The sequence below is a fragment of the Sulfuritalea sp. genome, from assembly GCF_031426875.1.
Classification (GTDB): Bacteria; Pseudomonadota; Gammaproteobacteria; order Burkholderiales; family Rhodocyclaceae; genus Sulfuritalea.
On the sequence record NZ_JASJPC010000020.1, the window covers coordinates 1 to 56,700 of the forward strand.

54 protein-coding genes and 3 tRNA genes (1 of these 57 only partly in view) are annotated in these 56,700 nt (G+C 63.5%); 37 read left to right on the top strand and 20 right to left on the bottom strand.

The window, feature by feature from the left end:
• Positions 1-237 precede the first annotated feature (237 nt).
• The 5 genes from RMO95_RS09230 to RMO95_RS09250 form a co-directional block, all read right to left on the bottom strand.
• Entirely contained in the window at positions 238-1,251 is a 1,014-nt protein-coding gene (locus RMO95_RS09230; protein ID WP_310450329.1) for a hypothetical protein, read from the bottom strand.
• Positions 1,252-1,327: 76 nt separating this feature from the next.
• Positions 1,328-1,672, bottom strand: a complete 345-nt coding sequence (locus tag RMO95_RS09235) for a DNA-binding protein (protein WP_310450330.1) — start codon at positions 1,670-1,672, stop codon at positions 1,328-1,330.
• A gap of 1 nt (position 1,673) precedes the next feature.
• On the bottom strand, positions 1,674-1,955 hold the full coding sequence (locus tag RMO95_RS09240; RefSeq protein WP_310450331.1) for a DUF6516 family protein: 282 nt from the start codon (positions 1,953-1,955) through the stop codon (positions 1,674-1,676).
• A 106-nt stretch (positions 1,956-2,061) separates the two neighbouring features.
• Complete coding sequence (gene dinB / locus RMO95_RS09245) at positions 2,062-3,228, bottom strand: DNA polymerase IV (protein WP_310450332.1); 1,167 nt, start codon at positions 3,226-3,228, stop codon at positions 2,062-2,064.
• 103 nt (positions 3,229-3,331) lie between these two features.
• Entirely contained in the window at positions 3,332-4,606 is a 1,275-nt protein-coding gene (locus RMO95_RS09250; protein ID WP_310450333.1) for a hypothetical protein, read from the bottom strand.
• Between the two features lie 134 nt (positions 4,607-4,740).
• Here RMO95_RS09250 and RMO95_RS09255 point away from each other — a divergent pair, with 134 nt between their 5' ends.
• Positions 4,741-5,904: a M20 aminoacylase family protein gene (locus RMO95_RS09255; protein WP_310450334.1), complete on the top strand. Its 1,164-nt coding sequence runs from the start codon at positions 4,741-4,743 to the stop codon at positions 5,902-5,904.
• A 174-nt stretch (positions 5,905-6,078) separates the two neighbouring features.
• On the opposite strand, the gene efp is transcribed toward RMO95_RS09255, so the two are convergent.
• Together efp and earP are read right to left on the bottom strand one after the other, a co-directional pair.
• Positions 6,079-6,639, bottom strand: a complete 561-nt coding sequence (gene efp / locus RMO95_RS09260) for an elongation factor P (protein WP_310450335.1) — start codon at positions 6,637-6,639, stop codon at positions 6,079-6,081.
• Between the two features lie 33 nt (positions 6,640-6,672).
• Positions 6,673-7,731, bottom strand: coding sequence for an elongation factor P maturation arginine rhamnosyltransferase EarP (gene earP, locus RMO95_RS09265; protein ID WP_310450336.1), 1,059 nt, complete (start codon positions 7,729-7,731; stop codon positions 6,673-6,675).
• Positions 7,732-7,753: 22 nt separating this feature from the next.
• On the opposite strand from earP, the gene RMO95_RS09270 reads away from it, so the two are divergent.
• From RMO95_RS09270 to RMO95_RS09300, 7 genes are all read left to right on the top strand, one after another.
• Entirely contained in the window at positions 7,754-8,413 is a 660-nt protein-coding gene (locus RMO95_RS09270) for a uracil-DNA glycosylase (protein WP_310450337.1), read from the top strand.
• On the top strand, positions 8,391-10,190 hold the full coding sequence (gene uvrC / locus RMO95_RS09275) for an excinuclease ABC subunit UvrC (protein WP_310450338.1): 1,800 nt from the start codon (positions 8,391-8,393) through the stop codon (positions 10,188-10,190). The genes RMO95_RS09270 and uvrC overlap by 23 nt, the downstream gene beginning before the upstream one ends.
• 1 nt (position 10,191) lies before the next feature.
• A complete protein-coding gene (gene pgsA / locus RMO95_RS09280; protein ID WP_310450339.1) occupies positions 10,192-10,755 on the top strand; it encodes a CDP-diacylglycerol--glycerol-3-phosphate 3-phosphatidyltransferase in 564 nt (187 codons plus the stop codon).
• 37 nt (positions 10,756-10,792) lie between these two features.
• Positions 10,793-10,868 (top strand) — tRNA-Gly (locus tag RMO95_RS09285).
• A 55-nt stretch (positions 10,869-10,923) separates the two neighbouring features.
• Positions 10,924-10,997: transfer RNA gene (locus RMO95_RS09290), tRNA-Cys, on the top strand.
• Between the two features lie 197 nt (positions 10,998-11,194).
• A tRNA-Leu gene (locus RMO95_RS09295) sits at positions 11,195-11,279 on the top strand.
• A 13-nt stretch (positions 11,280-11,292) separates the two neighbouring features.
• Positions 11,293-11,724 (top strand): DUF1178 family protein, encoded by a 432-nt coding sequence (locus RMO95_RS09300; protein WP_310450340.1) that lies wholly within the window; start codon positions 11,293-11,295, stop codon positions 11,722-11,724.
• Positions 11,725-11,727: 3 nt separating this feature from the next.
• Here RMO95_RS09300 and RMO95_RS09305 read toward each other — a convergent pair whose 3' ends face one another.
• The 5 genes from RMO95_RS09305 to RMO95_RS09325 form a co-directional block, all read right to left on the bottom strand.
• Positions 11,728-12,684, bottom strand: coding sequence for a hypothetical protein (locus RMO95_RS09305; protein WP_310450341.1), 957 nt, complete (start codon positions 12,682-12,684; stop codon positions 11,728-11,730).
• Positions 12,681-15,248: a DNA mismatch repair protein MutS gene (gene mutS / locus RMO95_RS09310; protein ID WP_310450384.1), complete on the bottom strand. Its 2,568-nt coding sequence runs from the start codon at positions 15,246-15,248 to the stop codon at positions 12,681-12,683. Before mutS ends, RMO95_RS09305 begins: the two co-directional genes overlap by 4 nt.
• Positions 15,249-15,262: 14 nt before the next feature.
• Entirely contained in the window at positions 15,263-15,685 is a 423-nt protein-coding gene (locus RMO95_RS09315; RefSeq protein ID WP_310450342.1) for a type II toxin-antitoxin system VapC family toxin, read from the bottom strand.
• Positions 15,682-15,954 (bottom strand): hypothetical protein, encoded by a 273-nt coding sequence (locus RMO95_RS09320; RefSeq protein WP_310450343.1) that lies wholly within the window; start codon positions 15,952-15,954, stop codon positions 15,682-15,684. Before RMO95_RS09320 ends, RMO95_RS09315 begins: the two co-directional genes overlap by 4 nt.
• 688 nt (positions 15,955-16,642) lie before the next feature.
• On the bottom strand, positions 16,643-17,449 hold the full coding sequence (locus RMO95_RS09325; protein WP_310450344.1) for an inositol monophosphatase family protein: 807 nt from the start codon (positions 17,447-17,449) through the stop codon (positions 16,643-16,645).
• 104 nt (positions 17,450-17,553) lie between these two features.
• Here RMO95_RS09325 and RMO95_RS09330 point away from each other — a divergent pair, with 104 nt between their 5' ends.
• The 13 genes from RMO95_RS09330 to tpx all read left to right on the top strand — a co-directional run bounded on the left by RMO95_RS09330 (position 17,554) and on the right by tpx (position 27,290).
• Positions 17,554-18,351, top strand: a complete 798-nt coding sequence (locus RMO95_RS09330; protein ID WP_310450345.1) for an RNA methyltransferase — start codon at positions 17,554-17,556, stop codon at positions 18,349-18,351.
• A 79-nt stretch (positions 18,352-18,430) separates the two neighbouring features.
• Positions 18,431-19,183: a serine O-acetyltransferase gene (gene cysE / locus RMO95_RS09335; RefSeq protein ID WP_310450346.1), complete on the top strand. Its 753-nt coding sequence runs from the start codon at positions 18,431-18,433 to the stop codon at positions 19,181-19,183.
• Between the two features lie 87 nt (positions 19,184-19,270).
• Positions 19,271-19,762 (top strand): Fe-S cluster assembly transcriptional regulator IscR, encoded by a 492-nt coding sequence (iscR, locus tag RMO95_RS09340; protein WP_310450347.1) that lies wholly within the window; start codon positions 19,271-19,273, stop codon positions 19,760-19,762.
• Positions 19,763-19,783: 21 nt separating this feature from the next.
• Positions 19,784-20,941, top strand: coding sequence for a cysteine desulfurase family protein (locus RMO95_RS09345; protein WP_310450348.1), 1,158 nt, complete (start codon positions 19,784-19,786; stop codon positions 20,939-20,941).
• 28 nt (positions 20,942-20,969) lie between these two features.
• Positions 20,970-22,181 (top strand): IscS subfamily cysteine desulfurase, encoded by a 1,212-nt coding sequence (locus tag RMO95_RS09350; RefSeq protein WP_310450349.1) that lies wholly within the window; start codon positions 20,970-20,972, stop codon positions 22,179-22,181.
• 99 nt (positions 22,182-22,280) lie between these two features.
• Positions 22,281-22,664, top strand: a complete 384-nt coding sequence (gene iscU / locus RMO95_RS09355) for a Fe-S cluster assembly scaffold IscU (protein WP_310450350.1) — start codon at positions 22,281-22,283, stop codon at positions 22,662-22,664.
• A gap of 2 nt (positions 22,665-22,666) precedes the next feature.
• Positions 22,667-22,990, top strand: coding sequence for an iron-sulfur cluster assembly protein IscA (gene iscA / locus RMO95_RS09360; protein WP_310450351.1), 324 nt, complete (start codon positions 22,667-22,669; stop codon positions 22,988-22,990).
• Positions 22,991-23,000: 10 nt separating this feature from the next.
• Entirely contained in the window at positions 23,001-23,543 is a 543-nt protein-coding gene (gene hscB / locus RMO95_RS09365) for a Fe-S protein assembly co-chaperone HscB (RefSeq protein ID WP_310450352.1), read from the top strand.
• Positions 23,544-23,552: 9 nt separating this feature from the next.
• Positions 23,553-25,421, top strand: a complete 1,869-nt coding sequence (gene hscA / locus RMO95_RS09370) for a Fe-S protein assembly chaperone HscA (protein ID WP_310450353.1) — start codon at positions 23,553-23,555, stop codon at positions 25,419-25,421.
• On the top strand, positions 25,418-25,765 hold the full coding sequence (fdx, locus tag RMO95_RS09375) for an ISC system 2Fe-2S type ferredoxin (protein ID WP_310450354.1): 348 nt from the start codon (positions 25,418-25,420) through the stop codon (positions 25,763-25,765). Before hscA ends, fdx begins: the two co-directional genes overlap by 4 nt.
• Positions 25,762-25,956: a Fe-S cluster assembly protein IscX gene (iscX, locus tag RMO95_RS09380; protein WP_310450355.1), complete on the top strand. Its 195-nt coding sequence runs from the start codon at positions 25,762-25,764 to the stop codon at positions 25,954-25,956. Before fdx ends, iscX begins: the two co-directional genes overlap by 4 nt.
• 12 nt (positions 25,957-25,968) lie before the next feature.
• Positions 25,969-26,742, top strand: a complete 774-nt coding sequence (locus tag RMO95_RS09385) for a TatD family hydrolase (protein WP_310450356.1) — start codon at positions 25,969-25,971, stop codon at positions 26,740-26,742.
• Positions 26,743-26,786: 44 nt separating this feature from the next.
• Positions 26,787-27,290, top strand: a complete 504-nt coding sequence (tpx, locus tag RMO95_RS09390) for a thiol peroxidase (RefSeq protein ID WP_310450357.1) — start codon at positions 26,787-26,789, stop codon at positions 27,288-27,290.
• A gap of 103 nt (positions 27,291-27,393) precedes the next feature.
• Here the strand turns inward: tpx and typA are convergent, their stop codons facing one another.
• Entirely contained in the window at positions 27,394-29,208 is a 1,815-nt protein-coding gene (gene typA / locus RMO95_RS09395) for a translational GTPase TypA (RefSeq protein WP_310450358.1), read from the bottom strand.
• 90 nt (positions 29,209-29,298) lie between these two features.
• Between typA and RMO95_RS09400 the strand changes: the two genes are divergently transcribed.
• Positions 29,299-30,036 (top strand): S-methyl-5'-thioinosine phosphorylase, encoded by a 738-nt coding sequence (locus RMO95_RS09400; RefSeq protein WP_310450359.1) that lies wholly within the window; start codon positions 29,299-29,301, stop codon positions 30,034-30,036.
• Positions 30,033-30,560 carry a peptide deformylase gene (def, locus tag RMO95_RS09405; RefSeq protein ID WP_310450360.1) on the top strand — a complete coding sequence of 176 codons (528 nt, stop codon included), beginning with the start codon at positions 30,033-30,035 and terminating at the stop codon, positions 30,558-30,560. The genes RMO95_RS09400 and def overlap by 4 nt, the downstream gene beginning before the upstream one ends.
• A 74-nt stretch (positions 30,561-30,634) precedes the next feature.
• Here def and RMO95_RS09410 read toward each other — a convergent pair whose 3' ends face one another.
• The 3 genes from RMO95_RS09410 to paaX all read right to left on the bottom strand — a co-directional run bounded on the left by RMO95_RS09410 (position 30,635) and on the right by paaX (position 34,255).
• A complete protein-coding gene (locus RMO95_RS09410) occupies positions 30,635-31,036 on the bottom strand; it encodes a thioesterase, FlK family (protein WP_310450361.1) in 402 nt (133 codons plus the stop codon).
• 46 nt (positions 31,037-31,082) lie between these two features.
• The gene (locus RMO95_RS09415) at positions 31,083-33,182 is read right to left on the bottom strand and encodes a CoA-binding protein (protein WP_310450362.1); all 2,100 of its coding nucleotides are present in this window, start codon (positions 33,180-33,182) and stop codon (positions 31,083-31,085) included.
• Positions 33,183-33,313: 131 nt separating this feature from the next.
• Positions 33,314-34,255, bottom strand: coding sequence for a phenylacetic acid degradation operon negative regulatory protein PaaX (gene paaX / locus RMO95_RS09420; RefSeq protein WP_310450363.1), 942 nt, complete (start codon positions 34,253-34,255; stop codon positions 33,314-33,316).
• Positions 34,256-34,472: 217 nt separating this feature from the next.
• Here paaX and fdhD point away from each other — a divergent pair, with 217 nt between their 5' ends.
• The 14 genes from fdhD to RMO95_RS09490 all read left to right on the top strand — a co-directional run bounded on the left by fdhD (position 34,473) and on the right by RMO95_RS09490 (position 51,457).
• Positions 34,473-35,288, top strand: a complete 816-nt coding sequence (gene fdhD, locus RMO95_RS09425) for a formate dehydrogenase accessory sulfurtransferase FdhD (protein WP_310450364.1) — start codon at positions 34,473-34,475, stop codon at positions 35,286-35,288.
• A 22-nt stretch (positions 35,289-35,310) separates the two neighbouring features.
• Positions 35,311-38,070, top strand: coding sequence for a molybdopterin-dependent oxidoreductase (locus tag RMO95_RS09430; RefSeq protein WP_310450365.1), 2,760 nt, complete (start codon positions 35,311-35,313; stop codon positions 38,068-38,070).
• Entirely contained in the window at positions 38,067-38,714 is a 648-nt protein-coding gene (locus tag RMO95_RS09435; RefSeq protein ID WP_310450366.1) for a 4Fe-4S dicluster domain-containing protein, read from the top strand. Before RMO95_RS09430 ends, RMO95_RS09435 begins: the two co-directional genes overlap by 4 nt.
• Entirely contained in the window at positions 38,711-39,643 is a 933-nt protein-coding gene (locus RMO95_RS09440) for a DmsC/YnfH family molybdoenzyme membrane anchor subunit (RefSeq protein WP_310450367.1), read from the top strand. Before RMO95_RS09435 ends, RMO95_RS09440 begins: the two co-directional genes overlap by 4 nt.
• A gap of 63 nt (positions 39,644-39,706) precedes the next feature.
• The gene (gene padE / locus RMO95_RS09445; protein WP_310450368.1) at positions 39,707-40,279 is read left to right on the top strand and encodes an NADH-dependent phenylglyoxylate dehydrogenase subunit gamma; all 573 of its coding nucleotides are present in this window, start codon (positions 39,707-39,709) and stop codon (positions 40,277-40,279) included.
• Positions 40,276-40,575, top strand: a complete 300-nt coding sequence (gene padF / locus RMO95_RS09450) for an NADH-dependent phenylglyoxylate dehydrogenase subunit delta (RefSeq protein WP_310450369.1) — start codon at positions 40,276-40,278, stop codon at positions 40,573-40,575. Before padE ends, padF begins: the two co-directional genes overlap by 4 nt.
• A gap of 262 nt (positions 40,576-40,837) precedes the next feature.
• Positions 40,838-42,109, top strand: a complete 1,272-nt coding sequence (gene padG, locus RMO95_RS09455; protein ID WP_310450370.1) for an NADH-dependent phenylglyoxylate dehydrogenase subunit alpha — start codon at positions 40,838-40,840, stop codon at positions 42,107-42,109.
• A 2-nt stretch (positions 42,110-42,111) separates the two neighbouring features.
• Positions 42,112-43,368, top strand: a complete 1,257-nt coding sequence (padH, locus tag RMO95_RS09460) for an NADH-dependent phenylglyoxylate dehydrogenase subunit epsilon (RefSeq protein ID WP_310450371.1) — start codon at positions 42,112-42,114, stop codon at positions 43,366-43,368.
• A gap of 2 nt (positions 43,369-43,370) precedes the next feature.
• Positions 43,371-44,723 (top strand): NADH-dependent phenylglyoxylate dehydrogenase subunit beta, encoded by a 1,353-nt coding sequence (padI, locus tag RMO95_RS09465; protein ID WP_310450372.1) that lies wholly within the window; start codon positions 43,371-43,373, stop codon positions 44,721-44,723.
• Positions 44,724-44,735: 12 nt separating this feature from the next.
• Positions 44,736-46,055 carry a phenylacetate--CoA ligase PaaK gene (paaK, locus tag RMO95_RS09470; protein ID WP_310450373.1) on the top strand — a complete coding sequence of 440 codons (1,320 nt, stop codon included), beginning with the start codon at positions 44,736-44,738 and terminating at the stop codon, positions 46,053-46,055.
• 232 nt (positions 46,056-46,287) lie between these two features.
• The gene (locus RMO95_RS09475) at positions 46,288-47,319 is read left to right on the top strand and encodes a TRAP transporter substrate-binding protein (RefSeq protein WP_310450374.1); all 1,032 of its coding nucleotides are present in this window, start codon (positions 46,288-46,290) and stop codon (positions 47,317-47,319) included.
• 101 nt (positions 47,320-47,420) lie between these two features.
• Positions 47,421-47,945, top strand: a complete 525-nt coding sequence (locus RMO95_RS09480; RefSeq protein ID WP_310450375.1) for a TRAP transporter small permease — start codon at positions 47,421-47,423, stop codon at positions 47,943-47,945.
• On the top strand, positions 47,942-49,258 hold the full coding sequence (locus RMO95_RS09485) for a TRAP transporter large permease (protein WP_310450376.1): 1,317 nt from the start codon (positions 47,942-47,944) through the stop codon (positions 49,256-49,258). The genes RMO95_RS09480 and RMO95_RS09485 overlap by 4 nt, the downstream gene beginning before the upstream one ends.
• 165 nt (positions 49,259-49,423) lie before the next feature.
• Positions 49,424-51,457: a methyl-accepting chemotaxis protein gene (locus RMO95_RS09490; RefSeq protein ID WP_310450377.1), complete on the top strand. Its 2,034-nt coding sequence runs from the start codon at positions 49,424-49,426 to the stop codon at positions 51,455-51,457.
• An 85-nt stretch (positions 51,458-51,542) separates the two neighbouring features.
• Here RMO95_RS09490 and boxA read toward each other — a convergent pair whose 3' ends face one another.
• The 4 genes from boxA to RMO95_RS09510 all read right to left on the bottom strand — a co-directional run.
• Positions 51,543-52,793, bottom strand: a complete 1,251-nt coding sequence (gene boxA / locus RMO95_RS09495) for a benzoyl-CoA 2,3-epoxidase subunit BoxA (RefSeq protein WP_310450378.1) — start codon at positions 52,791-52,793, stop codon at positions 51,543-51,545.
• Positions 52,794-52,894: 101 nt separating this feature from the next.
• Entirely contained in the window at positions 52,895-54,319 is a 1,425-nt protein-coding gene (gene boxB / locus RMO95_RS09500) for a benzoyl-CoA 2,3-epoxidase subunit BoxB (RefSeq protein WP_310450379.1), read from the bottom strand.
• A 113-nt stretch (positions 54,320-54,432) separates the two neighbouring features.
• On the bottom strand, positions 54,433-56,103 hold the full coding sequence (boxC, locus tag RMO95_RS09505; protein ID WP_310450380.1) for a 2,3-epoxybenzoyl-CoA dihydrolase: 1,671 nt from the start codon (positions 56,101-56,103) through the stop codon (positions 54,433-54,435).
• Positions 56,104-56,159: 56 nt separating this feature from the next.
• On the bottom strand, positions 56,160-56,700 hold the 3' portion of the coding sequence (locus RMO95_RS09510; protein ID WP_310450381.1) for a helix-turn-helix transcriptional regulator. Its footprint extends 356 nt past the window's final position; 541 of the gene's 897 nt are visible here — the last part of the coding sequence; its start codon lies beyond the right edge, outside the window — the gene reads right to left on this strand; the stop codon is at positions 56,160-56,162.

Consider the following 56,700-nt stretch of genomic DNA (forward strand, 5'->3'; position numbering starts at 1 on the left):
TTCATCTGGCATGTACCATCGTCTGGTTGGCTTGATTGAGAACACGCCCTAGGCTATCGCGAGATAGGATGATAAGCAGAGGAAATAGTGCCAAGTCATGTCCTCGAAGGTAGACATTGTGTTGCCCAAGAGTTGGCTATCGCTGCACTCGCCGTCCCGTCAGCGCCGACTCTTTGACAGCGCCAAATGTTGTACGCGCCGCCCTCAGCGAACTGAACTTAAGGCTTGTCGTATGAATCAATCGGACTTGGCAAATCTAGGCGCAAGAATGTTCTTTCCTCCGCTACGAAAATTATCAATGACGTCCGAATAGGGACAGCGGTGGCTGATCTGACTCTGAGACTCGCCAAGGGAGATCAACTCAATGTATTGATCCCTACGGTCGATCATTAGTCGAGGGATGTTTCCCCATCCAGCTTGCCGGAGATTACCCATCAGGGCACGGCGGGTTGCATTCGTCAGGATATCTACCATCTCCAAGCCGGGCTCTGGATCTGGCGAAAAGCGAAAGCTCTCAGTCATTATCTTTTTCGCGTCAAGCCCTGTTCTCTTGGTGGGGTCGTTAAGGTGTGGATGCAAATAGTCGGGAATATCCGTCTCAAACCGTTGAAAATACGAATAGTCGCTGCCTATAAGGCGGGACAATGGTTCACGAAATGACCGTGATTGAATCATCGGCATTACGGTAAATGCCCACCAACTTTCCCAGTCAGTTACGGATTGTCGATCTTTCGCATCCACTACCCATTGGAATTGTCCAAGAGTTTTTGGGTGACGCTGGCTAAAGTACAGGGTAGATAGCCGAATCGCCGTGGCGATCAATTCAAATGTCACCACGCTTTGCACATACAACTGGTGTGGCATCCGTTCCAGGCGGTGACGTAACTCCCACACACTTTTTCGGAGATTAGGGTGGAACTCATCTGTCAGATTTGCGGTGAGCGCGTCTTCTTGGTCCGCCTTGTGCTGCTCAACTTGTGCCAGCGAATGTCTCGCCATGTCGATTGCAACTGCCTCAAACAGAACCTCATTTTTCGCAAGCATGGTTACCACACGATCGACGTGCTGCTCTGAAAGCAAACGACCTTTAACCTCGCCGTGATCTGTAGGAAGTGCGTTTCTGATGGATTGGTACTTGCGCTCTATGAATTTCATCTTCCCTTCGGGGATTATGAGTGCGCCAACAACGGAAATCGCCGCCGGGCCAGACTTAGGCGCGAAGGTTCCCGATTCGTCGATGAAAATTTGCATGAAGATATTCCAGATAACCGTTTGCGATGCTTCGTGGAATCTCAGTTATCGCCCAAAGCGTCTGCTTTTCCGAGTCTCACGCCGCCTTCAGCACGAAGTCCACATGCACCGCGTCGTACGGAAAACGAAACCCTGCGTCGTCGCGCTCGATCAGTCCGACGGCCAGCAGGGAATGCACGTCCGTATGCACGCCGCGCACGTCGCGCCCCACGCGCCGGGCGATTTCCCGCAGCGCTAGCGATCCCGCACCGGTCATCACCTTGAGGATGTCCCAGCGCAGCGGCGTCAGCGTGCTCCACAGCGCGCGCTCGTCGACAAAGCCGATGAAAGGCGCTGCACGCTTGCCCGTGGTCATCGCGCGCATGAAGCGGGCATTGATGTCGTCGCGCGAGGCGACGCCGATGGTTACGGTGTTTGTCATGTCACATTCTCCAATCATCGACGGCGAACCAGAAGTCCGCCAGAAGTTGTTCCAGCGAGGTGAAGTCGTACTGCGCCTCAGTCTCACCGCGATGGAAATGGTCACCCTTGCCGGCTTCGTTGTCGAAGCGCAGCACGCACACTCCATCCACCACGTATGCCAAGCTGTATTTCAGGTCGTGCATGCTGCCGGGAACCTGGTCCGGCACGCGGAACACACGCACAACCACGAATGCATGATCCCCTTGCGGGTAGCGGTCATCGAGGATCAGTAGGGCTTGCATGTTGTAAATGGTAGCAACAGTGTCGGGTGTTGTAAAGAATTTCAACGGACGGGAACTGCCGCGAAGAGGTACAGCCAGTGCTATGACTTCCCGATTGCATTCCCCGTCAGCGGGCGGGTGTCGTCAACGGCAACTCACCCTGCGGCGATACATCTGCTGCTGGCAGCGCGCTGCTCGATGTCAGCGCACTGGTGCGCACGCCGAGCAGGCGCAGTCTCTTTTCCAGCGGCACGCGGCGCAGGCACTCGCCGGCGGCGCGGCGGATCACCGCCGGGTCGGCGGTCGGCGCCGGCAGGGTCAGGTCTCGAGTGGCGATGCGAAAGTCTTCGTAACGTAGCTTGATGCCGATGGTGCGGGCCAGAAAGCCCTTGCGCTGCAGATCCGCGGCGACGCGGTTGCACAGCGAGGTGAATATCTCGGACAGGGCGGCGCGGTCGCGGCGCGCATGGAGGTCGCGCTCGAAGGTGGTTTCGCGGCTGATCGATTTCGTCTCGGACTCGGTCACCACCGGGCGGTCGTCAATGCCGTGCGACACGGCATGCAGCCATTCGGCGTAGCTGCGGCCGAAGTGGTCTTGCAGCAGCGCCGGATCGGCGCGGGCCAGTTCGCCGATGCTGGCAATGCCCAGCGCGGCGAGTTTTTCGCCGGCCTTGGGACCGATGCCGTTGATCTTGCGCACCGGCAGCGGCCAGATGCGCGACGGGATGTCGCTCTGGTCGAGCAGCGTCAGCCCATCGGGCTTTTCCAGGTCCGAGCCGATTTTCGACAGCAGCTTGCTGGGGCTGATGGCGATCGAGCAGGAGAGTCCGGTGGCGTCCTTCACCGCCTGCTTGATGCGCTGCGCGAGGGGCAGCGTGTCGTCGGGCAGGTCGCTCAGGTCGATGTATATCTCGTCGATGCCTCGATCTTCGATCTTCGGTGCGATGGCCGCCACGGCCGCCTTGAACAGGCGTGAGTAATGCCGATAGGCGTCGAAGTCGACCGGTAGCAGGATGGCGTCCGGCGCCAGTTTCGCCGCCTTCATCATGCCCATGGCGGAGAACACGCCCAGCGCGCGGGCTTCGTAGGTCGAGGTGGTGATGACGCCGCGGCCGACATAGTCGCGCAGGCGGAAAAAGCGCCGACTGCCGTCGGCCAGCAACTCCGGCTGCTGGTCGCGACGGCCGCCGATCACCACGGGCAGACCGCGCAGTTCGGGGTAGCGCAGGAGCTCGACGGATGCGTAGAAGGCATCCATGTCGAGGTGAGCGATGCGGCGTTGATTGAGGTCCATGCGCCCGGAACCATACCGGAAACTCCGGCTTGCGTGCGGCGGGTGATTGCCGTCGCTCGCTCGGGGCGCCGGCCCCGCACCAAGCCCGCCGGACGGCCGGCAGCTAGGAGATTCTCTCGGCTTCGTGTACCGGGCGGATCGGCCGCACAGTCCGTGCCGGATCGACTGCGCCGGGCGGAACCCCCAGGGCGACGCTGGCCTGGTAGCGATATACGGCCGCGCCCATGGTCATCGAGGCGGCGAGTTCGGCGTAGCGCGGTTCCAGGGTGATGGAAGCGCCCGGGGTATCCGTCATGGCGCGCAACGGCGCCGGCGCGGGATTCAGTGCCGCGGCGGTCGGTGTGGCAGCGCCACTCTGGGCTGTCGCCTGCAGGCCTGCCGCGCTGGCGCGTGGCGCGCTTGCTTCGGTGATCTCGGTCGCGAACAAGGCCTGCGTATTTCCGGTCGGCGCAGCCTCGTCGGCGCGGCTCGGTGTCTGCAGGGCAAGCCGGACCAGGGATTCCGCCGACAGACCCTGCGCCAGCGTGAGTTCGTCGGCTGTCAGGGCAGCTTCGCCAACGAGCGCCGCCGCGTCTGTCGCCGCTGTCAGCAGCGAAACACCCGACAGGAGCAGATCGCTTGCACCCGCGGAGCCGCCGGGGCGTCGGCGCGGCCGGCTGGTGTCGAGTTCGCTGATCGCCTGTTCCAGTCGGGTTGCCAGCAACCTGTTGAAGGCCAGACTGGAGGCGTCGTTGAGCGCGTTGTGGGGCAAGCCGGCGTCGCCGATTCCCGTATCGAGCGCGGTGGCCGCCAGTCCGAGTTCGGCCGTCGGCAGCGCGTTGAGCGCCCTGAGCGATTCGTCGGCAGACGCAGCCCGCAGCACGCCGCTCGTATTGACCACGGAGGCGGCTGCCGTTGTCCGGTCCAATCCGGAAGACGAAGCGTTCAGGGTCTGGGCCAGCAATTCCCGCAGAGCCTGCTCGCTGCTCGCGCCGGTCGTGGTGTCGAGGCCGTCTGCCAGGACATTGTTCAGCGCCTGCAGCGAATCCGCGGAAAGATTGGCGAGCGATCCTATCGAGTCGGAAACTCCCAAACTGCCGGCCTCGGAGTTCAGGCCGAGCACTGTTTCGAGATTGCCCTGCAACTCGGAGGAAACGGCGCCGGGGTCCGCGCCGGATGGCAGGGCGTCGGCGGTATCGAGTCCGACCAGGGCGCGCAACAACCCGGCCGAGTTGTAGAGCTGCGGCGCGAGGGTGGTGGCACCTATCGTCACCGCGACACCCGGACCGGCGAGCGAGGGAATCTGCTGAGCCAACGAATTCGCATCGCGCACCGACACGGCACGTGTCGCGATTACGGTGCCGAAGCCTGAAATGGGCAGTGTCGAACTGATTGCCATATGAAAATAATAGACGACCGGGCGCAGTCTGCAAGCCCCTGCGCCAAGGAGCGGCGCAATCCTGTCCTCGCCACCCTCCGGCGAGGCTGTTAGGATTCAAGATAGTGAGAATTTCAATCCGAGGTGGATTTGCAATGATCGACGACATCCTGCCCAACCTGACGTCCAAGGTCGCCGTGCTGCGGCGCGACATCCACGCGCATCCCGAACTCGCCTTCGCCGAAAAACGCACTGCGGCGAAGGTGGCCGACTATCTTGACGGCCTCGGCCTCGAAGTCCATCGCGGCATTGCCCGCACCGGCGTCGTGGCCAAGCTTGCGCTGGGCACCAGTGCGCGTGCGATCGGCCTGCGTGCCGACATGGATGCGTTGCCGCTTACGGAATTGAACAGCTTTCCGCACCATTCGACGCATGACGGAAAAATGCACGCCTGCGGCCACGACGGCCATACCGCGATGCTGCTGGGGGCGGCCGAAGCCTTGTGCCAGTTGCGCGACTTCGACGGCACCGTGTATTTCATTTTCCAGCCGGCCGAAGAGCACGAAGGCGGCGGCCGCGTGATGGTCGAAGAAGGCCTGTTCGAGCGCTTCCCGATGGACATGGTATTCGGCCTGCATAACTGGCCGGGCATGGCGGTCGGCAGCTTCGGCGTCACCGAAGGACCGGTGATGGCCGGTACCGATCGTTTCGAGATCGAGGTCACCGGCCGCGGCGGCCACGCGGCCATGCCCCATCAGGCGGTGGACGTGGTGCTGGCCGGGAGTGCCCTGGTGCAGGCGGTGCAGTCGCTGGTGTCGCGCAATACCGATCCGCTGGCCGCGGCCGTGGTTAGCGTCACGCGCTTTCATGCCGGCCATGCCGACAACGTGCTGCCGGAAACGGCGGTGCTGGGCGGCACGGTGCGTACGCTCAATGCCGAATTGCAGGATGCTCTGGAACAGGGCTTGCGGCGCATCTGCACCGGCATCGAGTCGACCTACCGGGTCAGCATCGACCTGCGCTACGAGCGTGGCTATCCGCCCACCGTCAATGCAAGCGAACCGAGCTTGCTCGCCCGCGAAGTGGCACGCCAGGTAGTGGGCGAGGCGCAAGTGCTGACCAACTTGCCGCCGAGCATGGGCGCCGAGGATTTCGCCTACCTGTCGCGCGTCGTGCCCGGCTGCTACGTCTGGCTCGGCAATGGCCCGGGCGAGGGCGGCTGCATGCTGCACAGTCCGCACTACGACTTCAACGACGAGATCATCGCCACCGGCATCCGCTACTGGGTCAAACTGGCGCAGCGGGTGCTGGCGGTTTAGGGCGAACTTGTAGGGCGGACTTGTAGGGCGGACTTGTAGGGCGGACTTCAGTCCGCCATCGTTATCTGGCCGACTAAAGTCGGCCCTACAACGCCATCGTTATCTGGCCGGCTGAAGCCGGCCCTACAGCACCGCCGAGGTATGCTGGGCCGGCTGAAGCCGGCCCTATCGCGCTTACTTGATAACCCGGTTCTTGTACTCGCCGGTGCGCGTGTCGATTTCGATCCTGTTGCCGATCTCGACGAACAGCGGCACGGGCAGTTCCATGCCGGTGCTGATCTTGGCCGGCTTCATGACCTTGCCCGAGGTATCGCCCTTGACCGCAGGCTCGGTGTAGATCACTTCGCGCACGACGCTGTTGGGCATTTCGACCGAGATGGGCTTGTCGTCGTAGAACACCACTTCGACGGGCATGCCGTCCTCGAGGTAATTCACGGCATCGCTCATGTTCTCGCCTTCGACTTCGTACTGGTTGTACTCGGCGTCCATGAACACGTACATCGGATCGGCGAAATAGGAATAGGTGCATTCCTTGCGTTCGGGCACCACCTGCTCGAACTTGTCGTCGGCCTTGTAGATGGCCTCCGAGGCGGCGCCGGTGAGCAGATTCTTGAATTTGAATTTGACGACCGCCGAGCTGCGGCCGCCCTTGTTGTATTCGGCCTTTTGCACGACGAGCGGGTCGTTGCCGACCATCACGACGTTGCCGGCACGGAGTTCCTGGGCGATTTTCATGGCGAGCTTCCTGCAGCGGAATTTTAAAACCCGCTATTTTAGCCGTTCAAGGCAGAACTTTACAAGCCCGCTGGCGAGATCGGGGCGGCTGGCCAGGGTCTTCGCCCAATGCCGGGATGGGGCTTCCAGGGCCGGCAGGCCGGTGGCGAAAGTCGGCCAGTCGAGGCTGCCGATGCCGTTCCAGGCCAGCCAGAACGGCCGCAAGGCGGCGCCGGCCGGGTGCAGGGCGAGGAAGGCTTCCAGCTTGACCAGGTGGGCGTCCTCCGCCTGCGGATAGATCTGCCAGATGAAGGGCCTAGCCGCCCACTGGGCGCGAACGAAGGAATCCTCGCCGCGGACGAAATTGAGGTCGCAGGCCCAGAGCAGTTCGTCGTAGCGGCGCTGCGGCAGGAAGGGCAGGGGCTGCAGGCTCAGGTGGCCAATGGTCCGGGCGGCTTCCTTGCTGCCCGGACGCAGCACGCGCAGGGGGCGCTCCGGGCTCGCCCAGGCGACCCAGGCCCGGATCAGATCCGCAAGCGCCGGATTGGGGTAGCTGAACAGGGAAACCGTCAGTTCCCCGGGCAATCGCGGCGGCAAGGCAAACTCCGCACGGAACGCCATCTCGTCGAAGGTTGAGCGCCGCGAGTCGTAGTCGCGCTCGCGCAGAAGCCCGCCGGTGCCCGCGGCGAAGCCCGGGAAATAGAAATGCTTGAGCAGAGGCAGGCGCGGGTGCGGCGAGGGCAGGCCGTGGCTGTCGGCGACCCAGGATTCGGCCGAGAGGTATTCGAGATTGAGCCAGACCGGCGCGCGGGCGCTGCCGGCCATGGCCTCGATGTAGGCCGGCGGCGGTTCGCAGGCGAAGGCCTCGATCACTACCTCGGCCGTATCATCCGCGGGCCAGGGGGCGGGTGCAGGCCAGGGGCGAACCGCTACCGGGCCCGCTGCGTAATCCGGCGCCAGTTGGTGCAGGGGCGCGAGGTCGTCCATCCACAGCCTGACCCGCCAGCCGTGCTCGATCGCCAATTGGCACGCCAGCCGCCAGCAGACGGCGGCATCGCCGTAGTTGTCGACGACGGCGCAGAAAATGTCGCAGCGGATCGGTTTGCGGGTCATGGCGAGGCGGTATCCTAGCCTAATGAACGAACTATTACGCTGTACCGATTGCCCGCGACTCGCGGGATTCCTTGCCGACGTGCGCAGCCGCCGGCCCGACTACCACGCCCGGCCGGTGCTGCCCTTCGGCGACCCTCAGGCGCGCCTGCTGATCGTCGGCCTCGCACCTGGCATGCACGGCGCCAATCGTACGGGACGCCCTTTCACCGGCGACTATGCCGGCATCCTGCTCTACGAGACGCTGCACACCTTCGGCTTCGGCTCCCTTCCGGAATCCGTTGCCGCGGACGACGATCTGCGTCTGATCGATTGCCGCATCACCAACGCCGTGAAATGCCTGCCGCCGGAGAACAAGCCCGAGCCGGCCGAGATTCGGACCTGCAACCGCTATCTGGCGGCCGAGCTGCAGGCCGCGCCGGAAGTCCGGGTGATCCTCGCCCTGGGGCTGGTGGCGCACAAGGCGGTGCTGATGGCGCTGGGGCTCAAGCAGTCGGCGCTGGGTTTCGGCCATGGCGCGCGCCACACCTTGCCGCCCCATGAGTTCGCGCCTTCGGGCTCGCGCGGCCGTATCCTGATCGACAGCTACCACTGCAGCCGCTACAACACCCAGACTCGCCGTCTCACCAGCGCCAACTTTCAGGATGTCTTCCGCAAAGTCCGTGACGAACTCGACGCAGGCTAGCGCGGCTTTCGATTCCCGCGAGTTCCTGGCGACGCTGACCGAGGCGCCGGGCGTCTATCGCATGCTCGATGCGGACCGGGCCGTGTTGTATGTCGGCAAGGCGAAAAACCTGAAGAAACGGGTGTCGTCCTACTTCAACAAGGGCGGCCACAGCCCGCGCATCGCGCTGATGCTGCAGCAGGTCGCCGCCATGGAAGTTACGGCGACGCGCTCCGAGGCCGAGGCGCTGATCCTCGAAAACACGCTGATCAAGAAGCTCACGCCGAAATACAACATCCTGTTCCGCGACGACAAGTCCTATCCCTATATTGGTCTGTCGGGCGGCGAGTTTCCGCGGCTGTTCTACCACCGCGGCGCCTTCGAGAAGAAGTCGCAGTATTTCGGACCCTTCCCCAACGGCCTCGCGGTGCGCGAGAGCATCCAGTTGATCCAGAAGACCTTCCTGCTGCGCACCTGCGAGGAGTCGGTGTTCGCCAATCGTTCGCGGCCCTGCCTGATGCACCAGATCAAGCGCTGCAAGGCGCCCTGCGTGGGTTTCGTGTCACAGCAGGATTACGCGGCCGACGTGCGGCTGGCGGAAATGTTCCTGCGCGGCCGGCATTCGGAGGTCATCGAAGGCCTGACGCGGCTGATGGAGGCCGCCGCGACCGAACTGCGCTTCGAGGAAGCCGCTGCCCTGCGTGACCAGATCCGGTCGCTGCAGGCCGTGCTGCATCGGCAGTACGTGAGCTCGACCAAGGATGCCGATGTGGACATCATTGCGGCGGTGGTCGAGCGCGGCAGCCTCTGCGTGAATCTGGCGATGGTGCGCGGCGGACTGCATCTGGGCGATCGCGCCTACTTTCCGCAAGCCGCCGCCGAGGCGGAAGCCGGCGAAGGCCTGGCGGCCTTCGTCGCCCAGCACTATGCCGAGCAGCCGGTGCCGGCGCGGTTGATCCTGAACCTGTATCCGGTCGAGGACCTGCCCGAGGGCCTGAATGCCGGCGGGCCGAAGAACGAGATGGAGCGCGCCTGGGTCGAAATGGCGCTGACCAACGCGCGCCTGGCGGTGCAGGCGCGCTGGCAGGCCAAGGCCCGCAGCAGCGGACGCCTGACCGCCCTGCAGGAGGCGCTGGACCTGGCCGAGCCGCCGCGACGCATCGAATGCTTCGACATCAGCCACACCATGGGCGAAGGCACCGTGGCGTCCTGCGTGGTCTGCGTCGACGGGGCGATGAAGAAGGGCGATTACCGCCGCTTCAACATCGAGGGCATCCAGCCCGGCGACGACTACGCGGCGATGCGCCAGGCGCTGACGCGACGCTATGAAAAGGTTGCCACGGGCGAGACCGCGGCCCCCGACCTGGTCCTGATCGACGGCGGCAAGGGCCAGCACCGCGTGGCGCGCGAAGTCTTCGCCGAGCTGGGCCTGGATCATCTGGCCAGCATCGGCGTGGCCAAGGGCGAGGACCGCAAGCCGGGACTGGAAACACTCTTCGTGCATGGGCGCAGCATGCCGCTACAATTGGGCATGGACCACGCAGGCTTCCACCTGATACAGGAAATTCGCGACGAGGCGCATCGCTTCGCCATCGTCGGCCATCGGGCGCGGCGGGCCAAGGCGCGCGGACGGTCCAAGCTCGAAGACGTCGCCGGGGTCGGCCCGGCGCGGCGCAAAAAGCTGCTGGCGCAATTCGGCGGCCTCGACGGGGTCAAGGCCGCAACCATCGAGGACCTCTGTCGGGTCGATGGCATTTCGCGACGCCTCGCCGAAGAAATTCACAAGACATTGCGCTGACATGCCGCTGAACATTCCGAACCTGCTGACCTGGGCGCGCATTCTGCTGATTCCACTGGTGGTCGGCGTCTACTATCTACCGCTGACCATCGCCGAGCAGAATCTCGTGGCGACGGCGGCCTTCCTGGTCGCCGCGATCACCGATTGGGTCGACGGCTGGCTGGCGCGCAAACTGAACCAGACTTCGGCCTTCGGCGCCTTTCTAGATCCGGTGGCGGACAAGCTGATGGTGGCCGCCGCGCTGGTGGTGCTGGTGCGGCTCGACCGTGCCGACGTCATGCTGGCCTTCATCATCATCGGTCGCGAAATCGCCATCTCGGCGCTGCGCGAATGGATGGCGAAGATCGGCGCGGCGAAGAGCGTGGCCGTTTCATTGATCGGCAAGCTGAAAACCATCGCGCAGATGACGGCGATCCCGCTGCTGTTGTGGCACACGCCGATCGGTCCGCTCGACGTGCATCTGGCCGGCACCTGGTCGCTCTGGATTGCCGCGCTGCTGACGCTATGGTCGATGATTTATTACTTGAAGAAAGCGTGGCCGGAAATCTCGGCGCGCAGTCGTTGACACATCGAAAGCGGACGCTATAATGCGCGCCTGTTCTGCGGGAGTAGCTCAGTTGGTAGAGCGCAACCTTGCCAAGGTTGAGGTCGAGAGTTCGAGACTCTTCTCCCGCTCCAGAATTCTGGGGGAAAGCAATTGCTTTCCCCCTTTTAGCTTCAACAAGTCCTTCGCGGCGCGATGGCAGAGTGGTTATGCAGCGGCCTGCAAAGCCGTGTACCTCGGTTCGATTCCGGGTCGCGCCTCCAGTATTCCTCCTTGCCTTTTTCAGAGCTTGCGAAGAAATCGTAGCGAGCGGGCCGCAGCGGGGTGCGGCCGGAGCGCAGCTACCGGAATGTACGTTTCTGTACATGAGGATAGCGAGCACCGCCCAAGCCCCGATCCGGCACGCGCAGTAGATTTACGCCGCGCAGCAAGTCCCCTGGCGGGATTCACAAGCTCTCGGGCCCGGGTGGTGAAATTGGTAGACACAAGGGACTTAAAATCCCTCGGCGCAAGCCATACCGGTTCGATTCCGGTTCCGGGCACCAGCCATCCAAACGCGTGATAGTTCTCAATCTTCTCTGCGACCACGGACACCGTTTCGAAGGCTGGTTTGCTTCGGGCGAGGCATTTCGCGATCAAAGCCAACGTCATCTGGTGCACTGTCCTCAATGCCAGACCTCGACGGTGACGCAACTGCCATCGGCGCCGCACGTCAAGCGTGGCGTCAGCGATGTGGCATTGGCGGAAAAGCAGACAAGCCAGGCTGGCGCACCCGGCATGAGCGCTTTGAATCAGGCCTTGGTCAACATGGCGCGGCGGGCCGAAAACGTCGGCGAGCGCTTTCCGGAAGAGGCGCGCCGCATTCACTATGACGAGGCGCCGGCCCGTACTATCCGCGGTACCGCCACGGCCGATGAGACCCGCGAACTGCTCGACGAGGGTATTGCCGTGCTTCCGGCACCCGTGCCGCCGGAAGACGAAATTCATTGAGCTTCAGTAGGCTTGCGGCGGCGGTGTCCAGACACGCGGCGAGAAGCTGAACACCTGCGGATCGGCCGCATCGACCTGGCCCCTGATCCAACCGAAAAAGGGCGAGCCGAAGGTTTCGACGCGGGTGAAATTCCTGACCGTCTCCCCCGTATCGGGGTCTGCCATCGGCTGATCGATCCGATGCAGATGCGTATCGCCATGGACCAGCACCACCTGGCCGGGAAAGGCTCGGGTTTGCTCGCGCAATTGGATCAGGAAATCGCGGTAGCCGGGGCTGGGCTTACCGGCATTGGCGGCATGAAAACCGGGATTGCCCTGCATCGCGATCAGGATGCCCGCCAGTCTCCTGCTGCGCGCGAACGCGAACGCCTCGGCCAGCCAGGTCCGGTTGGCGGCGCTGCGCTCTATGAACTCCGGCACCGGTCCGCCGCCGCGCCGCGTGCCGTGAAAGTTGTTGTCGCTGCCGGGCACGTTGAGCCCGACGAACAAGGCGCCGCCGGCTTCCCAGCGCACGTTTTCGCGGTAGCGGGCAAATGCCGGATCACGACTTTGGCGTTCCAGCTTCAGCGGTCGCCGGCCCAGCGCGAAATCGTCGGGGAAGAACCATAGTCGCAGCTTGCCGAGACGTTCCAGCGGATCGTAGCGGCCGTTGCTCTTGCGATGGCAATCGGTCCAGTCGTTGTCGCCCGGCACATAGACCAGCGGATGCCTGGATATTTGAAAGACAGCCTGAATATCCTGCAGCGCCTCGTCACTGCAGGCGCTGGCACCGCTCTTGATGTCGCCTATGTGCACCACGAAGGCCAGACTTTCGGCATCCATGGCCGCGATCAGGTCGGGCAGATGTGTGCGCTCCCAGCGGTTGTAGGGCGTGTCGCCGAACAGGCCGAAGGCGAGCGGTTCGGCATGCGCTGAAAAGGCCAGCAGCGCCGCAGCCAGCAGCGTGAAAAGTCGCTTCACGACTTGGCGAGCTTGTGCAACTGATAGAGCTTTTCGAGCGCTTCGCGCGGACTCATTTCATCGGGATTGACGTCGCGCAGGGCGTCAAGCGCCGGATGCGGCGGTTCGGGCAGGGGCGGCGCGCTGGCGAACAGGTCGGGCTGGGTCAGCGAGCCGACTTCGCGGTTTTCCAGCAGCGTCAGCCGGCGCCGTGCCTCGCGCACCACGGCCGAGGGCATGCCGGCCAGCGCCGCGACCTGCACGCCATAGCTTTGCGAGGCGGGGCCTTCCTCGACGGCATGCAGGAACACGATCTTGTGGCCATGCTCGACCGCGTCGAGGTGCACGTTGGCGCATACCGGGTAGTCCTGCGCCAGCCGCGTCAGCTCGAAATAATGCGTCGAGAACAGGGTCCAGGCGCGGTTCTTCTCGATCAGGTGGCGGGCGATGGCAAAGGCCAGCGCGACGCCGTCGAAGGTCGAGGTGCCGCGGCCGATTTCGTCCATCAGCACCAGCGACTTGTCCGTCGCGCCGTTGAGAATTGCCGCCGCCTCGGTCATCTCGACCATGAAGGTGGAGCGCCCGGAGGCGAGGTCGTCCGAGGCGCCGATGCGCGTGTAGATCGCGTCGATCGGTCCCAGCCTGCAGCGCGCCGCGGGGACGAAGCCGCCGCAGTGCGCGAGCAGCACGATCAGCGCGGCCTGGCGCATGTAGGTCGATTTGCCGCCCATGTTGGGGCCGGTGATCAGCAGCATGCGGCGCGCCGGCGAGAGGCGCGTGTCGTTGGCGATAAAACTGTCGATCTGCCGTTCCACCACGGGATGGCGGCCGCCGTCGATCTCGATCGTCGCCTCGTTGCAGAACTCGGGCTGGCGGTAGTCGTGGCGCACGGCGGCTTCTGCAAAGGCGGCGAGACCGTCGAGTTCGGCGATGGCGCGCGCGATGCGCTGCAGCACCGGGATGTGGATCGCCAGCGCGCCGAGCAGCTCGTCCCACAAAGCCTTTTCCAGCGCCAGTGCGCGCTCGTTGGCCGACAGTGCCTTGTCCTCGAAGGCTTTGAGTTCGGGCGTGATGTAGCGCTCGGCGTTCTTCAGCGTCTGCCGGCGGCGGTAGTCCTCGGGGATCTTCTCGACGTTGGAGTGGGTGACTTCGATGTAGAAGCCATGCACCTTGTTGAACTCGACCTTGAGGTTGGCGATGCCGCTGCGGGTCCGTTCGCGCGCTTCGAGTTCGATCAGGAAGGCGCCGCAGTTGTGCTGGATCGCGCGCAGTTCGTCGAGGTCGGCGTTGTAGCCCGGGGCGATGACGCCGCCTTCGCGGATCAGCGCGGCGGGCTCGATCGCTACCGCCTGGGTCAGCAGGCTGACGCAGCCTTGCGGCGTGGCGAGTGCGGCAGCCAGTTCGGCGAGTCGCGACGCCGTCTCGCCAGCGCCAACTATTGAACGGATGCCGTCGAGGCGCGCGAGGCTGTCGCGCAGCGAGGACAGGTCGCGCGGCCGGGCGCTCTTCAGCGCGATGCGGGCGGTGATGCGGTCGATGTCGGCGAAGCCGGAGAGCGCCTTGGCCAGTGCCGCGAACGGGCCGTTGCCGGCATCGCCGATCAGCGCCGCGACGGCCTCGTGCCGCGCGCGCGGAATGCTGCGCTCGGTCAGCGGGTGGTGCAGGCAATGGCGCAGCCAGCGCGAGCCCATGCTGGTGGCGCAGGTGTCGAGCAGCGAGAGCAGGGTGGGCGCCGCTTCGCCGCGCAGGGTTTCGGATATTTCCAGGTTGCGCCGGGTCGCGGCGTCGAGGCGCAGGAAGGCGCCTTCGTGCTCGACGGTGAGCTGTGTGACGTGCGCCAGCGCCTGCAGCTGCGTGGCCTGGGCGTAGCGGTAGAGCGCACCGGCGGCGGCCAGCCCGAGTTCCTCGTCATGGACGCCGAAGCCGGCCAGATCGCGGGTGCCGAAATGCTCGGCCAGCGCATTGGCCGCGGCGCGTGCGTCGAAGTGCCAGTCGGGCAGGTGCTGGCTGACCGCACGGTGCTCCGGCACGCCGCTGCGCAGTGCGTCGGGCAGCAGCAATTCCGCCGGGCGCAGGCGCTCGAAGTGGGCGGGCAGGGCGTCGAGCGAGGTTTCCAACAGGCGCAGGTCGCCGTTGGCGAGATTGAGCCAGGCCAGACCGGCGCGCTGGCGGTCGATCGTCAGTGCCAGCAACAGGCTGTCGTTGCGGTCGTCGAGCAGGTTGGCGTCGGTCAGCGTGCCCGGCGTGACGATGCGCGTCACCGCGCGCTCCACCGGGCCCTTGGCCAGAGCGGGATCGCCGATCTGTTCGCAGATGGCCACCGAGACGCCCAGCTTGACCAGCTTGGCCAGGTAGCCGTCTACGGAGTGGTAGGGAATGCCGGCCATGGCGATCGGCTTGCCGGCCGACTGGCCGCGTGCGGTCAGCGTAATGTCGAGCAGGCGCGCGGCCTGCTGGGCATCCTCGTAGAACAGCTCGTAGAAATCCCCCATGCGGAAAAACAGCAGCTTGTCGGCATGCTCCGCCTTGGCGCGCAGCCATTGCTGCATTACGGGGGTGTGCGCCGCCAGTTCGGCGGCCGTCATGGCGGCCGACATCGTCAGCGCTTCTGCAGCCACTGTTCGGGCGTAAACACTTCCGCAACACCACGGGCGCGTTCGAGCATTTCGGAGTCAAGGGTAACCAGCGGCATTCGGTGCGTGACCGCGAGGGCGACATACACGGCATCGGCGCCGCGCAGCTTTCTGGAACCGGCGATTTTCGCCGCTTCGTGTGCCAGCGACTGGTCCATCGGAATGCTTTCGATCAAACGCAACGCACGGATAATGCTAACCGCATCGTGACCGTTCGCGGCGACGCCGGTGCGTCTAGCGATCGCGCCAGCAACCTCCGGCCAGGCCAAGACGGGAATGACGAGGCGAGATTCGCATTCCAGCAGGGCCGTGATGCAGGCCATGGCGATACCATGATGCCGGTCGTCAGCAAGAAATCTGGCGACCCATACGGAAGCATCGACAATCATGCGCCGAGGTCCCGCCGCTGTTCGCGGATCGCAGCGACAGCATCCTGCGGCCCCTGCCATGCCGCAGAAATTTTCTTCGACAGTTGATCGAGTTCGCGGTTGAACGCTTCAATCTCTTGTTGCCTATCGCCTTGCGGCGCCGTGGCGCCAGCACCGACTTCCCTGCGCAGGACATCCGTCAGCCAGTCTTTCATGCTCATCCCATGCAGCGCCGCAACGGCCTTGGCCCGGCGGAACAGGTCATCGGGCATTTCGATGGTGGTTTTCATTTGACGGTCTCCGTAAATATGGGATTACGGCTTTTATGGTATTCCCGTACTTGGAACATTTCAACCTCGAGCGAACGTTCTCCGGGGCTGGCCGGGTCTGGGCAGAGCGAGAGGTCAGTTCGGCTGGCAAGGACGACACAGGTGTGCTTGCTACCTTGGAGTGTAGTCAGCATTCCGCGACTACACCTCCGATGAGTTGCTGAGCATTAGAAGGACGAAGACGATAGATACAGGGCCCTAGATCGGAAAATGTGAGAGTGACTGCTGCCGGCGATGTAGACTTAACTTGGGCCGCACTGGTCGTGCCAAAAGAGGAGGGAGTGACAGTGAATCAATACGAAACGCGCGGTCAAGCCATACGTCTAGCCGCGAAAGAATTAATGCTCGACTTCATGCGGGCAACAAGTGACTGTCAGCCAGGTCAAGATGGAATGCGTCTTTCTCCTTTGTTCCGAGCATGTGGCTTTGATTGGGGCGAGTACCCGAAGGCTACATCGTCAAATCAGCAATATTGGGTAGTCGCGCTTGTTCGCGAACTTGAAGCGGAAGGCAAAGTCGAGCACGTATCACCGTCGGGACCTTGGAGGCTCAAGTGATTGATCATTTCGCTGTTGGGTTCGGTGAATATGCGGCCGATCGATGGCTCAGAACGACCAAGTGTCGTGAGTGATCCGCAATAGTAGAAGCCCTAGGCCGACAGCTTCGCGTTCAGATGCGGAGTGATGAGCTGCAGCAACTGCGCGAAGATCTTCGGGTTGCCGCCGATGATGTTGCCGGTCTTCATATAGTTGGTCTCGCCGGCCAGGTCGCCGACGAGGCCGCCGGCCTCGGTGATCAGCAGCGTGCCGGCTGCCATGTCCCAGGGCGAGAGGCCGAGCTCCCAGAAGCCGTCCATGCGGCCGCAGGCGACCCAGGCCAGATCCAGTGCGGCGGCGCCGGGGCGGCGCATGCCCGCGGTGCGCTGGGCGACGTCGCGGAAAATCGCCAGGTAGGCGTCGATGTGGTCGAACACGCGATAGGGGAAACCGGTGCCGATCAGCGCTTCATCGAGCTTGGTGCGCTTGGCAACGCGAATGCGCTTTTCATTGACGAAGGCGCCGCCGCCCTTGCTGGCGGTGAAGATTTCGTTGCGGTTGGGGTCGTACACCACGGCTTGCGTCATCACGCCGCGGTGGGCGAGGCCGATGGAAATCGCATACTGCGGCAGGCCGTGGATAAAATTGGTGGTGCCGTCGAGCGGATCGATGATCCACTGGTATTCGCTGTCGGCGCTGGTGCCGGCCAGGCCGGACTCCTCTGCTAGAATTCCATAGCTCGGATAGGCATCGCGCAACACTTCGAGGATCGCGGCTTCCGCGGCGCGGTCGACCTCCGTGACGTAATCACTCTGCTGTTTCACGTCGATCCTCAGCTTGTCGACGTCGAGACTGGCGCGGTTGATGATCTGGCCGGCGCGACGCGCGGCTTTGACGGCAATATTTAGCGTGGGATGCATGGATTTTTAAGGCGGAGCAAGCCAGGAGGGGCGCATTTTGCGCACGAAGTCTGCAATTCTATCCCGGGATACCGTCCCGACCCAAGGGGACCGGGACACATAATATGAACACCACGCCATTGTCCGCTCCTGCCGTCCTCGATCGCATCCGCGTGGTGCTCTCGCATCCCAGCCATCCGGGCAACATCGGCGCCGCGGCGCGGGCGATGAAGACCATGGGCCTATCGCACCTGGTGCTGGTAAATCCGAAAGCCTTTCCCGACGCCCAGGCCGATGCCATGGCGGCCGGTGCCACCGACCTGCTGGTGCAGGCCGAGGTGGCGGACTCCCTGGCGGAGGCGCTCAGCGGCACCGTGCTGGCCATGGCCATGACGGCGCGTCGGCGCGAGTTGGCGGTGCCGGCGCTGTGGGCCCGCGACGGCGCCGCGGAACTGGTGGCCATGGCTGCCACGGGGGATGTTGCGCTGGTGTTCGGCAACGAGACCTCGGGACTTTCCAACGACGAACTGGCGATGTGCCGGCGTTGGGCGATGATTCCGGTCAACGCCGAGTTCAGTTCCCTGAATCTTGCCGCCGCGGTGCAGGTGCTGTGCTACGAGCTGCGCTTGGCGGCGCTCGATCCCGGCCTGCCGCCGGCCATCTCGGGTGCCGGGCTGCTCGCCAGCCATGACGAGGTGGAGGGCTTGATCGCCCATATCGAACGCGCCGCGGTGTCCAGCGAGTTTCTCGACCCGGCCAGCCCGAAGCGCCTGATTGCGCGTCTGCGGCGCATGTTTTCCCGCGCCGGGCCGGAGAAGGAGGAGGTCGCGATCCTGCGCGGCCTGTTCGCGGCGTTGGAAAAAGGCTTGTGCGCCCCATCTGGAGTGGATACGGCGAAATCTTCGCGCAAAGTCGACAACTGAATTGCTAATTAAAGCTTGACCCCGACGCTCGGGATTTCTACCATTTCAGAAAGTACTAATGGATCAACCGGATCAATCCATGTTCTCCCGTCTGCGTGAAGATATTTCCTGCGTTTTCGAACGCGACCCGGCCGCCCGTTCCACCTGGGAGGTGCTGACCTGCTATCCGGGTTTTCACGCCCTGACGCTGCACCGCGTTTCGCACTGGCTGTGGGGGGCGCGCATGCGGTGGTTGGCGCGCTTTGTCTCGCATTTCACGCGCTGGATCACCGGCATCGAGATTCATCCCGGCGCGACCATCGGCCGACGCGTGTTCATCGACCATGGCATGGGTGTGGTCATCGGCGAGACGGCGGTGATCGAGGACGAGTGCACGCTGTATCACGGCGTTACGCTGGGCGGGACGTCGTGGAACAAGGGCAAGCGGCATCCGACCTTGCAGCGCGGCGTGGTGATCGGCGCCGGCGCCAAGATCCTGGGGCCCATCACCCTCGGTCAGGGCGCCAAGGTCGGGTCGAACGCCGTGGTGGTGCGCGACGTGCCGCCGGGTGCGACGGCGGTGGGTATCCCGGCGCGAATTATCGAGGACCGCAGCGAGATCGACCGCGAGGTCAAGGCCGGCCAGATGGGCTTCTCCGCCTATGCCGTGACCCGTGCCGAGGACGATCCGCTGGCGCAGGCGATTCACGGCCTGCTCGATCATGCGGTGGAAACCGACCGCAGGATAGAGGTCTTGCTGAAGACCATGGCAAAGTCAGGGGTATCGCTGGAAGACGATGTGGCCACTGCCGACAAGTTCGATCCGAACTATTTGTCGAAGATAGTTGACTAAAATGATCGGGATACAATATAGTTGATTGAAACGCTCAAGTATTGTTCTTGAAGCGTTTCCAACGTAACCACCCGACGGAGATTTCTCATGAGACTGACGACCAAAGGACGTTTTGCCGTAACTGCGATGATCGATCTTGCCCTGCGCCAACATACCGGTCCGGTCACTCTGGCCGGCATCAGCGAGCGGCAGAAGATTTCCCTTTCCTACCTTGAGCAGCTGTTCGGCAAGTTGCGTCGCCGCGAGCTGGTTTCGAGCGTGCGCGGACCCGGCGGCGGCTATTGCCTGGCCAAGCCGCTGGAAGGCGTGTCTGTGGCCGACATCATCCATGCCGTCGACGAGTCGCTCGATGCGACGAATTGCGGCGGCAAGGGCAATTGCGCCGAAGACCAGCGCCCCTGCATGACCCACGAGTTGTGGACCAGCCTGAACGAGAAGATGTTCGACTATCTCAGCTCGGTCACCTTGGCGGAACTGGTAGCCCAGCAACGCGAGAAGACCGGCGCCGCTGCGGTATTGCACGACGAACGGCCCTTGCGCCGCGTCCGTCGTCCGGCCGAGGACCTCGTCGCTGCCTGATTGCGCCACGAGCCTGCCGCCATGTTCGCTCCTGTCTACTTGGATCACAACGCCACCACGCCGCTGGATCCGCGCGTGCTGGAAGGCATGTTGCCTTACCTGCGCGAGCAGTATGGCAATGCCTCCAGCCGCCACGAATACGGCCGAGCTGCGCGGCGTGCGATCGACGAGGCGCGGCAGCGGGTGGCGTATGCCGTGGGTGCCCATCCGACCGAAGTGGTGTTTACCAGCGGCGGCTCGGAGGCCAACAATCTTTTCGTCAAGGGCGCAGCGGCTTGCCTCAAGCCCGGCGTCGTGGCGATCTCGGCCATCGAACATCCCTGCGTGCGCGAACCGGCGAAAGCTTTGCGGCGCGCCGGCTGGACGCTGCGCGAGATCGCCGTCGATGAAAATTGCCGTGTCGCCAGCGCCAACTTTCAAGCCGTGCTCGAAGAAAAGCCGGCGCTGGTTTCGGTCATGCTGGCCAATAACGAAACCGGCGTGGTACAGGACATCGCCGCCCTTGCGGCCCAGGTCAAGCCCATCCGGGCGTGGTTCCACACCGATGCAGTGCAGGCATTCGGCCGGCGTCCGGTGGATTTCCGTGCCTTGAGCGGTGCCGGCGTGCATGCCCTGACGCTTTCCGCGCACAAGCTGGGCGGGCCGAAGGGTGCCGGCGCGCTGGTGGTGGACAAGCGCGTCGAACTGCAGCCGCTGATCGCCGGCGGCGGTCACGAACGCGGCCTGCGTTCGGGCACCGAGAATGTTGCGGCAATTGTCGGTTTCGGCCTTGCCGCGGAACTGGCGGTCGCCCGACTCGATCAAAATGGCAGAGGCTTGGCTGGACTGCGTGCGGAACTCGAAGCCGGGCTGGTGGCGCAGGGTGCGACGATATTCGGTGCCGGCGCCGAGCGTCTGCCCAATACAAGTTATTTCGCGTGTCCCGGCATCGATGGCGAGACGCTGGTGGGCAAGCTTGATCGCGCCGGTTTTGCCGTGGCGGCAGGGGCCGCTTGTTCCAGCGCCAATCCGGAACCCTCGCACGTGCTTCTGGCGATGGGCATTCCATCCTCGCTGGCGCGTGGCGCCGTGCGGGTGAGCCTGGGTCCGGACAGTACCGCGGCGCAGGTGGGTGATTTTCTTGCCGCGCTAACTACTACAATCTTGCAACTCAGGGGCCTGACTGCCCTTACAAGCTGAACTGGAGAAACTGGTAATGAAAGCAGGCATGAAACTGCCGGTGTACCTCGACTACTCGGCGACCACGCCGGTGGATCCGCGCGTGGCGGCGAAAATGATTCCCTGGCTGACCGAGCACTTCGGCAACCCGGCCTCGCGCTCCCACTCTTATGGCTGGGAAGCCGAGAAGGCCGTCGAGGAAGCGCGCGAGGAAGTCGCCGCGCTGGTCGGTGCGGATTCCAAGGAAATCATCTGGACCTCGGGCGCCACGGAATCCAACAACCTGGCGATCAAGGGCGCGGCGCATTTCTACGCCGGGACCAAGGGCAAGCACATCATTACCGTTTCGACCGAGCACAAGGCGGTGCTGGATACCGTCAAGGAACTGGAACGCCAGGGCTTCGAGGCGACTTACCTGGTGCCGCAGGAGAATGGCCTGATCACCGTCGAGCAGTTCAAGGCGGCGCTGCGCCCCGACACCGTGGTGGCTTCGGTGATGGCGGTGAATAACGAGATCGGGGTGATCCAGCCCCTGGTCGAGATCGGCGAAATCTGTCGCGAAAAGGGCGTGATGTTCCACGTCGATGCGGCACAGGCCACCGGCAAGATGCCGATCGACCTGTCCAAGCTGAAGGTCGATCTGATGTCCTTCTGCGCGCACAAGACTTACGGCCCCAAGGGTATCGGTGCGCTCTACGTCAGGCGCAAGCCGCGCGTCCGGCTCGAAGCGCAGATGCACGGCGGCGGCCACGAGCGCGGCATGCGCTCGGGCACCCTGGCGACGCACCAGATCATCGGCATGGGCGAGTGCTTCCGCCTCGCGCGCCTGGAAATGGCCACCGAGAACGAGCGCATCCGCATGCTGCGCGACAAGCTGCTCAAGGGGCTCACGGACATCGAGGAAACCTATGTCAATGGCGACATCGAACAGCGCGTGCCGCACAACCTGAACGTCAGCTTCAATTTCGTCGAAGGCGAGTCGCTGATCATGGCGATCAAGGACATCGCCGTGTCCTCCGGTTCGGCCTGTACCTCGGCCAGCCTGGAGCCCTCCTACGTGCTGCGCTCGCTGGGCCGGTCGGACGAACTGGCGCACAGCTCGATCCGCTTCACGCTCGGCCGTTTCACGACGGAAGAGGAAATCGATTTCACCATCAAGCTGCTGCACGACAAACTGGGCAAGCTGCGCGAACTGTCGCCCCTATGGGAGATGTACAAGGACGGCGTCGACCTGAACTCCGTTCAATGGGCGGCACATTGATGCGGCAAGCCGCATCGATGTGCCGCCCATTGGGCAAAATGGACTACCCACCCCCCAGCCCCCACCCCGAGGGCGGGGGTGACTAGACGGAGAAGCATCATGGCATATAGCGAAAAAGTACTGGATCACTACGAAAACCCGCGCAACGTGGGTTCCTTCAACAAGGACGACGAAGGCATTGCCACCGGCATGGTCGGTGCGCCGGCCTGCGGCGACGTCATGAAGCTGCAGATCAAGGTCGGCAAGGACGGCATCATCGAAGATGCCAAGTTCAAGACCTACGGTTGCGGCTCGGCGATCGCCTCTTCGTCGCTGGTGACGGAATGGGTCAAGGGCAAGACGCTGGATCAGGCCCTGGACATCAAGAACACCCAGATTGCGGAAGAGCTTGCTCTGCCGCCGGTGAAAATTCACTGCTCGATCCTTGCCGAGGATGCGATCAAGGCCGCCGTGGCCGACTATAGAAAGAAACAGGGAGCCTGATCATGCCGGTGACACTTTCCGAACCTGCGGCGCAACACGTCGCCAATTTCATCGCCAAGCGCGGCAAGGGCGTCGGCATTCGCCTGGGCGTCAAGACCTCGGGTTGTTCCGGCATGGCCTACAAGCTGGAATTCGCCGACGCATCGGAGCCGGAAGACCATATCTTCGAAAGCCATGGCGTCAAGGTGCTGGTCGATCCGAAAAGCCTGCCCTATCTGGATGGCACGGAGCTCGATTACACCCGGGAAGGCCTGAACGAGGGATTCAAGTTCAACAACCCGAATGTCAAGGATGCCTGCGGCTGCGGCGAGTCGTTCAATACCTGATGCTTGTTCGATGACCACATTCGACCTGAATTTCGCTGCCGATCATTTCACGTTGTTCGGCCTGCCGCGTGCGCAGTCGCTCGATCTGGAAAGTCTCGAGAACAGCTTTCGCGCGGTTCAGGCCAAGGTGCATCCGGACAAGCACGCTCATGCCGGCGATGCCGACCGGCGCCTGGCCATGCAATGGGCGACGCGGGTCAATGAAGCCTTCCAGACGCTCAAGTCGCCGGGCAAGCGTGCGCGCTATCTGTTGAGCCTGCTTGGGCACGATCCGCAGATCGAAAGCAACACCGCAATGCCGACCGAATTCCTGATCAGCCAGATGGAATTGCGCGAAGCCGTGATCGAGGCGCGTGCTGCGGCCAACGAGGATGCCCTGGATGCGGTCCGCCTGCGCCTGTTGAATGAAATCAAGGTCGAGTACCAGCGTCTTGCCGAACTGATCGACGTCGCGAAGGATTTCGCGGCGGCGGGCAATCTGGTGCGGCAACTCATGTTTCAGGAAAAACTGCTGAACGAAATCGACGACGCGCTCGAAGCCGTCACTGCTTAAAATAACAATATGGCACTTCTTCAGATTGCGGAGCCGGGGGAATCCGCCGCGCCCCATGAGCATCGTCTTGCGGTAGGCATCGACCTCGGTACCACCAATTCGCTGGTAGCGACCGTCAGAAGCGGCATGAGCGTGGTGCTCAACGACATGCAGGGACGGCCGTTGCTGCCTTCCGTGGTTGCCTATACCGCCGACGGCAGCGTCGAGGTGGGTTATGGCGCCGAGGCCAAGCAGTCCATCGACCCCAAGAACACCATCATTTCCGTCAAGCGTTTCATGGGCCGCGGCCGGCACGACATCGCCCACATCGAGACCTTGCCCTATGACTTCGTCGATGCCGAAGGCATGGTCAAGCTGAAGACCATTGCCGGCATCAAAAGTCCGGTCGAAATCTCCGCCGAAATCCTCAGGACCGTGCGCAATCGGGCCGAGGCTTCGTTGGGCGGCGAATTGACCGGCGCCGTGATCACCGTCCCGGCCTACTTCGACGACGCCCAGCGCCAAGCCACCAAGGATGCGGCGCGCCTTGCCGGACTGAATGTGCTGCGTCTGCTCAATGAACCGACGGCCGCCGCGATCGCCTATGGCCTGGACAATGCCGCCGAGGGCATCTACGCGGTATTCGACCTGGGCGGCGGGACCTTCGATATTTCGATCCTGCGGCTGTCCAAGGGGGTTTTCGAGGTCATGTCCACCGGGGGAGACTCGGCCCTGGGCGGCGACGACTTCGATCATCGGATCTTCTGCTGGATCATCGAACAGGCGAAACTGGCACCACTGTCGCTGCAGGACGCACGCCTGCTGCAGATGCGCGCCCGCGAAGCCAAGGAACAACTGTCGCAGCACGGACAGGTGCCGATCACGGTCAAGCTCGGCAGCGGCGAATACGTCGATCTGACGCTGACCACCGAAGTGTTCACCGAGATCACCCGCACCCTGGTGCAAAAGACCCTGGTGCCGACCAAGAAGGCCTTGCGCGACGCCGGCCTGACGGTCGACGAGGTGCGCGGCGTGGTCATGGTCGGCGGCTCGACGCGCATGCCGCAGATCCAGCACGCCGTGGCCGAGCTGTTCAAGCAGGAGCCGCTCAACAACCTCGATCCGGAAAAGGTGGTGGCGCTGGGCGCGGCGACCCAGGCCAACCTGCTGGCGGGCAACCGCGCCGCCGGCGACGACTGGCTGCTGCTCGATGTGATCCCCCTGTCGCTGGGCCTGGAAACCATGGGCGGCCTGGTGGAAAAAGTCATCCCGCGCAACTCGACGATTCCGATTGCGCGTGCGCAGGACTTCACGACCTTCAAGGATGGCCAGACCGCGATGTCGATCCAGGTCGTTCAGGGCGAACGCGAACTGGTTTCCGACTGTCGCAGCCTGGCGCGTTTTGAATTGCGCGGCATACCGCCGATGGTGGCCGGGGCGGCGAGGATCCGCGTCACCTTCCAGGTCGACGCCGACGGCCTGCTCTCGGTCACGGCGCGCGAGCAGACCAGCGGCCGCGAGGCGCGCATCGAGGTCAAGCCGGCCTACGGCCTCAGCGACGACGAAATTGCCGGCATGCTCAAGGACAGTTTCAGCCATGCCAGCGACGACGCTTTCCGTCGCGCCCTGCGCGAGGCTCAAGTCGAGTCGCAGCGCCTGATCGAAGCAACCCAGTCGGCACTGGCCGATGCGGGCGATTTGCTGTCGGTGCTGGAGCGCGCGCATATCGACGCCGCCATGACAAAACTGCAGACGGTGATGATCGGCGACGATCGCCGCGCGATCGATGAAGCCATGCAAGCCTTGAGTGCCGCCACCAACGAATTTGCGGCGCGCCGTATGAACCAGAGCGTGAAGCGCGCGCTCTCCGGCCGGAATGTTGACCAGATATCCCTATGACGCAGATAATTGTTCTTCCCCATGTCGAGTTGTGTCCCGATGGTGCGGTGATCGAGGCCGCACCGGGTACGTCAGTCTGCGATGCGCTGCTCGGTAACAATATCGAGATCGAGCATGCCTGCGAAAAGTCCTGTGCCTGCACCACCTGCCACGTCGTGGTGCGCGAAGGTTTCGAATCGCTCGCCGAGGCCGAGGACATCGAGGAGGACCTGCTCGACAAGGCCTGGGGCCTGGAACCCAACTCGCGGCTTTCGTGTCAGGCGCTGGTCGGCAAGGTTCCTTTGGTGATAGAAATCCCGAAATACACCATCAACATGGTCAAGGAAGGGCACTCCAAAAAATGAAGTGGACTGATTCTCTGGAGATCGCGATCCAGCTCGCCGAAGCCCACCCCGAAGTCGATCCGACGCGCATCAATTTTGTGGACCTGATGCGCTGGGTCATGGCGCTGCCCGGTTTCGAGGAAAACGAGACCCACTGCGGCGAAAAACAGCTCGAAGCAATCCAGCAGGCGTGGATCGACGAAGTCGAATGAGGTATTTGATCCATGCTGGTCGATACCCATTGTCATCTCGATGCTGCCGAGTTCGATGCCGACCGCGTCGCGGTGGCGGCGGCGGCGATACAGGCCGGCGTCGGGCTGATCGTGGTGCCGGCGGTGGAGCGGGCCAATTTCGGTGCGGTGGCTTCGGTCTGTCGTGAGCATGCCGGCTGCGGCGCGGCCTATGGCATTCATCCCATGTATGTGCAGCGGGCCCGCGAAGTCGATCTCGACATCCTGCGCGAAACCGTTTTGCGCGAGCATCCGCTGGCGGTCGGTGAAATCGGCCTCGATCGTTTCGTCGAGCCGCGCGACGATGCAGAGCAGGAGTTCTATTTCAATGCACAGCTGAGGATTGCGCGCGACGCCAGCCTGCCGGTGCTGTTGCATGTGCGCCGCGCGATCGACCCGATACTCAAGCAACTGCGGCTTTGCCCGGTGACCGGCGGTATCGCGCATGCCTTCAACGGCAGCCGGCAACAGGCCGACGAATTCATCAAGCTGGGCTTCAAGCTGGGTTTCGGCGGCGCGATGACCTTCCCCCGCGCCAGCCGCATCCGGGAGCTCGCTGCCACCCTCCCGCTCGATGCCATCGTCCTCGAAACCGACGCGCCGGACATTCCGCCGGAATGGAAGGCCGGTGCCCGCAATACGCCGGATCAACTGCCGCGCATCGCGCAGACCCTGGCCAGCCTGCGCGGTATCTCCGTGCAGGAAGTGGCCGCGGCGACCACGGCCAATGCTGCCGCCGTGCTTCCCGGTCTGGCGCGGATACATTAGACTATTTCCTTTACCCCTAAACCAACGCAAAACAGGAGCGACCCATGAGTACAACCATAACCCTGCGCGGCACCCCGGTCCAAGTCGAAGGCGATCTTCCCTCTGCCGGAGCGAAGGCGCCCGACTTCAAACTCACCAGCGCCACGCTGGCAGACGTTTCGCTCAAGGACTTTGCCGGCAAGCGCAAGGTCCTGAATATTTTCCCGAGCATCGACACGCCGACCTGCGCCACTTCGACGCGCAAGTTCAACGAGGCCGCGAGCGAACTGGCCAACACCGTCGTACTCTGCGTTTCCGGGGATCTGCCCTTTGCCGCCAAGCGCTTTTGCGAACTGGAAGGCCTGAAGAACGTCGCTCACTTGTCGACTTTCCGCCATCCCGAATTCCTCAAGCAGTGGGGAGTGGGCTTTGCCGACGGCCCGATGGTCGGCCTCACGGTTCGTGCCGTGGTAGTGCTGGACGAGAACGACAAGGTGATCCACGCTCAGATGGTGCCGGAGATCGCCCAGGAGCCGAACTACGCGGATGCGCTGAAGGCGCTGAGCTAGGCCGGTATTGGCGTATCGCCAGCGTCAACTCTTGATCCGCGTGGATGTCCCCAGCCGGAGGCTGGCAACACAATAAAAACGGGAGCCGCGGCTCCCGTTTTTTTTACGCCGACGCCTTGTTGGCGCGCTTGCGTTCGATTTCCGTGAGGAAGCGCTTGCGCAGGCGGATCGACTTCGGCGTGATTTCGACCAGCTCGTCGTCGGCGATGAATTCGACGGCCGACTCCAGCGTCATCAATATCGGCGGCACCAGGCGCACGGCTTCGTCGGTACCCGAGGAGCGCACGTTGGTGAGCTGCTTGCCCTTGATCGGGTTCACCACCAGGTCGTTGTCGCGGCTGTGGATGCCGATAATGATGCCTTCGTACAGCGGATCGCCGTGGCTGACGAACATGCGGCCGCGATCCTGCAGCTTCCACAGTGCATAAGCGACGGCGGAGCCGCTATCCTGGGAAATCAACACGCCGTTGCGGCGTTCGGCCATGACGCCGGCCATCGGGCCGTAGTCGTCGAAGATGTGGCTGGCCATGCCGGTGCCGCGGGTCGCCGTCAGAAATTCGCCCTGGAACCCGATCAGGCCGCGGGCAGGGATGCGATATTCGAGGCGCACGCGCCCCTTGCCGTCCGATTCCATGTTCAGCAACTCACCGCGCCGGCGCCCGAGTTCTTCCATGACGGTGCCCTGATGCTCGTTTTCGATATCGACGGTGAGCAGTTCATACGGTTCGCACTTCTCGCCGTTGATTTCCTTGAACAGCACGCGCGGGCGCGACACGGCGAGTTCGTAACCTTCGCGGCGCATGGTTTCGAGCAGGATGGTCAGGTGCAGTTCGCCGCGGCCGGAAACCAGGAATACGTCGGCATCCTCGGTCTCTTCGACGCGCAGGGCGACGTTGGCCAGAAGTTCCTTTTGCAGGCGCTCGCGGATCTGGCGGCTGGTGACGTATTTTCCTTCCTTGCCGGCAAGGGGTGAGGTGTTGACCTGGAAATTCATGGTCAGCGTCGGCTCATCCACTACCAGCGGGGGCATGCCAACGGGCGCGGCCGGGTCGCAAATCGTGACGCCGATGCCGACTTGTTCGATGCCGGTGACCAGCACGATGTCGCCGGCTTCGGCTTCGGTCGCCTGCTCGCGTTCGAGGCCGGTGAACATCATGATCTGGGCAATTTTTGACTTGCCCTTGTTTTCGTCACCGTACATCACGGTGACTTCCTGACCGGCCTTCATGCGGCCCTGCTTGATGCGGCCGATGCCGATGCGGCCGACATAGCTGTTGTAGTCGATGGAGCAGATCTGCAGTTGCAGCGGTTGGTCTACATCGACATCGGGCTGTGGCGTGTGCTTGACGATGGCCTCGTAGAGCGGGCGCATGTCGGTGCCGGGCTTGGTCGCGTCGAGCATGGCGAAGCCGTTCAGTGCCGAGGCGAAGACCACGGGGAAATCGAGCTGTTCCTCGGTCGCGCCGAGCTTGTCGAACAGGTCGAAGGTGTGGCTGATGACCCAGTCGGGGCGGGCGCCGGGGCGGTCGATCTTGTTCACCACCACGATCGGCTTGAGGCCCAGGGCCAGCGCCTTGCGCGTGACGAAGCGGGTCTGCGGCATCGGACCTTCGACGGCGTCCACCAGCAGCAGCACGCCATCGACCATCGACAGCACGCGCTCGACCTCGCCGCCGAAGTCGGCGTGTCCCGGGGTGTCCACGATATTGATGTGGGTGCCTTCGAAGTCGATGGCACAGTTCTTCGAGAGAATGGTGATCCCGCGTTCTTTTTCGAGATCGTTGGAATCCATTACCCGTTCGGTGACCGCCTGGTGGGCGGCGAAGGTGCCGGATTGGCGAAGCAACTGGTCGACGAGGGTGGTCTTGCCGTGGTCAACGTGGGCGATAATGGCGATGTTTCTGAGGGCGCGGGACATAGGGGCGTATTGGCGTTGTTGCGATGCGGAAAGCCGAATATTTTACCACGCCCACGCTCTTGTTCCGATTGAATTTTCAGGGGATTTTTTATGCTCGGCATCATAGGCGGCAGCGGCTTGACCCAACTGGCGAATCTGGACGTATCGCACCGCGAGATAGTGCGCACGCCTTATGGCGAGCCCTCCGGCCCGCTGACCTTCGGCCGCGTCGGCTGCCAGGACGTGGTGTTTCTCGCCCGTCACGGTTACGGACATACCATCCCGCCGCACTTGGTGAATTACCGCGCCAACATGCATGCCCTGGAGGCGTCCGGTGTGACGCAGGTCGTTTCGGTGGCATCGGTGGGCAGCGTACGCAGCGATCTCGGGCCCGGCTCCCTGGTGGTGCCGCATCAGATCATCGACTACACCTGGGGCCGCGAGATGACCTTTCAGTCCGGCAACGACGGCCCGGTGGTGCATGTTGACTTCACCGAGCCCTACGATGCGGCGGTGCGCACGCTGTTGCTCGACGTTGCACTGCGGATCGGCGAAAAAGTATTCGACGGGGCGGTGTATGCGACGACCCAGGGACCGCGGCTGGAAACCGCTGCGGAAATCGATCGATTGGAGCGTGACGGCGCCGACATCGTGGGCATGACCGGCATGCCCGAAGCCGGGCTGGCGCGCGAACTGGACATGCCCTACGCGGCGCTGTGCGTGGTGTCCAACTGGGCCGCGGGACGCGCGGATTCCGCACACGGCATCAAGTTCGACAGCCTCGAAGCCGTGCTGCATCTGGCCATGGCGCGTGTGCGGCGGATCATCGAAGGGATTTGCGAGGCATGATCCTTGAGGTCCTGCGCATGGGCGATCCGCGGCTGCTGCGCGTGGCGCAGCCGGTAACGGACTTCGCTGCCCCGGAGCTTCACGCCTTGCTGCAGGACATGCGCGACACCATGGCGCAGCTCGATGGCGCCGGGCTTGCCGCGCCGCAGATCGGCGTCGATCTGCGCGTGGTGATTTTCGGCGGCATGGCAAATCCCCGCTATCCGGATGCCCCGGCCGTTCCCGATACGGTGCTGATCAATCCGCAACTCGATCCGCTTTCTGACGAAGAGGAAGAGGGCTGGGAAGGCTGTCTCTCGGTTCCCGGCCTGCGCGGCTGGGTGCCGCGCTGGAGCAAGTTGCGCTACGCCGGCTTCGACGAGGCCGGCCGGCGATTCGAGCGCACGGTGGATGGCTTCCATGCGCGCGTCGTACAGCATGAATGCGACCATCTGGATGGCATTCTTTACCCGATGCGGGTGCGCGACTTTAGGCGTTTCGGTTTTACCGACGTGCTGAACCTCCCCGGCGTCGTCGAGGACTAGTCCACTGCGCCGCTGCGGCGGACTGCCGGCGCCGCCGTGGCGCCATCGCCAACTCTTGCCGCTCAGGCGGCCGATCAGCCGGCCTTGGCGCGCTTGGCCTGCAGGCGCTGCGCGGTCTTCTCGATGCCGACGATGAAGCGGTTGTGCTTGCCGCGGGCGACTTCTTCCACCGCGTCGCGTGCGCTGAAGTCGAAGCAGACGGCTCCGCCGTTGACTTCGGTCAGGGTCACGGTGATCTCGACCCACATGCCCATCAGGGTGGCGCCGACATGGTCCAGCTCGACGCGGGTGCCGACCGAATCCTTGCCGGCTTCGATGTTCGCCAGCAGCAGATCGCGGCAGGCCATTTCGATGTCATAGAGCAGGTTGGGCGTCGAGTAGACGCGGCAGTCGTCGCCCATGAAACTGATGGTGCGGTCGCGGTCGATTTCGACGCGGCGGGTGGCGGTGAGGCCGGCTTTCAGGGTGTCGCTCATGCTGTGTCCTCCAGTAGTAGTTTGATTGTCGGTTTTGCCGGTGTGTTCAGTTGCGGGTTCTCAGTGCGTCGGCATACAGGCGCGCTTCGACGTAGCGCACCAGCGCCTTGGTGCCGCGCGCGCAGTTGCGGAAGACGCAGACGCCCTGGTCCATCAGACGCGCCGACATGGCGTCGTAGAGTTGCCCGCCATCGACGATGCCGATCACCGGCTTGTCGTTGCGCGCGACCAGCGGCGGCATCAGATGCACGGTGCTCTTCGCGTCCGTGATGTCGAAGCCGGGGCGCAGCTTGCTCGATTCGAGGGCGCGCACCGAAGGTGCGGTGGGGTCGAGGCCGACCACGACCGCATCGATCTCCGGATCCTGCAGGAAGGCTTCGACGATTTGCAGGTGGGCCTCGTCATCCGCACCGGGATTGATGTCGATCGGATTCCTGACTTCGACCAGCGCGTTGAGTTTCTTCGCCAGCAGGATTTCGTCGAGCTGGCTGACAGTACCGGCTTGCAACTCGCCCATTTCCATGGCGAAGTTGTCCGACTCGATGAAATCGGCCATGCCGACCGCCTCGAAGCCGGCGCCGCTGATTGCGCCCAGGCGCTTGCCGCCGATTTTCTTGCCATGCAGCGCGCCGGCAATGTAGAACAGGTCGTCGAAGCTGTTGAAGTCCTCGGCGACGATGGCGCCCGCCTGGCGCACCACGGATTCGAACAGGATCGGTCCGCCCGCGATCGAAGCGGTATGGCCCATGACGCCGCCCATGCCGGGCGCCGTCTTGCCGGATTTGTAGACCACGACCTGTTTGCCCTTGAGCACGGCCTTGCGCACCGCCCTGGCGAAGTCGAGTCCGTCCAGATCCTTGAAGCCCTCGATGTATATGCCGATGGTTTCGATTTCGGGCAGCTCGGCAAAATAGTTCAGCATGTCGCCATGAGTCAGGTCGGTCTGGTTGCCCAGGGCCAGCATGTAGCGCGGATCGAGCCACGGATTCTGGCTGATGCGGGTGATCATGAAGGCGCCGCTCTGGCTCAGCATCACCGAATTGCGCTCGGCCTTCTTCTGCGGCTTGGGCAGGCGCTCCAACGGAATGAACCAGGAGTCGTAGGAGCCGGGATGGGAAACCACGCCAAGGCAGTTGGCGCCGAGGAACACCGGACCGCCGCCGGGTTTGGCATGGGCGGCGTTGATGCGTTCGGCCAGCGCGGCGGCGGGTTCGCGGCTGGCTTTGGTTTCGCCGAGGCTGCCGGGAATCAGCATGACCGATTCGACCGAATCGGTCTCGATGATTTCGTCGACCAGTTCGTAGACCGCGCTGGCGGCCACGGCGACGATCAGTAGATCCAGTTTGTGATCGAGCGCCTTGAGGTTTTCGACGCACCTGACGCCGTCGATCTCGGTTTCGCCGGGACGGATGATGCACATACGTTCCTTGGCGTAGCCGCTGCCCATCAGGTTCTTCAGGATGATGCGGCCGAAATTCATATTGGTGGACGAGACCCCGATGATGCCGATCGACTGCGGATGGATCAGCTTCTCGATCTTGCGGATCGGTCGCGGCAGGCGGACGGCAGGAGCGGCACCGAACTCGCATTGCGCCTGGCGCACGGTCAGTTGCTCGCCGGCATGCGCCGGATTCAGTTCCAGGCTGCGCAGCACGAAGGCGGCGTCGGGATTGCCCGGCGAATAAATGGCGGCCAGCGCAAGCAAGGCCTCGAAGCAGGTCTTGAGTTGCCGCTCCGGGAGCGGCAGGCCATCTCGCCTGGCGATGGCGGCCAGCCTTTGCCAGGCCAGCGTGCGCTTGAACAGGCCGAGGAAGTCCGCGGCATCGGTCAGTTCGGTCGCGGCGTAGACCGATGCGCGATCCTTTTTGAAATTGCCCTCGTCCAGATCGGCATCCAGGCCGCCCATGCCGGCGCTGATGACCATGCCGAATTCGCGGGTGTTGTTCAGGCTGATGCGCAGATCGACGGCGGACGGCCGATTTTCTGCGGGTGCCTCCGGGGCGAACGCGATGCCCACAGCGGAGAGCAGGGTGAGTAGTTCCGTGCTGTCGAGCATTCCGCGTCCGGCAGCGGAGGCCTGGCGAAAGAGGGTCGCGGCGGTGTTGCTCGCGAACTGCGGCGTCGCGGACTGTGGCGATTGGTGCATGGCAAGACTCCCCTGGTGCAGCGTGGTCGGCAGGATGATACCGGGGGCTAACTATAACAGATACAGAATAATCAAGAAAAGTAACTAAAAATGTATCGGTTGAGGTCCAACAATTTTAAGCTTGATCTTAATCAGCGGGCGGTATCGGGCAGCTTGAGGCCGCCGAAGCGCTCGTAGAAATACGGGGCGGCCGGCGGCAGCGGGCCGTTGGCGGTCTCGCAAACCGAGAGCAGGTGCTGCTGGGCGAGCGGATAGGTCAGGCTGTAGAGGTCGTGGCACAACTGGCGAGCGATGCCGCCGCTCCAGTTGGCCGGCAGCAACTGTGCCGGCAGTTGCGGATCGTGCAGCAGTGCCCGGCGGAAGTCGTGCATCAGCAGCGTCTGCACCATGAAGCACTGCTCCGGATCGAGCGTGCCGGCGGCGCGCATGGTACGCAGCACCGGCCTGAAAAGCTCGATGAAGTCGTGGTACCTGGCTGCCAGGGTATCCAGGTTCCAGCACTCGCGGACCAGTTCCTGCAGCGGCTTGCTGGTCAATGCGCTGATGTTCTGCGCCTTCATGGCCACCACCTTGTCGTGGGCGCCGTTCTCCTGCAGGATATCCAGCAGCGCTTCGGTGTCGGCCGAAGGATGCGCCAGAATGCCCGATGCCAGCGTGCCGTAGCCGGCCCAGGCCAGATCCTTGCGCAGGGCATCGCGTGGCGTGCCGCCCAGCGATCCGGGAATCAGCACCAGTTGCCACTCTCCGGCCCAGGTGTCCTGCGGCGCGAAGTAAATCCGGCGATAGGCGTGTTCGAAGCGACGGCGGCCCGAGGTGGTGAGGCTGTAATAGCTCTTGCGCCCGAGTTGTTCGGATACCAGCCATTTTTCCTGAGACAGCCGATAGACGCTGGTGCGCACCATGCGTTCGTTGAGGCCGAGCGCTTGCACCAGGCGGATGAAGCTGCCGAGCCAGACCGTGCCGCCGTGCGGGGCGATGAAGTCGCCGTAGATCGTGATGATCAGGGAGTTGGCGCGGCTTGGATGCTTGTCCAGGAAATCCTTGATCCACTGGCTGATGTGTCGACTCTTCACATTTTTTCCATTCGACGTTTGTGTGGGTTGCGGCTCGATCCGGTGTCCGTGGCAGCGTATTTGCGCCGGCTGGCCATTGTATTGGATGCGTATGTATCCCGTATGCAGTATAAGGTAATTCTAATGTGATACAGAATTATTGATTTAGCGCCGGCAAAAGTGTATCGTATTGCCAGTGGGGGCAAGTTTGCTCCTGCACCACGTGACGGGGCGGGCAATGCAATCAGAGGCGGGTCCAGGCATCGAGGCACATAACAGCTACCGCGCGCAGCGCTGGGTGGATGGCGCTGCCATGCCTTGCGCGGAAACCGTGGCGGAAGAGGTGCCCGTGGCGCTGGTCTATAACGGCATCTCGCATGCCGTGATGCTGGCCACGCCAACCGACCTGGAAGACTTTGCCCTGGGCTTCAGCCTCAGCGAATGCATCGTCGGACGTCCGGGTGAAATTCACGATCTGGAAATCTTCGAGCGGTCCAACGGCATCGAAGTGCACATGCAGCTCTCCGCCGAGCGCGCCCATGTGCTCAAGCAGCATCGCCGGACCCTGGCCGGGCGCACCGGCTGCGGCCTTTGCGGCACCGAAAGCCTCGACCAATTGGCGAAGCGCGCCGCTACGGTCCGCTCCTCGGCCGTGCTGAGCGCCGGCGCCTTGCCGCGCGCCTTGTCGCACTTGCAGGAAATGCAGCAGCTGTTCCAGCTGACGGGTGCGGTGCATGCCGCCGCCTGGTGCGACTTCAATGGCGGCATCGAGGCGGTGCGCGAAGACGTCGGCCGGCACAACGCGCTGGACAAGCTGATCGGCGCCCTGGCGGTGCAGCGCAAGGGCTTCGATGGCGGCTTCGTGCTCATGACCAGCCGCGCCAGCTACGAAATTGTGCAGAAGGCGGCTGCCGTCGGCATTGCCGTGGTCGCGGCGGTTTCAGCCCCTACCGGAATGGCGGTCAGGGTGGCGATCGACTCGGGGGTGACGCTGGTCGGCTTTGTCCGCGGCGAACGCCACTGCGTCTATTCGCATCCGGAACGCGTTCATTAAGTCGAGGAAACAGGTGAGCAAAATGAGCATGGAAGCAGCCCAGCCGAAATCCGTGAAGCACGTTCCGACCTTATGCTACAACTGCGTCTCCGGTCCGGATTTCATGTGCGTCAAGGTGGTCGATGGCGTCGCCACCGAAATCGAGCCGAATTTCGCCGCAGCGGATATCCATCCGGCCAAGGGCAAGGTTTGCGTCAAGGCCTATGGCCTGGTGCAGAAGACCTATAACCCGAATCGCATCCTGACGCCGATGAAGCGGACCAACCCGAAGAAGGGGCGCAACGAGGATCCCGGCTTCGTGCCGATCTCCTGGGACGAGGCGCTCGATCTGGTCGCCGGAAAACTCAATGCGGTACGCGCCAAGGGCCTGGTCGACGAAGCCGGACTGCCGCGCGTGGCCGTCAGCCTCGGGCACGGCGGCACGCCGTCGAATTACATGGGGACCTTTCCCGCTTTCCTCGCCGCCTGGGGTCCCGTCGATTTCAGTTTCGGCTCGGGCCAGGGCGTCAAGTGTGTGCATTCCGAGCACCTTTACGGCGAGTTCTGGCATCGCGGCTTCACTGTTGCCTCCGATACGCCGAACGCCCGCTACGTGATCTCCGTCGGCGCCAACGTCGATGTGACGGGCGGCCCCTGCGCCGTGATCCGCCACGCCGATGCCCGGGTGCGCGGCTACAAGCGCGTCCAGGTGGAACCGAGCCTGACCGCGACGGGCGCCTGCTCCGCCGAATGGGTGCCGATCCGGCCCAAGACCGATCCGGCCTTCCTGTTCGCGCTGATCCACGTGCTGGTGCGCGAGAACGGCCTGGCCAAACTCGATATTCCCTTTCTGCGCGACCGCACCGCCTCGCCCTATCTGGTGGCCCCCGACGGCCTCTACCTGCGCGATCCGCAAAGTGGCAAGCCGCTGGTCTGGGACGAAGTCACCGCAACTGCCGTGCCGCACGACACAGTCGGCGCGCGCCCCGCAGTGGCCGGCAGCTACCGCATCGCGCAGGCCGTGGTGGTCGATGCCGACAATGAGCGCCGCGAATATTCCGACGTCGAAGGCAAGACCGCTTTTGAGATGCTGTCGCAGCATATCGACAAGTACACGCCGGAGTGGGCCGAGACGATCTGCGACGTGAAGGCCGAGACCATACGCCGCATCGCCAACGAATACCTCGAAGCCGCGAGTATCGGTGAAACGATCGTGATCGACGGCCAGACGCTGCCGCTGCGGCCGGTCGCCATAACACTGGGCAAGTCGGTGAACAACGGCTGGGGCGCCTTCGAGTGCTGCTGGGCGCGCACCGTAATGGCGGCCCTGGTCGGCGCGCTGGAGAATCCCGGCGGGCTGGTCGGTACCACGGTGCGACTCAACAAGTCGCGCGACAACCGCCATCTTTCCGTGAAGCCCGGCGAAGACGGTTTCATGGTGCAGTACTTCAATCCGACCACCAAGGAGGAATGGCAGTCGGCGCCGTCGACGCGCAACCTGCACCAGACCCTGGTGCCCATCGTCGGCCACAACGGCGCCTGGAGCCAGGCCCTCGGCCCGACGCAACTGGCCTGGATGTTCCAGGGCGAGCGTCCCGACGACTGGTCGATGCCGATGCCGACGCTGCCGGACGTGTGGCTGGTCTACCGATCGAATCCTTCGATTTCCTTCTGGGACACGAAGCACCTGGCGGAGGTCGCGGCACGCTTTCCCTTTATGGCCTGCGTCGCCTACACGGTGGACGAGACCAACTACATGGCCGACGTGCTGCTGCCGGAAGCGACCGATCTCGAATCGACGCAGATGATCCGCATGGGCGGCACCAAGTACATGGAGCAGTTCTGGGATTACAAGGGCGTGGTGCTGCGCCAGAAGGCCGTCGAGCCGCAGGGCGAGGCGCGCGACTTCACCTGGATCACCACCGAGCTGGCCAAGCGCACCGGCCTGCTCGACCCCTATTTCGGCGCGATCAACAAGGGCGTCTCGGGTGTTTCGCCGCTCAAGGGCAAGGATTACGACTTCAGCCTCGATCCGGCCAGCGAACCGGGCTCCGAGCAGATCTGGGACGCGGTCTGCCGCGCCGCCACGCTCACGCTTTCGGAAGGCCGCGAGGAGCACGACCTGGAATGGTTCCGCGAGCATGGCTTCTATGCCGTGCCAATGTCGCGGCTGGAGTGGTATCTGACGCCGACCATGGAAAAGCTCGGTCTGCGCTATGAACTGCCCTACCAGGAACGCCTGCTGCGCACCGGCCGCGAACTCGGCCGTCGCCTGCACGAGCAGAAGATGAACTGGTGGGACGAGCAGCTTTCCGAATACACCGCGCTGCCGGAGTGGCACGACGTGCCGGGGCGCTGGATCCGCAACCTGGAAAATTCGGGCGCCAAGATCGAGGACTTTCCGTTCTGGCTGCTGACCACCAAGAGCATGCAGTACCACGCCGGCGGCAATGCCGCGATCGAGGTCATGCACGAAGTGGCGCAGAACCTGCGCGGCCACGCCGGGGTGATCATGAACGCGAAGACCGCGGCGGGTCTCGGCATTGCCGAGGGCGACCGCGTCGAGGTGCGCTCCCACATCGGCGCCACCTACGGCAAGGCCTCGCTGATGCAGGGCATCCGCCCCGACACCCTGGTCATCATGGGCCAGTTCGACCACTGGGCGACGCCGTTTGCCAAGACCATCGGGGCACCGAGCCTCAATACCATCGCGCCGATGTCGCTCGACCTGACGGATGCGACGGGTTCCGGTGCCGACATCGTGCGGGTCGGCGTGCGCAAGGTGGAAGGAGTGGCAGCATGACGCGCTATGTGATGAGCATCGACCTGCGCCGCTGCGTCGGCTGCCAGACCTGCACCGCTGCCTGCAAGGGCGCCAACGCGACGCCGCCCGGCATCCAGTGGCGGCGCGTGCTCGATATCGAGACCGGCGAGTTCCCCGACGTGCGTCGCACCTTCCTGCCGGTCGCCTGCATGCATTGCGCCAACCCGCCCTGCGAGGCGGTGTGCCCGACCCGGGCCACGACCAAGCGCGCCGACGGCCTGGTGGCGATCGACTACGATCTCTGCATCGGCTGCGCCAACTGCGTCATGGCCTGTCCCTACGATGCCCGCTCGATCGTTCATGAATCGCATTTTGCCTACGGCGACACGCCGATGGCCTCCGAGGCCAAGCGCTTCGATCCGGATCGGATCGGCGTCTCGATGAAATGCACGTTCTGCGTGGATCGCATCGATCTCGCCGCGATCACCGGACAGGTCCCGGGCGTCGATCCCGAGGTGACGCCGGCCTGCGTGAATTCCTGCATTTCGGGCGCGATGCAGTTCGGCGACATCGAGGATCCGCAAAGCAGCGTCAGCCGCCTGCTGAAAGAGACGCAGCACTACCGCATGCACGAGGAACTGGGCACCGAGCCGGGCGTGTACTACATCTGGGATCAGTCATGAAGAATCCTATCCTTCGCGCCGCCAATCTGGCGGCCCCCAAACAGCAGCGCAACTGGGACTGGCGCGCGGCGAGCAACTTCATCGCCGGCGGCGCCGGCGGCGGCCTGTTGCTGCTCACTTTGCTCGCTGTCTCGCTCGCCGGCTTCGCGCCCGAGGTCACCCGCAGCGCAATCCTGTTGGGCCTGATGCTGATCGGCGGCGGCCTGACCTGCGTCTGGTTCGAGATCGGGCGGCCGTGGCGTGCATTGAACGTCTATCGGCATTTCTCCACCTCGTGGATGACGCGCGAGGCGGTGGTGGCGCTGGTGCTGTTCAGCTTCGGCGCCCTGGCGCTGCTGACGCTGCATCCGGTGTTCGTCGTGGTGAGCGGAATTCTTGGGCTGGGTTTTCTCTATAGCCAGGCACGGATCCTGGCCGCCAACAAGGGGATTCCGGCATGGCGGCATCCGCGCAGTATTGCGCTGATGGTGGCCACCGGGCTCGCCGAGGGCGGCGGTTTTCTGGCCTGCGTGGTCGCGATTTCCTCCGCCGCGCTCGCCGCGCCGGCCTTGCTTGCGCTGATCGCCCTGATCGCCATCCGCGTCTGGTTCTGGAAGGCCTATCTGGGCGGAATGGTGGCCGACGGCGCACCCGACGGCGCGTTGCGGGTACTGAGCGGGCTCGATTCGCGATTTGTGGTGCTGGGTCACGTCCTGCCGGCACTTGCCGTCACCGCGGCCCTGGCCGGAATGCCGGGGCGGGCCGGGTTGGTCTTTGCGGCCGGGATCATGGTGGTTGCCAGCGGCTGGTTCCTCAAGTATACCTTGGTCAGGCGTGCGGCTTTTACCCAGGGGCTGGCGCTTTCGCGCTTGCCGGTGCGCGGCCGCGGGCCGGCCGGTGCGGCCACCAAGCCCGGCTGGAAGGCCGTGCCGGGTACCAAAACGGGATAATCGGTTTCAGGGAAGCAGACAAGAGGCGGGACCAAGCAGTCCTGCCGAATTGGAGGAGACAGGATGTACGAAGTACGCTTTCATGGCCGCGGCGGTCAGGGCGCCGTCACGGCGGCCTCGATGCTCGCGGCGGCATTGCTGGAGGAGGGGAAGTACGCGGTCTCGATCCCATCCTTCGGGTTCGAGCGGCGCGGTGCTCCGGTGGTTTCCTTCCTGCGCTGCAGCGATCGCGAAATCCGTCAACTGACCAATATCTACACGCCCGATTGCCTGATCTGCGTCGATCCGACGCTGGCGAAGTCGGTCGATATTTTCAGCGGTCTCAAGCCGGGCGGCACGCTGGTGCAGGCCACGCACAAGCCGCTGGCTGAAGTGGTGCTTTCGCCCAACGTCGCCACGGTGGGCCTTTGCGATGCGATCGGCATCGCGCTCGAAGTGTTCAAGCGCCCCATTACCAACACGCTGATGCTCGGCGCCTTCGCCAAGACGACCGGCATCGTTTCGCTGGCCGCCTTGCAGCGCTCGCTGGAGGATTCCGACTTCCGCGATGCCGGCCTCAAGCAGAACATGGTCGCGCTGGAGCGCGGCTATAACGAGACGACGGTGCACACCATAGAGCGGAGGGTTGCAGCATGAGCCGGCATGACAGCTATCCGCTGTTCGACATGAAACAGGCCAACGTGCCGGACGACCTGTGCCCGGTGGCCACCGAGGTCAGCCCGATGCTGCCCGGCGACTGGCGCAGCATGCGTCCGGTGGTGAATCGCGACAAGTGCGTCAAGTGCGCCGTGTGCTGGCTGTATTGCCCGGTGCAATGTGTCGAGGAAAAGGCGGCCTGGTTCGACTTCAACCTGAAAACCTGCAAGGGTTGCGGCATCTGCGCCAATGAATGCCCGCAGCGCGCGATCACCATGATCCCGGAGGCAACATGAATCGGAAGACCGTGGAAAACGCTTTCGACGCAGAGAGCGCAGAGGCGCAGAGAACGCAGAGAAACCCAAAGTCTTTGCTCTGGTTTCTTTCAATGCCTTTCCTCTGCGCCTCTGCGTCCTCTGCGTTAAAAGAGTTTCGCCGTATCGCCAGCGCCAACTTTCAAGGGACGATTGACCAGCGGCGGATTCCCTGTAGGAGCGAGCTTGCTCGCGATATGTGTAGATCGCGAGCAAGCTCGCTCCTACGTCGAGGAGGTCAAGCATGACAACTGCCACCGTCACAAAAGCCCCGCAAGCCGCCGCCGCGGCCAAGCAGAAGGTCATCCTCTGCGAAGGCAACGAAGCCGCCGCGCTGGGCGTCGCCCTGGCGCGGCCGGACATGGTCGCCGTGTATCCGATCACGCCGCAGTCCTCACTGGTCGAACACGTCGCCAAGCTGATCGCCGACGGCCGCATGGATGCCGATATCGTCGATGCCGAAGGCGAGCATTCGGTGCTGTCGGTGCTGCAGGGCGGGGCCCTGGCCGGCGCGCGGACCTATACCGCGACCTGCGGGCCCGGTCTGGCCTTCATGTTCGAACCGTACTTCCGCACTTCGGGCATGCGCCTGCCGATCGTCATGTCGATCGTCACGCGCGACGGCATCACGCCGCAATCGGTGTGGGGCGGGCACCAGGACGCGATGACGGTGCGCGAGGTGGGCTGGGTGCAGGTGTATTGCGAGACGGTGCAGGAAGTGCTCGACACCACCATCATGGCCTTCAAGATCGCCGAACATCATGACGTCATGCTGCCGGTGAATGTCTGCCTCGATGGCAACTATCTTTCCTACGGCACCTCGCGTGTCGAATTGCCCGATCAGGCCGAGGTCGATGCCTTCATGGGCGTCAAGGACGTCAACTGGCACGTGGCGCTCGATCCGCTGCGGCCGATGGCGGTCGATCCGCTGACCGGCGGCTCGGGCGGCAAGGGTCCGGCCACCTTCGTCCGCTATCGCAAGGGGCAGTGCCGCGGCATGCAGAACTCGCTGCGCGTGATCGAGGAAGTGCATGCGGAGTGGGCGCAGCGTTTCGGCCGCAGCTTCGCGCCGCTGGTCGAGGAATACCGGCTCGATGGCGCCGACTACGCGATCATGACCCTGGGCAGCATGACCGGCGCGGCCAAGGATGCGATCGACGAGGCGCGCGACGCGGGCAGACGCGTCGGCCTGATCAAGATCAAGACCTTCAGCCCCTTCCCGGTGGAAGCGCTGATGAAGTCGCTGGGCAAGGTTCAAGCCGTCGGCGTGGTCGATCGTTCGGTCGGCTTCCGCTGGAACTGCGGGCCGATGTACCAGGAGACCATGGGTGTGCTGTATCGCCTGGGCAGCGAGTCTGGGTCATTTCTACCGTCGATGAGCTTCATCGGCGGACTGGCCGGCGCCGACATCACGGTCGGCCATTTCCATCGCGTCATCGAGGCGACCGAGAAACTGCTCAGCAGCCCCAATGTCACGATGGCGATCGAGCCTGTCTGGCTCAACGAAAAGGATTGACCATGGAACAGACCAAATACCTGGTGGTCGGCAGCAGCCATGCGGCGCTGGAAGCCGTGACGGCAATCCGCATGCACGATCCGGAAGGCAGCCTGACGCTGCTGACGCGCGATCCGCATCTGCCTTACTCGCCGACGGTGCTGCCCTATGTCGTCTCGGGCCGCTCGGCGGCGGACGGCATCTTTCTGCGCGACGAGAAATTCTTCGCCGACAACCGTGTCCAGTTGAAGCGCGGCACGGCCTTGAAGTCGCTGCACACCGGACGCAATGCGGCGGAACTCGCCGACGGCAGCGAGATCGCCTACGAAAAGCTGCTGCTCGCCACCGGCGCCTCGCCGGCGATTCCGCCGATTCCGGGCATCGATACGGTGTCCTACCATGTGCTGCGCACGCTCGACGATGCGACGAAGCTCAACGCCGCGATCAAGAGTTCCAAGCAGGCCGTGGTGCTCGGCGCCGGACTGGTCGGCATGCATGCGGCGGAGAACCTGGTGAAAGTCGGCGCTGGTGTGACGGTGGTGGAAATGGCCAAGCAGCTCACCGACGGCTATTTCGATACCGTCGCGGCGGGCCTGATCGAAAAGGCCTTCACCGACAACGGCGCGACCATTCTTACCGGCAGCCGCGTGGTCAAGCTGGCGCCGTCTGACATCGGCGTCACGCTGACGCTGGAGAACGGCACGACCCTCGAAGCCGACCTGCTGCTGGTGGCGACCGGCGTCAAGCCGAACATGGATTTCCTGGCCAACGAAGCGGTCGACCACGACCGCGGCATCCTGGTCAGCGACAGCATGCAAACCAGCGTCGCCAACGTCTGGGCGGCCGGCGACTGCGCCCAGGCCAAGGGTTTCTTCACCGACAGCCCGGTGATGAATGCGATCCTGCCCAGCGCGACCGAGCAGGGACGCATCGCCGGCATGGCGATGGCCGGCGACCCCGGCCTGAAAAGCTACGCCGGCGGCGTGCCGCTCAACACCTATCATTTCTTCGGCCGTCACGCGATTTCGGTCGGCTCGAGCCGTGTGCCCGAAGGCGGCGAGATGGTGACCCGTTTCGATGAAGCCAGCGGCCGTTACCTGAAGGCGATCTTCAGTGCCGACAACCGGCTGACGGGAATCTACGGCGTCAATGAATTCTTCGACGGCGGCGTCATGTGTCAACTGATCCTGCGCCGCGTCGATCTTTCTGCGGTCAGGGAGCGCTTCCTTGCCGAACCGATGAAGGTCGGGCGCGAAATCATGTCGAGGATGTGGAGATAAGCATGGGAATGTTTGGAGGGGCCTACAACACCATCGCCTTCGACGCGAACAAATGCGACGGCTGCGGCGACTGCATGACCGCCTGCGCCACGGCCAAGACCGGCACTGTCGATCAGTCGCGCTCGCGCATCCAGATCGTCGGCAGCGCCGATGACGGCTTCGAGCTGGCGCTCTGTCGCCAGTGCGCCGATCCGAAGTGCGTCACCGTCTGTCCGGCGGCGGCGCTGACCAAGAACTACGCCAGCGGCGTCATCGACTGGAATGGCGACAAGTGCGTCGACTGCCTGCTATGCACCGTCGGCTGCGCCTACGCCGGGATCGCGCTCGATGCGGGAACCGGCCACGTCGCCAAGTGCGACACCTGCGACGGCGCACCGGCCTGCGTGCCGGCCTGCCCGCACGACGCGCTGACCTATGTCACCACCTCGCGCATCTACAACGAAGTCGGCGACTGGGAAGACCTCTTCGCGCCGGGCCTCGCCGGCTGCCAGGGCTGCAACACCGAGCTGCTGATGCGCCACACGCTGCGCCGCGTGGGGCCGGAGACCGTGCTGGCGACACCGCCCGGTTGCGTGCCCGGCATGGGCTCGGTCGGCTTCAATGGCACCACCGGCACCAAGATTCCGGTCTTCCATCCGCTGCTGACCAATACCGCGGCCATGCTGGCCGGCATCAAGCGCCAGTACAAGCGCGTCGGCCGCGAGGTCAATGCGCTGGCGATTGCCGGCGACGGCGGTGCCTCGGACGTCGGCTTCCAGTCCCTGTCCGGCGCGGCCGAACGCAACGAGCAGATCCTGTTCATGGTGGTCGACAACGAGGGCTACATGAATACCGGCATGCAGCGTTCGAGCTGCACGCCCTATGGCGCCTGGACCTCGACCACGCCCATCGGCAAGGGCTCGGGCGGCATGCCCGCGCAGGGCAAGACGCAGGACGCCAAGAACCTGCCGCTGATCATGGTCAATCACCGCTGCGAGTATGTCGCGACGGCCTCCACGGCCTATATGGAAGACCTCTACGACAAGCTGGACAAGGCGATCCAGGCCTCCAAGCGCGGCTTTGCCTACCTCCACGTCTATTCGCCCTGCACCACGGGCTGGCGCTTCCCGACCGACCAGAACATGGAAGTCGCGCGCAAGGCGGTCGAGACCAATTTCGTGATGTTGTGGGAGTACGACCGGACCGACGGCCTGCGTTTCACCCGGCCGGTCGATGATCCGCTGCCGGTGACCGAGTATCTGCGGGCGATGGGGCGCTTCCGTCACCTGAGTCCCGATCAGATTTCACACATTCAGTCCAAGGTCGTGGAAAATCTCGCATTCGTGAAACAGATGGCTCATCGACAGAGCGCATAGGGGGGAAGAACAATGAGCAAGCAGGATTTGCCGGGCAGCGGCCTGGAACCGATAGAAAAGGCAAGCCGGGACGAACTGCATGCGCTGCAGTTGCAGCGCATGCAGTGGTCGCTCAAGCACGCCTACGACAACGTGCCCCACTATCGGCAGAAGTACGATGCCGCCGGGGTGCACCCGAACGACCTCAAGCAGTTGTCGGACCTCGCGAAGTTTCCCTTCACGACCAAGCTCGACCTGCGCGACACCTATCCCTATGGCATGTTCGCGACGCCGATGCGCGAGGTGGTGCGCGTGCACGCTTCGTCCGGCACCACCGGCAAGCCGACGGTGGTGGGCTATACCGCGCAGGACATCGCGATGTGGGCGCAGCTCATGGCGCGTTCGCTGCGTGCCGCCGGCTGTTCGGCCGACGACATCATCCTCAACTCGTATGGCTACGGCCTGTTCACCGGCGGCCTCGGCGCCCACTACGGCGGCGAGTGCCTGGGTGCGACGGTGATCCCGATGTCCGGGGGGCAGACGGAAAAGCAGGTGCAGCTGATCCAGGACTTCAAACCCACGGTGATCATGGCGACGCCTTCCTATGTGCTGACGATCGCCGACGAGATGATCAAGCAGGGACTCAATCCCAGGGAAACCAGCCTGCGCGTCGGCGTCTTCGGCGCCGAGCCGTGGACCAACGAGATGCGGCGCGAGATCGAGGAGCGCCTCAACATCCAGGCCATCGACATCTACGGCCTGTCCGAAGTCATGGGTCCGGGCGTGGCCTGCGAGTGTGCCGAAACCAAGGACGGTCCGACGATCTGGGAAGACCATTTCTATCCCGAAATCATCAATCCCGAAACCGGCGAGGTGCTGCCCGACGGTGAAATGGGCGAACTGGTGTTCACCTCCCTGTCGAAGCAAGCCCTGCCCATCCTGCGTTATCGCACGCGCGACCTGACCCGGCTGTTGCCGGGTTCCGCCCGCACCATGCGCCGCATGGAGAAGATCACCGGCCGCAGCGACGACATGCTGATCATCCGCGGCGTGAATGTGTTTCCGACCCAGATCGAGGAAATCCTGCTCAAGAACCCCAATCTTTGCGCCCAGTATCAACTGCAGGTGTCGCGCGAAGGCCACCTCGACCAGTTGGACGTCTATGTCGAGGTCCGTGCCGACCTCTCCGACTCGATCGGCGAGGCCAGGCGCCGGGAAATCGGCGCCGACGTGAGACACCATATCAAGGCGCTGATCGGCGTCTCCGCGGACGTTCATGTCGTGGAAACCGACAAGGTCGAAAGAACCCTGGTAGGCAAGGCCCGCCGGGTGATCGACCGGCGGCCCAAATAGCCGCTTTCAGTTTATTATCCGCAGCGCAATTGATGTATTATTCTTCGCGACGCACCGGGTCGATGATGCACTATAGTGCGCATTTGTGCCAAGTAGATTCAGGAGGCTTATTTCTCGATAGGGGAGATCGATAGGCTTCGGTAGCATTCGGCACAAGGGATGTTTGGTTTTCTTGTAGCACCCATGTTATTTCAATAAGGCGTTTTGTTAGCCAACCAAAGAGGAGATGCAGATGAAGAAGCTACTGGCAAAAACACTGGTTGCGGCGTCAGTCGCCGGAACCGCACTTGCCGTTCAGGCCCAGGAAGTCACACTCAAGGTTCATCACTTTCTTTCACCGACGACTTTCATCCAGGTAGGCGTATTCGAGCCCTGGTGCGCGAAGCTGGCGAAGGAATCGGCCAACCGGATCAAGTGCCAGATCTATCCGGCGATGCAACTCGGCGGCACCCCGCCGCAACTCTTCGACCAAGCCAAGGATGGCGTCGCCGACGTGGTGTGGACCGTGCTTGGCTACTCGGCCAACCGCTTCCCTATGTCGGAAGTCTTCGAGCTACCCTTCACGATGACCAATGCCGAGGCCACCAGTCGCGCTGCATGGGACTTCTATCAACAGTATTCCAAGCATGAGTTCAAGGACGTTCATCTGCTTGCCATGCACGTCCATGGCCCCGGCTATTTGTTCACCACCAAGAAGCAGATGAAGGTCATGGGCGATTTCAAGGGCATGAAGTTCCGTGCACCGACGCGCCTGACCAACAAGATGCTCGCCATGCTGGGTGCCACGCCGGTCGGCATGCCGGTGCCGGCGGTTCCCGAGGCGCTGTCCAAGGGCGTGATCGAAGGTGCCGTGATCCCCTATCAGGTAGTGCCGAGCATCAAGGTCAATGAACTGGTCAAGTACGCGGCCGAGACCGATCCGAAGTACAACGCCCTGTACACCACGGTGTTCGCCATCGCGATGAACAAGGCCAAGTATGACTCGTTGCCGGCCGATCTGAAGAAGGTCATCGACAACAATTCGGGTCAGGAATTTTCGGCCATGGCCGGTCGCGTGCAGGAAGCCGACGACGGTCCGGGACGCGAAAAGGTCAAGGCCTCCGGCGTCACGATCAACGTGATCCCCGCCGCGGAACTCGACAAGTGGAAGAAGGCCACCGACAGTCTTGACGACGAGTGGGCAGCCAACATCACCAAGCTCGGCAATGACGGTCCCAAGACCCTCAAGGCCGCGCGCGACCTGATCAAGAAATACACCAAGTAAGTCTGGCGTCACCATGCCGGGTACCGATCTGAGTCGGTACCCGGTTTTTCTGCCCGGCTGTGGCTGATGCATGATGGATAGTTATAATTCAGGAGTTCTTGATGGCAGATGCACTTTTCGTCGACACTGAGGCCCGTCCCGACGCCCTCATCGGTCGGGTGTTGAACAAGGTCAGCCGCTTTTTCGCGGTGTGTGCCGGCCTCATGTTGTTACTGATGTCGCTGATGTCCTTGGCGAGCATCGTCGGCCGATCGCTGTTCGACAAGCCCGTTCTCGGCGACTACGAACTGGTGCAGATGATGTCGGCCATTGCCGTCACCATGTCTCTGCCTTTTTGCCAGATGATTCGTGGCCACATCATTGTCGACTTTTTTACCACCGGTATGCCGGTCCGGGTAAACAAGACCTTGGACATCATTGCCAGTCTGGTGCTGGCTGTCGCCGCGTTCATCTTCTGCTGGCGCGTCACCCTCGGCATGTTCGAATTGCAGGCCAACGGCGATGGCTCGATGCTGCTCAATCTGCCGACCTGGTGGGGCTATGCTCCCATGGTGCCTTCCTTCTTCCTGCTGGGCTGCGCCGCGCTCTATACGGCCTGGGTCGATGTTATTGGAGCACGCGCATGACTGGTATCGAGCAGGGTCTGCTGATCGCAGGCCTGATGATTCTCTTGCTGGCCCTGCGCATGCATATCGCGATGGCCATGATGCTGGCAGGTTCCATTGGTTACGTCTGGGTGGGCGGTCCGGATGCCTTGTTGAACTACATGAAGAATGCGGCGTACGCCCGTTACTCGATCTACGATCTTTCGGTGGTGCCGCTATTCCTGCTGATGGGGCAATTCGCCACCCACGGCGGTTTGTCCAAGGCGCTGTTCTCCGCCGGTAACGCGATGATCGGCCACTGGCGCGGCGGCATGGCCATGGCCGCGGTCAGCGCCTGCGCAGGTTTTGGCGCGATCTGCGGATCGTCGCTGGCGACGGCGGCCACCATGGGCCAGGTTGCGCTGCCCGAGTTGAAGCGCCACAACTATTCGCCACGGATGGCCACCGCCGCACTTGCCGCGGGCGGAACGCTGGGTATCCTGATCCCGCCTTCGGTGCCGCTGGTGATCTACGCCATCCTGACCGAGCAGAACATCGCCAAGCTGTTCATGGCGGCCTTTGTTCCGGGCCTGATCGCCATGACCGGCTACATGATCGTGATTGGCATTCTTTGCCGCATCGACCCGACAGCCGGGCCGGCCGGTGAAAGGGTGTCCTGGTCCGGCCGGCTTGCCGCACTGATCGAAACCTGGCCGGTGATGCTGATTTTCGCCGTGGTGATCGGCGGCATCTATGGCGGATATTTCACTCCCACCGAAGCCGCGTCGATCGGTACGCTGGCCACGGCTTTCGTGGCGTGGAAGTCCGGCGGCCTCGACAAGAAGAGTTTTCTCGCCTGCATGTACGGCACGGCCCAGGCCACCGCGATGATCTTCCTGATCCTGCTCGGCGCCGACATCATGAACGTGTTCCTGGCCCTGACGCAGATGCCGACCGAACTGGCCAAATGGGTGGTCGGCCTCGGCTATTCGCCGCTGCTGATCCTGGCCGTCATCATCTGCATCTACCTGTTCCTGGGCTGCATCATGGACAGCCTGTCGATGCTGCTGCTGACCATCCCGATCTTCTTCCCCATCATCATGGGTACCGACTACTGGGGCATGGACCCGGAAAGCAAGGCGATCTGGTTCGGCATCCTGGCCCTGATGGTCGTGGAAATCGGTCTGATCACGCCGCCGGTGGGCATGAACGTTTTCATCATCAGCAGCATGGCCAAGGATGTGCCGATGAAGGAAACCTTCAAGGGTATCGTGCCCTTCCTGATATCCGACGTCGTGCGCATCCTGCTGATCGTGTTCTTCCCTATCATCGCGCTGGTCGCCCTGAAACTATAGAGAGTTGGCGCTGGCGACACGGCGTCTGCGCGGATCGCGGACGCCGTAGCGAATCACGGGCGTTGCGGGCCGGCACGGTGCCATGTCGTGGTGGGCTTTGCGACGCTTCTGCTTGCCGGGATGTGCCCGGCAGGCCAACGAGATAACGATTTTGTGGGGTGAAACATGCTGATATTTGGACCCGCCAAGGCGATCATGGATCGTCTGCCATACAAGCAGAAGTTCGCCTTGATGGGCGGCCTCAGCGCCATCGCGATCGCCCTCCTGCTGGTGCACCTGCTGACCATGACCAATGCCACCATCGGCCAGGCGACCAATGAACTGACCGGATTGAAGCTGCTGAAACCGGCGCTGGAAGCCAAGCAGCTTATCGAGCAGCATCGCGCGCTGACCACCCTGGCGCTTGCCAGCAAGGAGTCGGCCGACGCGTCGGCGAAGAAGGCCGTGGCGATCGAAGCCGAGGTTGCGGGCAAGCTGACGAACCTGGAGGTCTTGGTCGCCGGCGACGCAAGCAAGCTGAAACTCGACAAGGCATTGGAACATGTCAAGTCCAGCTGGACGGCGGTAGCCGGGCCGAACTGGAAAGACAAGCCGCCCACGCTGAACCTGAATACCCACGGCACAGCGCTTGCTGCGATCAACCAGCTGATACGCGACGCCGCGGACGAAAGCCAACTGGTGGCGGATTCCTCGCTCGATACGCTGTATATCGTGTCGGCGTCGGTGCTGCAGTTGCCGGTCATGCTCGACCAGCTTTCGCGCATCCGCGACGTCGGCGTCGAGATCCTGCTGCGCGGCAAGCCCAACGAGGGCGAGCGAGCCCAGTTCTCGAAATGGATGGGTGCCGCGGAGGAAACCCGCAACAGCGTCCTCATCAGCCTGAAACGGGCGGCGCAAAACAACCCGAACATCATCCAGGAACTGAAGGTGGTCGAAGCCAACGTCGACAAGAACGTCGGCATCATCACGGCCATGGCCGAGGGCAACCTGCTTGCAGAGCCCTATCTCTCCGGGGATGCCCTTTCCGAATCCGGACAGGAAGCCACCAGCGGGTTGTTCGCCGAACTGACCAAGACCATGCTGCCCCTGGCCGAACGCCTGATCGAAAAGCGCCTGGCCAGTTTGCGAATCGGCATCTACATCAGCATGAGCGTGGTTGCCGTGGCCGTGTTGTTGTTCATCTATCTCAGCGTGGGCGCCTATCTCGCGGTGATGGGGGGCGTGCGTTCATTGTCGGCAACGGTGCTGCGCATCGGCGAAGGCGATCTGAGCGGCAGCGCAAACCTGGAGTCCCGGGACGAACTGGCGGCCGTGGCAGTCAGTGTCAACAAGATGATTTCGCAGATGCGCGAGCTGATCCACGGCATCAAGGATACGGCGGACCGCGTCAAGCAGTCGGCGCAGGCGCTGCTTGCGTCCTCGCAACATCTGGCCACGGCGACCGGCGAACAGAACGATGCCACCGCCAGCATGGCCGCAACCATGGAAGAAACCACCACCAGCATCGCCGAGATCAGCCGAGGCACCCGCGAGGCACTTGCCGTGTCGGCCGATTCGGGGAAATTGTCGGTTCGCGGCGGCGAGGTGATATCGCAGACCGTGGTCGAGATCGAAGCCATTTCGGGCGCGGTTACCAGCTCGGCGCAGGCGGTCGACGAACTTGGGCAACTGTCGTCGAGGATCACGGGCATCGTCCAGGTCATACGCGAGATCGCCGACCAGACCAACCTGCTGGCCCTGAATGCGGCCATCGAGGCAGCGCGGGCGGGCGACAGCGGTCGCGGTTTCGCCGTGGTCGCCGACGAAGTCCGCAAGCTCGCCGAGCGGACCGCCAACTCGACCCAGGAAATTGCCACGATGGTCAGCGCCATCCAGAGCGGAACCCAGGGTGCCGTGGAACGCATGGAGTCCGGCGTCAAGCGCGTCCAGCATGGGGTCGAACTGACGCGCGAGGCCGGCCTGACCATGGCGCGCATTCAGGAAGGCGCCACGCGCGTGGCGCAGCGCATCAACGAGATTTCCCTGGCCATGAACGAGCAGGACAGCGCCAGCCAGGAGATCGCCCGCAACGTCGAACTTATCGCCCAGCGCGCCGGCGAGAATTCCATGGTGGTCAAAGAGGCCACCGCAACCGCCGGTCAGCTGGACAACCTCGCCGGCCAGCTCAGTGCCATGGTCAGTCGCTTCCGGCTCTCCTGATTCGTCGCGACGAAACCGGCTGAACCGCTGCCAGGTGGTTCAGCCGGGGTGGCCGACGCGGTTTACCGCCGGCCGCGCGGAACGCTCAATAGGTCTCGACGTGGTAGCGGCCCTGCAGCAACAGCGCGGCCTGCAGGGTTTTCCAGTCGAGCCCGTGATTGCCGCAGACCTCGCTGATGGCAGCGTCGACGCCTTGCTCCATGCCCTTGAGACCGCATAGATACAGGTAGGTGTTCTCGTCGCGCAGCAGACGCACAACCTCGGCGGCGCGGGTGCGAATCAGGTCCTGGACGTACTGCCGGGGCTGGTCGGGGACGCGCGAAAAAGCCAGGTTGATGTCGATGAAGTCCTTCGGCAGCCGCGTCAACGGACCGAAGTAGGGCAGTTCGTCGGGCGTGCGGGCGCCGAAGAACAGCATCAGCTTGCCGTCCTCGGCCGGGACCGATTTCCGCCGCCGGCGTTCGGTCATTGCGCGCATCGGCGCGGAACCGGTGCCGGTGCAGATCATCAGCAGATTGCTGCCCGGGTGATTCGGCATCAGGAAGCTGGTGCCGTAAGGCCCGACGACATTGACCTGCTCGCCCTTCTTCAGGTCGCAGAGGAAGTTTGATGCCACGCCGCGCACCGCGGCGCCTTCGTGGTCGGCGGTGACCCGCTTCACCGTCAGCGACAGGTTGTTGTAGCGCGGCCTTTCGCCGTCGCGCGGGCTGGCCACCGAATAAAGGCGCACGTGATGCGGCCGGCCGGCGGCATCGAGTCCCGGCGCCAGGATGCCGATGGTCTGGCCTTCGAGCACCGGAAACGAGGCATTGCCGAAGTCGAGCACGATGTGGCGGATGTCGCTCGACGCGTCCTCCCCCGTCAGGCGGAAGTTGCCGCTGACCGTGGCCACCGCGGGCGCCTGGATCGAGTAAAGATTGACGTAGGGGTGGGCGGCCGACCACGGCGGCGGCGCGATGCCGCCCTGTCCCGCGGTAGAGGCCGCGGCGATCTTCGCCACGTCGTCGGGCAGCGCCGCCGTATCGCCAGCGCCAACTCCCGGGCCTTCGTCGAGGGCGACCTGGGCGGGCAGGGTGTCCCACAGCAGTTGCTCGGCGATCGGGTAGGCCAGGTCGGTGCGCATGTTGCGCCAGCTGTCGATGGCGCCGGTCGGGCAGGGCGAGATGCAGTCGTAGCAGTACTTGCACTTCGCGGCGTCGACCACGTAGTTGCGCGAGTCGTGGCTGATCGCATCGACCGGGCAGGTTTCTTCGCAGGTGTTGCAGCGTATGCAGATTTCGGGATCGATCAGGTGCTGGCGCATGATCGTCACCGGCGTTGTCGAAGCCGTGCTCATAGGGATTCCCTTCGTTCAGTCCGCTTCGTCAGTTGACGGAGAACCGTCGCGCGCGGACCGCAGCCGCTGCGGCCCGCACGCGAAAGATTAGCGCAAATCGATCAGTTGAAACGGACGTAGGAAAAGTCCACCGGCTGATTGTTGATGCCGCGTGCCGGCGGCGCAATCCAGTTGGCGAACTTGCCCGGTTCCACAACGCGACCCATGAGCGAGCTGACGAAGGCGCGGTCCTCGATCGAGGGCAGCCAGGCCAGGTGATGATGCGTCCATTCGGCTTCGGAGAGTACCTTGCCTGCCGGGGAGATCTTGGCCGCGGACAGCGGCCCGATCTTGCGGTTGAAGGCCTTGTGCGGCGCGCCGAGGACGAAGGGAATCCCTGCCTTCTGGATGATCTTGTTCCAGCGCTCGATGCCGGCGACGGCATCGCGCACATAGTCGTCGCGCAGGCGCTCGTTGAGCGCGTTGAGGTAGGGCGCCTGGACCGTGAGCAGTTGGCCGTCGGCGACTTCGAGCACGGGATAGCTCGCATCGCTGAGCTGATGGTCGTCGTCCTGCTTGGTTTCCTCGTAGCGGCCCTTGAGTCCGGTGTTGTAGAAGGTCGCGGCATTCGACGAGACGTCGGCGCCGAACAGGTCCATGGTCACGCTGAAATGGAAGTTCAGGTAGCGCTGGATGGTCGGCAGGTCGATCACGCCGGCGGCGCGAATCTTCGCCACGTCGTCGGTCTTCAGCTGGTTCATGACCTCGCAGGTGCGCTGGATCACGCGGCCGACGCCGGATTCGCCGACGAACATGTGATGCGCTTCCTCGGTCAGCATGAACTTGCAGGTGCGCGCCAGCGGGTCGAAGCCGGATTCGGCCAGCGAGCAGAGCTGGTACTTGCCGTCGCGGTCGGTGAAGTAGGTGAACATGAAGAAGGACAGCCAGTCCGGCGTGTTTTCATTGAAGGCGCCGAGGATGCGCGGATTGTCGGCATCGCCCGAGCGGCGCTCGAGCAGGGCTTCGGCTTCCTCGCGGCCGTCGCGGCCGAAGTAGGCGTGCAGCAGGTAGACCATGGCCCAGAGGTGGCGGCCTTCCTCGACGTTGACCTGGAACAGGTTGCGCATGTCATAAAGCGATGGGCAGGTCAGGCCCAGGTGGCGCTGCTGCTCGACCGAGGCGGGTTCGGTGTCGCCCTGGGTCACGATCAGGCGGCGCAGGTTGCTGCGGTATTCGCCCGGGACTTCCTGCCAGGCGGCTTCGCCCTTGTGCGCGCCAAAATTCACCTTGCGGCCTTCCTCGGCCGGGTTGAGGAAGATGCCCCAGCGGTAGTCGGGCATCTTGACGTAATCGAAGTGGGCCCAGCCGCCGGGATCGACGCTGACGGCCGTGCGCAGGTAGACGTCGAAACCTTGCGACTCGTCCGGACCCATGTCCTTCCACCAGTTGATGAACTCCGGCTGCCAGTGCTCCAGGGCGCGCTGCAGGGTCTTGTTCTCGTTGAGGTTGACGTTGTTGGGGATTTTTTGCGAATAATCGATGCTCATGGCATTCTCCTGTTTGGGGTTGGGGATGGGGCTTGTAGGAGCGAGCTTGCTCGCGAAAAGGTGGATCGCGAGCAAGCTCGCTCCTACTGGGGTACGGATTCGATAGCGACGCTTTAGACGCGTTCCCAGTTGAACTTGGCTTTGTTGCCGCTGCCGAAGACCTTCAAGGCGCCGGCTTCGCCGACCGCGTTGGGGCGGATGAAGATCCAGTTCTGCCAGGCCGAGAGGCGGCCGAAGACGCGGGTCTCCATGGTTTCTCCCGGGCCGAAGCGCAGGTTGGCTTCCATCGCGGTGAGCGCATCCGGCGACAGGCTGGCGCGCTCTTCGAGCACGATGCGGATCTCGTCTTCCCAGTCGAGATCGTCCGGCGTGGCGGTGACCAGGCCAAGTTCGGCGGCGGCGGCAGCGCCCAGGGGCTTGCCGGTCGCTGCCCTGGCGGCGGCGATCGGGCCTTCCTCGCCGTAGAAGCGCGCACCGATGCGATACTGGCCATTGACCATGGGGTAGCTGCCGAAATTCATTTCCGACAACGTCACCTTGGCTTCCTGCTGCGGGTCATTGGGCAAGGCCAGCATGTAGCTGCGGTCCGCGGCCAGCAGCAATTCGGCCAGGGTGCCGGCGAAACAGGCATCGCGCTCGGCGATGGCAATCAGCGTGCGCGAGGTGACGTCGAGGCGCGCCAGGGTCCGCCGCAGCATGCCGACGACTTCGCGCACGAACCAGTGCTGCCGATGACGGGCCAGCGCGGCGTCGGCCGCGAGCACGTGCTGCGCCTCGCCGCTGGTCTTCAGCACCCAGGTGCCGATTTCGAGATCGTTGGTGCGCAGCATCAGGATCGCGTCGTCGAGTTCACGGGCCATCAGCAGCGGCCACCAGGCGGCGCCTGCGGCAAGGATCTCCTCGATGCCGTCTGCCGCCTGCGCGGACGGTGCCGCAACCGTAAGCGTTGCGCGGCGCGACTTGCGGTCGATGACTACATCGACGGTTTCGTAGTGATAGCCGGTCTCATCGATGCGGCGCTTGAGCGGCGGCAGGACGACGCCCTTGGCGTCGGCGGGGCGGTCGCTCTGGGCCGCGAGCTGCGCGGCGCGTTGCTGCACCTTCTCGGCGAAAGCCTGCGGTTTGGCGTAATCGTCGATCAGGCGCCATTCCTTGGCACGCTGGGCGCGGACGCCCTCGGTCAGGGTGCAGAAGATGTCGGCGTGGTCGCGCCGGACGCGGCGCTTGTCGGTGACGCGGGTCAGGCCGCCGGTGCCGGGCAGGACGCCGAGCAGCGGCACTTCGGGCAGGCTGACCGCGGACGAGCGGTCGTCGATGAGGATGATTTCGTCGCAGGCCAGCGCCAGCTCATAGCCGCCGCCGGCGGTGGTGCCATTGCAGGCGGCGAGGAATTTGAGGCCGGAATGGCGGCTGGAATCCTCGATGCCGTTGCGCGTCTCGTTGGTGAATTTGCAGAAATTCACTTTCCAGGCGTGGGTCGACAGGCCCAGCATGAAAATGTTGGCGCCGGAACAGAAGATGCGTTCGCGGGCAGAGGTGACGACCACGGTGCGGACTTCGGGATGCTCGAAGCGGATGCGTTGCAGGGCGTCGTAGAGTTCGATATCGACGCCGAGATCGTAGGAATTCAGCTTCAGCTTGTAGCCGGGCTTGATGCCTGCATCCTCGTTGATATCGAGATGGAGCGTGGCGATCTGCCCGGTGCAGGACAGGCGCCAATGCTTGTATTGGTCGGGATGGGTGTCGTAGGTGATGGTCTGCGGGGGGGCTTCCGGATAAGTCATTCGCTTCTCCTTGATTTTAAGTTGCTGTTTCAGGTGGTTCAGGTGATTCAGGTGATTCAGGTGGTAATGGCTTGGTGCAACTGGACGAGACAGTCTTCCGGCCTCCGACCGGTGGTATCGAGGGTGAAATCGGCTTTGGAGTACAGCGGCTCGCGCGCGACGAGGATGCGGCGCATGTCTTCCATGGCCTCGGTATTGCCTTCCATGGGGCGGAAGTCGCCTTGGGCGACAACGCGCGACATGTGTTCTTCCGGGGTGGCCTTGACCCAGACAGTGAAACAGTTCATCAGCAGCAGATTGAAGGTTTCGGCTTCGGAAACAATGCCGCCGCCGACGGTGATGACGGCGCTTTCGTGCTGGGCGATGAAACTTTCGAGGCAGCGCCGTTCCAGGCGGCGAAACCCGGGCTGGCCGTAGAGCATGAACACTTCGTTGAGGCTCATGCCGGCCTCGGTCTCGATGGCGCTGTTGAGTTCAACGAAGGGCAGGGCAAGTTCGCCGGCGAGCGCACGGCCAAGCGTCGACTTGCCGGCGCCGCGCAGCCCTACCAGGGCAATGCGCTTCCGGCGCGAGGCATCCTCGTTGCCGAAATCACGC

Coding starts and splice junctions, on each gene's coding strand:
- iscX (WP_310450355.1), top strand. CDS start 25,762: ATGAAGTGGACTGATTCTCTGGAGATCGCGATCCAGCTCGCCGAAGCC.
- RMO95_RS09250 (WP_310450333.1), bottom strand. CDS start 4,606: ATGGCAATCAGTTCGACACTGCCCATTTCAGGCTTCGGCACCGTAATC.
- padH (WP_310450371.1), top strand. CDS start 42,112: ATGGAACAGACCAAATACCTGGTGGTCGGCAGCAGCCATGCGGCGCTG.
- RMO95_RS09490 (WP_310450377.1), top strand. CDS start 49,424: ATGCTGATATTTGGACCCGCCAAGGCGATCATGGATCGTCTGCCATAC.
- RMO95_RS09240 (WP_310450331.1), bottom strand. CDS start 1,955: ATGCAAGCCCTACTGATCCTCGATGACCGCTACCCGCAAGGGGATCAT.
- padE (WP_310450368.1), top strand. CDS start 39,707: ATGTACGAAGTACGCTTTCATGGCCGCGGCGGTCAGGGCGCCGTCACG.
- padI (WP_310450372.1), top strand. CDS start 43,371: ATGGGAATGTTTGGAGGGGCCTACAACACCATCGCCTTCGACGCGAAC.
- boxA (WP_310450378.1), bottom strand. CDS start 52,793: ATGAGCACGGCTTCGACAACGCCGGTGACGATCATGCGCCAGCACCTG.
- cysE (WP_310450346.1), top strand. CDS start 18,431: ATGTTCTCCCGTCTGCGTGAAGATATTTCCTGCGTTTTCGAACGCGAC.
- RMO95_RS09270 (WP_310450337.1), top strand. CDS start 7,754: ATGAACGAACTATTACGCTGTACCGATTGCCCGCGACTCGCGGGATTC.
- RMO95_RS09475 (WP_310450374.1), top strand. CDS start 46,288: ATGAAGAAGCTACTGGCAAAAACACTGGTTGCGGCGTCAGTCGCCGGA.
- RMO95_RS09430 (WP_310450365.1), top strand. CDS start 35,311: ATGAGCATGGAAGCAGCCCAGCCGAAATCCGTGAAGCACGTTCCGACC.
- RMO95_RS09350 (WP_310450349.1), top strand. CDS start 20,970: ATGAAACTGCCGGTGTACCTCGACTACTCGGCGACCACGCCGGTGGAT.
- fdhD (WP_310450364.1), top strand. CDS start 34,473: ATGCAATCAGAGGCGGGTCCAGGCATCGAGGCACATAACAGCTACCGC.
- iscA (WP_310450351.1), top strand. CDS start 22,667: ATGCCGGTGACACTTTCCGAACCTGCGGCGCAACACGTCGCCAATTTC.
- hscA (WP_310450353.1), top strand. CDS start 23,553: ATGGCACTTCTTCAGATTGCGGAGCCGGGGGAATCCGCCGCGCCCCAT.
- RMO95_RS09320 (WP_310450343.1), bottom strand. CDS start 15,954: ATGAAAACCACCATCGAAATGCCCGATGACCTGTTCCGCCGGGCCAAG.
- efp (WP_310450335.1), bottom strand. CDS start 6,639: ATGAAAATCGCCCAGGAACTCCGTGCCGGCAACGTCGTGATGGTCGGC.
- tpx (WP_310450357.1), top strand. CDS start 26,787: ATGAGTACAACCATAACCCTGCGCGGCACCCCGGTCCAAGTCGAAGGC.
- pgsA (WP_310450339.1), top strand. CDS start 10,192: ATGCCGCTGAACATTCCGAACCTGCTGACCTGGGCGCGCATTCTGCTG.
- boxC (WP_310450380.1), bottom strand. CDS start 56,103: ATGACTTATCCGGAAGCCCCCCCGCAGACCATCACCTACGACACCCAT.
- RMO95_RS09440 (WP_310450367.1), top strand. CDS start 38,711: ATGAAGAATCCTATCCTTCGCGCCGCCAATCTGGCGGCCCCCAAACAG.
- RMO95_RS09345 (WP_310450348.1), top strand. CDS start 19,784: ATGTTCGCTCCTGTCTACTTGGATCACAACGCCACCACGCCGCTGGAT.
- RMO95_RS09235 (WP_310450330.1), bottom strand. CDS start 1,672: ATGACAAACACCGTAACCATCGGCGTCGCCTCGCGCGACGACATCAAT.
- padG (WP_310450370.1), top strand. CDS start 40,838: ATGACAACTGCCACCGTCACAAAAGCCCCGCAAGCCGCCGCCGCGGCC.
- RMO95_RS09325 (WP_310450344.1), bottom strand. CDS start 17,449: ATGCATCCCACGCTAAATATTGCCGTCAAAGCCGCGCGTCGCGCCGGC.
- padF (WP_310450369.1), top strand. CDS start 40,276: ATGAGCCGGCATGACAGCTATCCGCTGTTCGACATGAAACAGGCCAAC.
- earP (WP_310450336.1), bottom strand. CDS start 7,731: ATGACCCGCAAACCGATCCGCTGCGACATTTTCTGCGCCGTCGTCGAC.
- RMO95_RS09230 (WP_310450329.1), bottom strand. CDS start 1,251: ATGCAAATTTTCATCGACGAATCGGGAACCTTCGCGCCTAAGTCTGGC.
- RMO95_RS09480 (WP_310450375.1), top strand. CDS start 47,421: ATGGCAGATGCACTTTTCGTCGACACTGAGGCCCGTCCCGACGCCCTC.
- fdx (WP_310450354.1), top strand. CDS start 25,418: ATGACGCAGATAATTGTTCTTCCCCATGTCGAGTTGTGTCCCGATGGT.
- def (WP_310450360.1), top strand. CDS start 30,033: ATGATCCTTGAGGTCCTGCGCATGGGCGATCCGCGGCTGCTGCGCGTG.
- RMO95_RS09330 (WP_310450345.1), top strand. CDS start 17,554: ATGAACACCACGCCATTGTCCGCTCCTGCCGTCCTCGATCGCATCCGC.
- mutS (WP_310450384.1), bottom strand. CDS start 15,248: ATGACGGCCGCCGAACTGGCGGCGCACACCCCCGTAATGCAGCAATGG.
- RMO95_RS09435 (WP_310450366.1), top strand. CDS start 38,067: ATGACGCGCTATGTGATGAGCATCGACCTGCGCCGCTGCGTCGGCTGC.
- dinB (WP_310450332.1), bottom strand. CDS start 3,228: ATGGACCTCAATCAACGCCGCATCGCTCACCTCGACATGGATGCCTTC.
- iscU (WP_310450350.1), top strand. CDS start 22,281: ATGGCATATAGCGAAAAAGTACTGGATCACTACGAAAACCCGCGCAAC.
- paaK (WP_310450373.1), top strand. CDS start 44,736: ATGAGCAAGCAGGATTTGCCGGGCAGCGGCCTGGAACCGATAGAAAAG.
- RMO95_RS09415 (WP_310450362.1), bottom strand. CDS start 33,182: ATGCACCAATCGCCACAGTCCGCGACGCCGCAGTTCGCGAGCAACACC.
- RMO95_RS09315 (WP_310450342.1), bottom strand. CDS start 15,685: ATGATTGTCGATGCTTCCGTATGGGTCGCCAGATTTCTTGCTGACGAC.
- typA (WP_310450358.1), bottom strand. CDS start 29,208: ATGTCCCGCGCCCTCAGAAACATCGCCATTATCGCCCACGTTGACCAC.
- RMO95_RS09255 (WP_310450334.1), top strand. CDS start 4,741: ATGATCGACGACATCCTGCCCAACCTGACGTCCAAGGTCGCCGTGCTG.
- RMO95_RS09485 (WP_310450376.1), top strand. CDS start 47,942: ATGACTGGTATCGAGCAGGGTCTGCTGATCGCAGGCCTGATGATTCTC.
- RMO95_RS09410 (WP_310450361.1), bottom strand. CDS start 31,036: ATGAGCGACACCCTGAAAGCCGGCCTCACCGCCACCCGCCGCGTCGAA.
- RMO95_RS09400 (WP_310450359.1), top strand. CDS start 29,299: ATGCTCGGCATCATAGGCGGCAGCGGCTTGACCCAACTGGCGAATCTG.
- iscR (WP_310450347.1), top strand. CDS start 19,271: ATGAGACTGACGACCAAAGGACGTTTTGCCGTAACTGCGATGATCGAT.
- boxB (WP_310450379.1), bottom strand. CDS start 54,319: ATGAGCATCGATTATTCGCAAAAAATCCCCAACAACGTCAACCTCAAC.
- RMO95_RS09385 (WP_310450356.1), top strand. CDS start 25,969: ATGCTGGTCGATACCCATTGTCATCTCGATGCTGCCGAGTTCGATGCC.
- hscB (WP_310450352.1), top strand. CDS start 23,001: ATGACCACATTCGACCTGAATTTCGCTGCCGATCATTTCACGTTGTTC.